The sequence below is a fragment of the Mesorhizobium sp. M8A.F.Ca.ET.218.01.1.1 genome, assembly GCF_004791165.1.
Taxonomy (GTDB): Bacteria; Pseudomonadota; Alphaproteobacteria; order Rhizobiales; family Rhizobiaceae; genus Mesorhizobium.
This window is the reverse complement of the sequence record NZ_SRUZ01000001.1, coordinates 215117-271940: the sequence shown is the minus strand read 5'-3', so window position 1 is coordinate 271940 and position 56824 is coordinate 215117. Positions and strand designations below refer to the sequence as shown.

General features: G+C 63.5%; 54 protein-coding genes and 1 tRNA gene (2 of these 55 cut by a window edge). 21 read left to right on the top strand and 34 right to left on the bottom strand.

Features of this window, described 5'->3' with window-relative positions:
- The 3 genes from EN861_RS01345 to EN861_RS01335 all read right to left on the bottom strand — a co-directional run.
- A protein-coding gene (locus EN861_RS01345) for an ATP-binding cassette domain-containing protein (RefSeq protein WP_210212409.1) crosses the window boundary here: on the bottom strand, positions 1 to 224 show its beginning. Its footprint begins 565 nt before the window's first position; the window shows 224 of its 789 coding nt (coding positions 1-224); it begins with the start codon at positions 222 to 224; its stop codon lies beyond the left edge, outside the window.
- Positions 224 to 1177 (bottom strand): sugar ABC transporter substrate-binding protein, encoded by a 954-nt coding sequence (locus EN861_RS01340; protein ID WP_135861942.1) that lies wholly within the window; start codon positions 1175 to 1177, stop codon positions 224 to 226. Before EN861_RS01340 ends, EN861_RS01345 begins: the two co-directional genes overlap by 1 nt.
- Before the next feature lie 111 nt (positions 1178 to 1288).
- Complete coding sequence (locus tag EN861_RS01335; RefSeq protein ID WP_189343531.1) at positions 1289 to 2416, bottom strand: SGNH/GDSL hydrolase family protein; 1128 nt, start codon at positions 2414 to 2416, stop codon at positions 1289 to 1291.
- A 211-nt stretch (positions 2417 to 2627) separates the two neighbouring features.
- On the opposite strand from EN861_RS01335, the gene EN861_RS01330 reads away from it, so the two are divergent.
- Positions 2628 to 3833, top strand: coding sequence for an ROK family transcriptional regulator (locus EN861_RS01330; protein WP_127276806.1), 1206 nt, complete (start codon positions 2628 to 2630; stop codon positions 3831 to 3833).
- Between the two features lie 32 nt (positions 3834 to 3865).
- Here EN861_RS01330 and yacG read toward each other — a convergent pair whose 3' ends face one another.
- From yacG to EN861_RS01285, 9 genes are all read right to left on the bottom strand, one after another.
- Positions 3866 to 4063 carry a DNA gyrase inhibitor YacG gene (gene yacG, locus EN861_RS01325; protein WP_127276804.1) on the bottom strand — a complete coding sequence of 66 codons (198 nt, stop codon included), beginning with the start codon at positions 4061 to 4063 and terminating at the stop codon, positions 3866 to 3868.
- Positions 4060 to 4686 carry a Maf-like protein gene (locus EN861_RS01320; RefSeq protein WP_127276802.1) on the bottom strand — a complete coding sequence of 209 codons (627 nt, stop codon included), beginning with the start codon at positions 4684 to 4686 and terminating at the stop codon, positions 4060 to 4062. The genes yacG and EN861_RS01320 overlap by 4 nt, the downstream gene beginning before the upstream one ends.
- Positions 4687 to 4704: 18 nt before the next feature.
- The gene (gene infA, locus EN861_RS01315; protein ID WP_006329283.1) at positions 4705 to 4923 is read right to left on the bottom strand and encodes a translation initiation factor IF-1; all 219 of its coding nucleotides are present in this window, start codon (positions 4921 to 4923) and stop codon (positions 4705 to 4707) included.
- Between the two features lie 144 nt (positions 4924 to 5067).
- Entirely contained in the window at positions 5068 to 5538 is a 471-nt protein-coding gene (locus EN861_RS01310; RefSeq protein ID WP_127870835.1) for a low molecular weight phosphatase family protein, read from the bottom strand.
- The gene (locus EN861_RS01305; protein ID WP_127279573.1) at positions 5526 to 6011 is read right to left on the bottom strand and encodes a UPF0262 family protein; all 486 of its coding nucleotides are present in this window, start codon (positions 6009 to 6011) and stop codon (positions 5526 to 5528) included. Before EN861_RS01305 ends, EN861_RS01310 begins: the two co-directional genes overlap by 13 nt.
- Positions 6012 to 6017: 6 nt before the next feature.
- Positions 6018 to 7310: a histidinol dehydrogenase gene (hisD, locus tag EN861_RS01300; RefSeq protein ID WP_127279572.1), complete on the bottom strand. Its 1293-nt coding sequence runs from the start codon at positions 7308 to 7310 to the stop codon at positions 6018 to 6020.
- A 7-nt stretch (positions 7311 to 7317) separates the two neighbouring features.
- On the bottom strand, positions 7318 to 7749 hold the full coding sequence (locus EN861_RS01295; protein ID WP_127279571.1) for a DUF2948 family protein: 432 nt from the start codon (positions 7747 to 7749) through the stop codon (positions 7318 to 7320).
- 201 nt (positions 7750 to 7950) lie between these two features.
- On the bottom strand, positions 7951 to 9243 hold the full coding sequence (gene murA, locus EN861_RS01290) for a UDP-N-acetylglucosamine 1-carboxyvinyltransferase (protein WP_127279570.1): 1293 nt from the start codon (positions 9241 to 9243) through the stop codon (positions 7951 to 7953).
- Between the two features lie 129 nt (positions 9244 to 9372).
- Positions 9373 to 9573, bottom strand: a complete 201-nt coding sequence (locus EN861_RS01285) for a hypothetical protein (protein WP_127279569.1) — start codon at positions 9571 to 9573, stop codon at positions 9373 to 9375.
- Positions 9574 to 9734: 161 nt separating this feature from the next.
- On the opposite strand from EN861_RS01285, the gene EN861_RS01280 reads away from it, so the two are divergent.
- A tRNA-Thr gene (locus tag EN861_RS01280) sits at positions 9735 to 9809 on the top strand.
- A 128-nt stretch (positions 9810 to 9937) separates the two neighbouring features.
- Here the strand turns inward: EN861_RS01280 and EN861_RS01275 are convergent.
- A complete protein-coding gene (locus EN861_RS01275) occupies positions 9938 to 10309 on the bottom strand; it encodes a VOC family protein (RefSeq protein WP_127279568.1) in 372 nt (123 codons plus the stop codon).
- A gap of 329 nt (positions 10310 to 10638) precedes the next feature.
- On the opposite strand from EN861_RS01275, the gene EN861_RS01270 reads away from it, so the two are divergent.
- The 3 genes from EN861_RS01270 (at position 10639) to EN861_RS01260 (ending at position 14649) form a co-directional block, all read left to right on the top strand.
- Entirely contained in the window at positions 10639 to 12291 is a 1653-nt protein-coding gene (locus tag EN861_RS01270; RefSeq protein ID WP_135861937.1) for a DUF882 domain-containing protein, read from the top strand.
- A 94-nt stretch (positions 12292 to 12385) separates the two neighbouring features.
- A complete protein-coding gene (locus EN861_RS01265; RefSeq protein WP_127870837.1) occupies positions 12386 to 13291 on the top strand; it encodes a MurR/RpiR family transcriptional regulator in 906 nt (301 codons plus the stop codon).
- Between the two features lie 41 nt (positions 13292 to 13332).
- Positions 13333 to 14649 (top strand): ArgE/DapE family deacylase, encoded by a 1317-nt coding sequence (locus EN861_RS01260; protein WP_135861935.1) that lies wholly within the window; start codon positions 13333 to 13335, stop codon positions 14647 to 14649.
- 22 nt (positions 14650 to 14671) lie between these two features.
- Here EN861_RS01260 and EN861_RS01255 read toward each other — a convergent pair whose 3' ends face one another.
- From EN861_RS01255 to EN861_RS01235, 5 genes are read right to left on the bottom strand one after another with little or no spacing between them, the layout of a single operon-like run.
- On the bottom strand, positions 14672 to 15706 hold the full coding sequence (locus EN861_RS01255; protein WP_135861933.1) for a branched-chain amino acid ABC transporter permease: 1035 nt from the start codon (positions 15704 to 15706) through the stop codon (positions 14672 to 14674).
- Positions 15703 to 16578: a branched-chain amino acid ABC transporter permease gene (locus EN861_RS01250; protein ID WP_135861931.1), complete on the bottom strand. Its 876-nt coding sequence runs from the start codon at positions 16576 to 16578 to the stop codon at positions 15703 to 15705. The genes EN861_RS01255 and EN861_RS01250 overlap by 4 nt, the downstream gene beginning before the upstream one ends.
- Positions 16579 to 16587: 9 nt before the next feature.
- Entirely contained in the window at positions 16588 to 17301 is a 714-nt protein-coding gene (locus EN861_RS01245; RefSeq protein WP_135861930.1) for an ABC transporter ATP-binding protein, read from the bottom strand.
- Complete coding sequence (locus tag EN861_RS01240; protein ID WP_135861928.1) at positions 17298 to 18035, bottom strand: ABC transporter ATP-binding protein; 738 nt, start codon at positions 18033 to 18035, stop codon at positions 17298 to 17300. Before EN861_RS01240 ends, EN861_RS01245 begins: the two co-directional genes overlap by 4 nt.
- A gap of 3 nt (positions 18036 to 18038) precedes the next feature.
- Positions 18039 to 19292: an ABC transporter substrate-binding protein gene (locus tag EN861_RS01235; protein ID WP_135861925.1), complete on the bottom strand. Its 1254-nt coding sequence runs from the start codon at positions 19290 to 19292 to the stop codon at positions 18039 to 18041.
- Positions 19293 to 19482: 190 nt separating this feature from the next.
- Between EN861_RS01235 and EN861_RS01230 the strand changes: the two genes are divergently transcribed.
- Positions 19483 to 20301 (top strand): alpha/beta hydrolase, encoded by an 819-nt coding sequence (locus EN861_RS01230; RefSeq protein ID WP_135861923.1) that lies wholly within the window; start codon positions 19483 to 19485, stop codon positions 20299 to 20301.
- Between the two features lie 182 nt (positions 20302 to 20483).
- Positions 20484 to 21878 (top strand): multicopper oxidase family protein, encoded by a 1395-nt coding sequence (locus EN861_RS01225; RefSeq protein WP_135861921.1) that lies wholly within the window; start codon positions 20484 to 20486, stop codon positions 21876 to 21878.
- 33 nt (positions 21879 to 21911) lie between these two features.
- Here EN861_RS01225 and EN861_RS01220 read toward each other — a convergent pair whose 3' ends face one another.
- The 3 genes from EN861_RS01220 to EN861_RS01210 form a co-directional block, all read right to left on the bottom strand.
- Entirely contained in the window at positions 21912 to 22199 is a 288-nt protein-coding gene (locus EN861_RS01220) for a PTS sugar transporter subunit IIB (RefSeq protein WP_127278918.1), read from the bottom strand.
- Between the two features lie 20 nt (positions 22200 to 22219).
- Positions 22220 to 22681 (bottom strand): PTS sugar transporter subunit IIA, encoded by a 462-nt coding sequence (locus EN861_RS01215; RefSeq protein WP_135861919.1) that lies wholly within the window; start codon positions 22679 to 22681, stop codon positions 22220 to 22222.
- 70 nt (positions 22682 to 22751) lie between these two features.
- Positions 22752 to 24158 (bottom strand): PTS transporter subunit IIC, encoded by a 1407-nt coding sequence (locus EN861_RS01210; protein WP_127278916.1) that lies wholly within the window; start codon positions 24156 to 24158, stop codon positions 22752 to 22754.
- Positions 24159 to 24499: 341 nt separating this feature from the next.
- On the opposite strand from EN861_RS01210, the gene EN861_RS01205 reads away from it, so the two are divergent.
- The gene (locus tag EN861_RS01205; protein ID WP_135861917.1) at positions 24500 to 25813 is read left to right on the top strand and encodes an NAD(P)H-dependent oxidoreductase; all 1314 of its coding nucleotides are present in this window, start codon (positions 24500 to 24502) and stop codon (positions 25811 to 25813) included.
- 276 nt (positions 25814 to 26089) lie between these two features.
- Positions 26090 to 26326, top strand: a complete 237-nt coding sequence (locus EN861_RS01200) for a type II toxin-antitoxin system VapB family antitoxin (RefSeq protein WP_135861915.1) — start codon at positions 26090 to 26092, stop codon at positions 26324 to 26326.
- A gap of 19 nt (positions 26327 to 26345) precedes the next feature.
- On the opposite strand, the gene proC is transcribed toward EN861_RS01200, so the two are convergent.
- Genes proC through EN861_RS01185 form a run of 3 tightly spaced genes read right to left on the bottom strand, consistent with a single transcriptional unit; the run spans position 26346 to position 29517 of the window.
- Positions 26346 to 27161 carry a pyrroline-5-carboxylate reductase gene (gene proC, locus EN861_RS01195; RefSeq protein WP_135861913.1) on the bottom strand — a complete coding sequence of 272 codons (816 nt, stop codon included), beginning with the start codon at positions 27159 to 27161 and terminating at the stop codon, positions 26346 to 26348.
- A gap of 60 nt (positions 27162 to 27221) precedes the next feature.
- Positions 27222 to 28550 (bottom strand): O-antigen ligase, encoded by a 1329-nt coding sequence (locus EN861_RS01190; RefSeq protein ID WP_135861911.1) that lies wholly within the window; start codon positions 28548 to 28550, stop codon positions 27222 to 27224.
- Positions 28519 to 29517 (bottom strand): glycosyltransferase, encoded by a 999-nt coding sequence (locus EN861_RS01185; RefSeq protein WP_135861909.1) that lies wholly within the window; start codon positions 29515 to 29517, stop codon positions 28519 to 28521. Before EN861_RS01185 ends, EN861_RS01190 begins: the two co-directional genes overlap by 32 nt.
- A 170-nt stretch (positions 29518 to 29687) precedes the next feature.
- On the opposite strand from EN861_RS01185, the gene EN861_RS01180 reads away from it, so the two are divergent.
- Genes EN861_RS01180 through EN861_RS01170 form a run of 3 tightly spaced genes read left to right on the top strand, consistent with a single transcriptional unit; the run spans position 29688 to position 32586 of the window.
- A complete protein-coding gene (locus EN861_RS01180) occupies positions 29688 to 30860 on the top strand; it encodes a glycosyltransferase family 4 protein (protein ID WP_135861907.1) in 1173 nt (390 codons plus the stop codon).
- A complete protein-coding gene (locus tag EN861_RS01175) occupies positions 30857 to 31663 on the top strand; it encodes a WecB/TagA/CpsF family glycosyltransferase (RefSeq protein ID WP_127275898.1) in 807 nt (268 codons plus the stop codon). Before EN861_RS01180 ends, EN861_RS01175 begins: the two co-directional genes overlap by 4 nt.
- Entirely contained in the window at positions 31660 to 32586 is a 927-nt protein-coding gene (locus EN861_RS01170) for a DUF6492 family protein (RefSeq protein ID WP_127275897.1), read from the top strand. The genes EN861_RS01175 and EN861_RS01170 overlap by 4 nt, the downstream gene beginning before the upstream one ends.
- A gap of 6 nt (positions 32587 to 32592) precedes the next feature.
- Here the strand turns inward: EN861_RS01170 and EN861_RS01165 are convergent, their stop codons facing one another.
- Complete coding sequence (locus tag EN861_RS01165) at positions 32593 to 33888, bottom strand: lipopolysaccharide biosynthesis protein (protein ID WP_127275896.1); 1296 nt, start codon at positions 33886 to 33888, stop codon at positions 32593 to 32595.
- Between the two features lie 200 nt (positions 33889 to 34088).
- Between EN861_RS01165 and EN861_RS01160 the strand changes: the two genes are divergently transcribed.
- The 4 genes from EN861_RS01160 to EN861_RS01145 all read left to right on the top strand — a co-directional run bounded on the left by EN861_RS01160 (position 34089) and on the right by EN861_RS01145 (position 40563).
- Positions 34089 to 36680: a GumC family protein gene (locus tag EN861_RS01160; RefSeq protein WP_135861905.1), complete on the top strand. Its 2592-nt coding sequence runs from the start codon at positions 34089 to 34091 to the stop codon at positions 36678 to 36680.
- 183 nt (positions 36681 to 36863) lie between these two features.
- Positions 36864 to 37763 carry a bifunctional methylenetetrahydrofolate dehydrogenase/methenyltetrahydrofolate cyclohydrolase FolD gene (gene folD, locus EN861_RS01155; protein ID WP_127275894.1) on the top strand — a complete coding sequence of 300 codons (900 nt, stop codon included), beginning with the start codon at positions 36864 to 36866 and terminating at the stop codon, positions 37761 to 37763.
- Positions 37764 to 37791: 28 nt separating this feature from the next.
- The gene (locus EN861_RS01150) at positions 37792 to 38790 is read left to right on the top strand and encodes a GlxA family transcriptional regulator (protein WP_032922464.1); all 999 of its coding nucleotides are present in this window, start codon (positions 37792 to 37794) and stop codon (positions 38788 to 38790) included.
- Positions 38791 to 38898: 108 nt separating this feature from the next.
- The gene (locus tag EN861_RS01145) at positions 38899 to 40563 is read left to right on the top strand and encodes a VWA domain-containing protein (RefSeq protein ID WP_127870849.1); all 1665 of its coding nucleotides are present in this window, start codon (positions 38899 to 38901) and stop codon (positions 40561 to 40563) included.
- 66 nt (positions 40564 to 40629) lie between these two features.
- Here EN861_RS01145 and edd read toward each other — a convergent pair whose 3' ends face one another.
- The 3 genes from edd to zwf all read right to left on the bottom strand — a co-directional run bounded on the left by edd (position 40630) and on the right by zwf (position 44697).
- The gene (gene edd / locus EN861_RS01140; protein ID WP_127275892.1) at positions 40630 to 42453 is read right to left on the bottom strand and encodes a phosphogluconate dehydratase; all 1824 of its coding nucleotides are present in this window, start codon (positions 42451 to 42453) and stop codon (positions 40630 to 40632) included.
- Between the two features lie 73 nt (positions 42454 to 42526).
- Positions 42527 to 43243, bottom strand: coding sequence for a 6-phosphogluconolactonase (gene pgl / locus EN861_RS01135; RefSeq protein ID WP_127275891.1), 717 nt, complete (start codon positions 43241 to 43243; stop codon positions 42527 to 42529).
- Complete coding sequence (gene zwf, locus EN861_RS01130; RefSeq protein WP_127870852.1) at positions 43225 to 44697, bottom strand: glucose-6-phosphate dehydrogenase; 1473 nt, start codon at positions 44695 to 44697, stop codon at positions 43225 to 43227. Before zwf ends, pgl begins: the two co-directional genes overlap by 19 nt.
- A gap of 310 nt (positions 44698 to 45007) precedes the next feature.
- Here zwf and EN861_RS01125 point away from each other — a divergent pair, with 310 nt between their 5' ends.
- Positions 45008 to 45754, top strand: a complete 747-nt coding sequence (locus EN861_RS01125) for an SDR family oxidoreductase (RefSeq protein ID WP_127870853.1) — start codon at positions 45008 to 45010, stop codon at positions 45752 to 45754.
- 19 nt (positions 45755 to 45773) lie between these two features.
- Here the strand turns inward: EN861_RS01125 and EN861_RS01120 are convergent, their stop codons facing one another.
- The 3 genes from EN861_RS01120 to EN861_RS01110 form a co-directional block, all read right to left on the bottom strand.
- Entirely contained in the window at positions 45774 to 46655 is an 882-nt protein-coding gene (locus tag EN861_RS01120) for an SH3 domain-containing protein (RefSeq protein WP_135861903.1), read from the bottom strand.
- A 385-nt stretch (positions 46656 to 47040) separates the two neighbouring features.
- Entirely contained in the window at positions 47041 to 48327 is a 1287-nt protein-coding gene (locus EN861_RS01115; protein WP_135861900.1) for an FAD-binding oxidoreductase, read from the bottom strand.
- Positions 48328 to 48333: 6 nt separating this feature from the next.
- On the bottom strand, positions 48334 to 49770 hold the full coding sequence (locus EN861_RS01110) for a glutamine synthetase family protein (RefSeq protein ID WP_167531254.1): 1437 nt from the start codon (positions 49768 to 49770) through the stop codon (positions 48334 to 48336).
- A gap of 148 nt (positions 49771 to 49918) precedes the next feature.
- On the opposite strand from EN861_RS01110, the gene EN861_RS01105 reads away from it, so the two are divergent.
- Complete coding sequence (locus tag EN861_RS01105) at positions 49919 to 50635, top strand: HAD family hydrolase (protein WP_127870856.1); 717 nt, start codon at positions 49919 to 49921, stop codon at positions 50633 to 50635.
- A 73-nt stretch (positions 50636 to 50708) separates the two neighbouring features.
- Here the strand turns inward: EN861_RS01105 and EN861_RS01100 are convergent, their stop codons facing one another.
- The 3 genes from EN861_RS01100 to aceA all read right to left on the bottom strand — a co-directional run bounded on the left by EN861_RS01100 (position 50709) and on the right by aceA (position 52985).
- On the bottom strand, positions 50709 to 51113 hold the full coding sequence (locus tag EN861_RS01100) for a response regulator (protein WP_245511976.1): 405 nt from the start codon (positions 51111 to 51113) through the stop codon (positions 50709 to 50711).
- A 278-nt stretch (positions 51114 to 51391) separates the two neighbouring features.
- Complete coding sequence (locus EN861_RS01095; protein WP_023766759.1) at positions 51392 to 51634, bottom strand: hypothetical protein; 243 nt, start codon at positions 51632 to 51634, stop codon at positions 51392 to 51394.
- Between the two features lie 61 nt (positions 51635 to 51695).
- Complete coding sequence (aceA, locus tag EN861_RS01090; RefSeq protein ID WP_127870858.1) at positions 51696 to 52985, bottom strand: isocitrate lyase; 1290 nt, start codon at positions 52983 to 52985, stop codon at positions 51696 to 51698.
- A gap of 237 nt (positions 52986 to 53222) precedes the next feature.
- Here aceA and EN861_RS01085 point away from each other — a divergent pair, with 237 nt between their 5' ends.
- The 3 genes from EN861_RS01085 to EN861_RS01075 all read left to right on the top strand — a co-directional run.
- A complete protein-coding gene (locus EN861_RS01085) occupies positions 53223 to 54668 on the top strand; it encodes an XRE family transcriptional regulator (protein ID WP_127277026.1) in 1446 nt (481 codons plus the stop codon).
- 135 nt (positions 54669 to 54803) lie between these two features.
- Positions 54804 to 55757: a DMT family transporter gene (locus EN861_RS01080; protein ID WP_135861898.1), complete on the top strand. Its 954-nt coding sequence runs from the start codon at positions 54804 to 54806 to the stop codon at positions 55755 to 55757.
- 328 nt (positions 55758 to 56085) lie between these two features.
- Positions 56086 to 56824: the 5' portion of a polyamine ABC transporter substrate-binding protein gene (locus tag EN861_RS01075; protein WP_135861895.1), read on the top strand. Its footprint extends 359 nt past the window's final position; 739 of the gene's 1098 nt are visible here — the first part of the coding sequence; the start codon lies at positions 56086 to 56088; its stop codon lies beyond the right edge, outside the window.

Sequence of the window (56824 nt, the reverse complement as noted above, 5' to 3'; positions counted from 1 at the left end):
GACTTTCCGCCCAGTCGCAGTTGCCCCTGATCCGGACGGAAAATCCCGCACATGATCTTGAGCGTGGTCGACTTGCCCGCGCCATTGTCGCCGACAATGGCATGGATTTCGGCCACCCCGGCGGTGATATCGACATTCGACAACGCCTTGACGTTGCCGAACGACTTGCCCACCCCGCGCATCTCCAGCGCGGGTGCCGGAATGTCCGGCTGGGCGATTGCCATCACTGCCATCCCTTGGCGAGATACGCCTTGTAGTCGCTCGCGTCGAACATGCGCACGCCAACATCGATCTGCGGCTGAACCGCCTCGCCGCGAGCGATGGCCGCGACGGAATCGACCATTTTGGAACCCGCCGTGCAGAGATCCTGCAGCATCAACTTGTAGACGGTGCCGTCGGCAAGTCCTTGCTCGCCCCCACCTGCCGTCCCGTTGGCGACGAATACGACCTTGCCGGTCAGGCCCTTTGACTTGATGGCAGCGGTCCCGCCCTGCGTGGCGGTTCCCATATGCGAGGCGATGACGTTGACCTCGGGATGCGCCGTCAAAAGGGCATTGGCCTGGTCAAGCGCCTTACTGGCATCGTCATTGGTGTAGACCACAGCGGACACGGTGACGTTCTGGGTCTTCACGGCCGCCGCGGTGAACCCGTCGACGAAGGCTTTGGCCGCGCCGCTTGGTCCCTGCGCCATCAGCCCGACATGCTGCGGCCCCTCGCGCTTTGCTATCGCTTCGACAAAGATTTCGCCGACCCGTGTGAAGTTCGCACCGATGTTCACGTTCGAACCGGATTCCGTTCCGGAAGCACCATAGAACGTGCCGACCATGATGCCGGCCTTCCCCGCCTGCTGGAGCACGGGAACAAATCCCGCCGTCGCCGGAAAAGTCAGTATCGCTCCCGCCTTGTTGGCGATGCCCTGCTGAATTTGCTGAATCATGACGGTGGCATCGAGATTGCCGGTGGTCGGACCGGATTCGGTCGTGGGAATGTTCAGCTCCTTCGCCCGATTGGCGACGCAGTCGCCGATCAGCCGCCACGCCGGATATTTGGGCAGCGGGTTGACGAAAAGGATCGAGGAAAGGTCCGCCGCTCCAGCAGCCGCTGGTCCGAAGGCGGTGAAGGCACTCAATGTGCATGCCAGCGCTATGCGCGACAACCGCAGACTATTGGTTCGCATGAAATCCTCCCATTGACGCTTGCAGTCACGGCTCGCCAGCGTTCGAGGACGTTATGCAACAAACAATGGCGGGTGTCAATAATAAGTCATAATGACTTACTAATTGTTCGCCTATTCGAACAGGGCCATGTCGATGGCTTGCGCCATGGCCCTGTAGCCTGCGTCGCTCGGGTGGATGTGATCGCCGCAATCATAGGCTGGGAGAAGCCTGGTTGGCCGGCCGGGATCGCGAACGGCGGCATCAAAGTCGACAAAGCCGTAAACGCCCTCGGCCTTTCGGATCCATGCATTGACGGCGCCGCGAACCTTCTCTTTCTCGGGCGTGTAGAAATCGCCGACCGGCGATTCCGATGTTGTTCCTTCGAATGGGGTCAGGGTCCCCAGTATGACGCGAATGCCGGCAGTCTCGGCGCGCACGGCAAGCTGCCGGATCGCCGATATGATTTGTTTTGCCGTTACGGCCTCATCGGCGCCCGCAAGCGCGGTGTTGGGCCAGCCTATGTCGTTGACGCCCTCCAGAATGATGAGATGCGACACCCTGGGCAGGCTGAGCACATCGCGGTCGAACCGCTCCAAAGCCTTCGTGCCGCGGCGATTGCTCAGAAGCCGGTTGCCGCCGATACCAAGATTGAGCACGGCCAGGTCCTGCGTCGCGGTGCCGGCGCTGAGCCGCTCGCTCAGAATGTCCGGCCACCGCCTGTCGCCGTCTATCTGCGAGCCGTAGCCGTCGGTGATGGAGTCGCCGAAGCAGGCAATCGCGCGCGATCCTTCCTTTGCGTCGACATAGATGGCTGAAGCGAAGTAGCGGCTGGTGGTGGTTTGCTGAAGCGGCAGGAGTTCGGAGGCGGCGAAATTCCCCGGTATGGATATGAATGCCGTCTGCTGCGCCTCGTAATGATGGGTTTCCACCGGAAGATGGCCGCTCACATAGAAACTCAAGGCAAGCCGGGACAGCGCGGGCGTTGCCAGTTCCACGGGATCGCTGAACAGTGGAGCGCCCGGCGCAATCGAGGCGGTCGCCTCGCCGCCAAAGGTGAGGGGGCGGCTTGTCAGGGGCTGGATGGCTCCGTCCTCGCCCGCAAGTGCGACGTGCGCCGCGTTGATGACGATCGGTGCGCTGCCGAACTCGTTCGACACCCGTATCCTTAACCGCCGGCCTCCGACGCTGATGCGGGCAATCTCGCGAACCGTCTGGTTGTAGAACCCTGGGATCACCATGTCGGCGGCCCAGATATTCATAGGGCTGGCAGTCCATGTTGCGATCCAGTCGCCGCGTATCATCTTCGCTTCCCTCGTCTTTGGTCCATGCCAGCTACTTTCAGGTCGCAGACCAAGTCAATAGGTAATTTCGATTGACTTATTTGCCCTCCTCCTGCAAATCCTTGCCAAGGGTCGTATCTGCGTCCGCCAACACCAAGGTCGGCGGGCGCGTCCTTATTGGGGTATCACTGTGACCGGACGTATAGGTGGCGCAAGCTCTGCCCGAACGAGCCCGAACGGTATTTATTCAGGTTACAGGGGCGCGAACCAGGTCGGCCTCCGCGCGTCGAATGAACGTCTTGCCCTGTCGCTGATCAGGATACACGGTCAACTGTCCAAAGCTCAGATCGCCGAGATCACCGGGCTCACCAAGCAGACCGCGTCCGTCATCGTCCGCTCCCTCGAGGCGGAAGGACTGCTGGTGGCGGGAAGGCCCGTCAAAGGCAAGGTCGGACAGCCGTCGGTCCCGATGTCGATCAATCCCGAGGGAGCGCTGTTTCTTGGCCTGCGGCTGGGGCTGCGCCATGCGGACATCGCACTGGTCGATTTTGTCGGCGGGGTCCTGGAGCAGCGAAGGCTGTCGTACGGCGCGGGCGAAATGGGTGAAATAGCACGCATCGCATATACGGCGATTGCCGAGATGCGCTCGCGCCTGACCTCAGCCCAGCACGCGAGGCTGGAGGACATCGGCATAGCGGTAGCTTCGGATATTCTTGCGGCGGTTGCCAACGGCAAGGGCACGGACGGTCCGGAGAGCGCGTGGGCCGAGTTTGAGGACCTGGCCCTGCAGTTGGGCAAGGAAACACATCTATCGATCTATCTCGACCGGGATGCGGTGGCGGCATGCAGCGCGGAACTGGCCTATGGGCTGGCCGGAGGCGCGCCCGACTTCCTCTATATCTTCATCGGGCATTCGCTTGACGGAGGCATTGTCCAACATGGTCGGCTCGGCTTCTCGCGCCGCGATGCAAGGCCTGGGATCGGACGTATCCTGGTGCCATCTGCGACCGGCGGCGTGGCACCGCTCGGCACATCGGTTTCGGTTGACGATGTCGGCCTGGCGCCAGGGTCTCGCGCCCCTGACCCGCAACTCAGGAAATGGATTGAGGCAACCTCGTCCAGCATATCGCTGGCGGTCCATTCGGCGTCGGCGCTTGCCACATTCAGGGGCATCGTTCTGGACGGCCTCATGCCGCAATGGGTGAGAGCCGAGCTGGTGAGGGAGATCAGGGAAAAGCTCACGGCCATCGGCGCCAGCGATCTTGCGTCTCTCTTCGTCAGGGAGGGCACGTCGGACCGGCAGGCAGCCGGCCTTGGGGCGGCCTGCATTCCCCTCCTCGACAGATTCTTTTTGCAGTCGGACTCCAATGGCCCTGCGGGCTCGCCAGAAGCCTGATCGAAAGTCTGGCCCGCGCTGATGGCCTGGCCTTATTTTGGATCGTCGGCGTCGGGTTCTTCCTCGTCGTCGCGGGCCGAGATGACATAGGCGCCCTTCAGCCAGCGGTTGAGGTCGATGTCCTTGCAGCGCGTCGAGCAGAACGGATAGGTCTCGCGCGCCGACGGTTTGCCGCATTCGGGGCACGGGCGCTTGGGCCGCAGCGGCGTGACTTTGTCGTCCAGGCTCATGGTCGCGCGGACGACCAGTTTTGATGGGTCTTGAAACCTTCGCCCGACAGCAGCGTCGCCGTCTCATAGAGCGGCAGGCCGACGATGTTGGTGTAGGAGCCGACGAGCTTGACGACGAAGGAGCCGGCGAGGCCTTGCACGGCATAGCCGCCGGCCTTGCCGCGCCATTCGCCCGAGGCGACATACGCGTCGATCTCCTCGCGCGGCAGCCGCTTGAAACGCACCCGCGTCTCGACCAGCCGCTGGCGCAATTTGCCGCCCGGCGTGATCAGGCAGATGCCTGAATAGACCCGGTGAGAACGGCCGGACAAGAGCCCGAGGCAGTTGGCGGCATCGTCCAGCGTTTCGGCCTTGGGCAGGATGCGCCGCCCGACGGCAACCACCGTGTCGGCGGCCAGCACGAAACTCGGCGCATAGTCGGTCTCGGTCTTCAGCGACGCGTACGCCTTCTCGGCCTTTTCCTTCGACAAGCGCTTGGCCAGCGAGCGCGGGTGCTCGGCACGCAGCGGCGTTTCGTCGACATCGGCTGGCAGGATACGGTCAGGCTCGATGCCGGCCTGCTGCAAGAGTTCGATGCGGCGCGGCGAACCCGAGGCAAGCACCAGCTTTTGCAAAATGCTCATCGCGCTCGGGTCTTGATCTTACTTGAAACGGTAGGTGATGCGGCCCTTGGTCAGGTCGTATGGTGTCATTTCGACCAGAACCTTGTCGCCGGTCAGCACGCGGATGCGGTTCTTGCGCATGCGGCCGGCCGTATGGGCGATGATCTCGTGTTCGTTTTCGAGCTTCACCCTGAACATCGCGTTGGGCAACAATTCCGTGACGATACCCGGAAATTCGAGGACTTCTTCCTTCGGCATTCGATACCTTTGCTTGGATGGCAGTTTCGGCGCCTAGAGCATGATGCCGAGAAGTGTGAAGCGGTTTTCGGATCATGCTCTACTTCCGACTCTGGCCGGAATTTCGGCGGAACCTATATGATAATCGTTCGCTTGTGAACACGCTTAATCCGTCGCGTTTTTTGCTCCTGGAAGCAAAAAACGTCGGCCTATGCGCAACTTCAGCCGCTCGCGGACGTCGCGATAGCTGGCCATGATGTGTTCGCGCGTGCCGCCGGCATCGGTCGGGTCCGGCGTCGGCCAGTATTCCACCTCGACGGCAAGCGAGCGGGTGAGTTCGAGCGCGGCATGGTGCGCCTCCGGCGCCAGTGTGACGATCAGGTCGAAATAGTCGTCCTCGAGATCGTCCAGCGTCCGTGGATGACGTTCGCCAAGCGTCAGGCCGTCCTCGGCAAGCACGGCATCGACGAACGGGTCGCGTTCGCCGGCGCGCACACCGGCCGAGGCGACGAAAATGGTGGGGGGCAGCATCCGGCGCGCCAGCTGCTCGGCCATCGGCGAGCGCACGGCATTCATGCCGCACAGGAACAGGACCGAGCGGGGCAGGGCGCCGGGGGCCAGGGTCAGCCCCGCCAGTGCAGCACGCAGACCAGCGTGAACAGCCGTCGCGCCGTGTCGAAGTCGATGTCGATCTTGCCGGAGAGCCGATCCATCAGCGTCTGCGAGCCCTCATTGTGCAGGCCACGGCGGCCCATGTCGATCGCCTCGATATGGCTCGGCGTCGAGGAGCGGATGGCGTCGTAATAGCTCTCGCAGATCATATAGTAGTCCTTGACGATGCGCCTGAGCGGCGTCAGCGACAGGATGTGGGTGACGACGGCGGCGCCGTCCTCGCGTGCCACGGCAAAGACCAGACGGGACTCGGCCAGCGACAGCTTCAGCCGGTAGGGACCCGTGCCGCTGTCGTTGACGGGCTGAAAATGGTTCTCCTCGATCAGGTCGAAGATCGCCACCGCCCGCTCATGCTCGACATCGGGCGTCGAACGGCCGATCGATTCATCGAGTTCGACATCGATCAGTTTTGCGCGGGTTTGATCGGAGCCCGTCATGCCGGCCTACATGTTCAGCCGGATAGTGACGGAGCGGCCATGCGCGTCGAGCCCTTCCGCCCGCGCGAGTGCGATCGCCGCCGGTGCCAGCATGCGCAACTGTTCCGGCCCAAGCTTCAGGACCGAGGTGCGCTTGACGAAGTCGAGGACCGACAGGCCCGACGAGAAGCGCGCCGAGCGCGCCGTCGGCAGCACATGGTTGGAGCCGCCGACATAGTCGCCGATGGCTTCCGGCGTGTGGCGGCCGAGGAAGACGGCACCGGCATTGCGCATCTTCGCGAGGAAGCCTTCGGCATCGTCGATGGCCAGTTCGACATGCTCGGCCGCGATGCGGTCGACCAGCGGCAACGACGCTTCGATCGTCGGAACCAGGATGACGGCGCCGAAATCGCGCCAGCTCTGCGCCGCCGTATCGCCGCGCGAGAGGCTTTGCAACTGACGCTCGACCGCCCGTTCGACCTCCTCGCCGAATGCCGGATCGTCGGTGATCAGGATCGACTGCGCCGACACGTCATGCTCGGCCTGGGCAAGCAGGTCCGCCGCGATCCACTCTGGATCATTGCCGCCGTCGGCCACCACAAGCACTTCCGACGGCCCGGCGATCATGTCGATGCCGACCGTGCCGAACACGCGCCGCTTGGCCGCGGCCACATAGGCATTGCCGGGACCGACGATCTTGGCCACCGGCTTGATCGTCTGCGTGCCATAGGCAAGTGCGGCGATCGCCTGCGCGCCGCCGACGCGGTAGATTTCGGAGACGCCTGATATATCCGCCGCCACCAGCACCAGCGGGTTGACGACACCGTGCGGTGCCGGCACGACCATGACGATGCGCTCGACGCCTGCTACCTTGGCCGGCACGGCGTTCATCAGCACCGAACTCGGATAGCTTGCCGTGCCGCCCGGCACATAGAGTCCGACCGCCTCGATCGCGGTCCAGCGCGAGCCGAGCTCGACGCCGGCGGCATCCGTGTAGCGTTCGTCCTGCGGCTTTTGCCGCTGGTGATGGGACCGGATGCGGTCACGTGCGAATTTCAGCGCCTCGACCGTGGCCGGATCGGCCTCGGCATAGGCGCCGGCGATGTCTTCCGCCGAGACGGCAATGCCTAGCGCGGCGAGGTCGCCTCCGCCGAATTTCTGCGTGTAGTCGATCAGTGCCGTGTCGCCCTCGGCGCGCACGCGCGCGATGATGTCGCGCACCACGGCGTCGACATCGGCCGATACCTCGCGCTTGGTCATGAGGAAGGCGGCGAAACGCTGCTCGAAATCGGCGTCGGACTGGCGAAGCGTGATGGCCATTGTATGCTCAAGCCCTGTGGATGGGGCGCGACGTGGCTTCCCACGCACCGCCGATATCGGCAAGGCGGGCCTCGATGCATTCGACGTCGAGCATGATGGTACCGCCACCCGAGAAGATCAGTTCGACGATGCCGGCCGGCTTGCTGATCTCGATGAAGCTGATCGCCAGCAGGGAGAGGATTTCGGCCGGCTTGTCGCGGGCAATGCCGTTGGTCTTGGCGCCCAGCACCCGGTCGAAATGCAGCACCGCCTGCCGCCGCTCATTGTGCTGGCGAAACAGGCCGGATTTGGCCTCCCACACGAAACGGTTCATGGTCAGCACGAACCGTTTGGCCTTGGGCAGGAATTCGAGGTCCGAGACCTTCATCACGGCGTCCTGGAGATGGGCCGAGACGATGCTCAGATCCTGATCGTCGAGCGCAATGAGTTTTAAGGCCATGCGGATTTCACACCCAGAGGTTGGCAATCAGCCTTTCTGTTAGGCGGTCTTTCCGATCGGTGCAACCGCGACAGGAATACCGCCAGAGGCATTTGCCGCAGGTTTTGCGCACCCCTCATTGTCCCTGCCGGGCACTTCTCCCCGTATGGTGACGGGAGAAGGAACGCTTTGCAGATGATTTCGCCAAGCGACCGCGGATCGTCAGGCAGAAATCCGCTCGATCACCGCGCCGCAATTGGAAAGCTTTTCCTCCAGCCGCTCGAAGCCGCGATCGAGATGGTAGACGCGGTTGACCGTGGTCTCGCCTTCGGCGGCCAGACCGGCGATGACCAGCGAGACCGAAGCGCGAAGATCGGTCGCCATGACCGGCGCGCCCTTCAGCTTCGCCACGCCGTCGACGATCGCAGTCTGGCCCGAAAGCGTGATGTGGGCGCCGAGCCGCGCCAGTTCCTGGACGTGCATGAAGCGGTTTTCGAAGATCGTCTCGGTGATGCGCGACTTGCCCTTGGCCATGGTCATCAGGCCCATGAACTGTGCCTGCAGATCGGTCGGGAAGGCCGGGAAGGGCGCCGTCGTCACGTCGACCGGCGAAATCCCGGCGCCATTTCGCTTCACGCGGATGCCGGAATTGGTCTGCGTGATCTCCGCGCCCGTCTGCGAAATCACGTCGAGCGCGGTCTGCAGCAGCTCCGGCCGTGCGCCTTCCAACACGACGTCGCCGCCGGTCATCGCCACGGCCATGGCATAGGTGCCAGTCTCGATGCGGTCGGGGATGACGCGCACGCGCGCCCCCGACAGCGCTTCGACGCCGTCGATGGTGATGGTCGGCGTGCCGGCGCCGGAAATCCTGGCGCCCATGGCGTTGAGGCATTCGGCGAGATTGACGATCTCGGGCTCGCAGGCGGCGTTTTCCAGCACCGTCTCGCCCTTGGCGAGCGATGCCGCCATCATCAGCACATGGGTTGCGCCGACCGAGACCTTGGGGAAGATGTAACGGTTGCCGACGAGGCGGCCATTGCGGGTCTTGGCGATGACATAGCCGGTGTCGACATCGATATCGGCGCCCAGCGCCTGCAGGCCTTCGAGGAACAGGTCGACCGGGCGCGTGCCGATGGCGCAGCCGCCGGGCAGCGACACCTTGGCCTCGCCCATCCGGGCCAGCAGCGGCCCGATCACCCAGAACGAGGCGCGCATCTTGGACACCAGCTCGTAAGGAGCTGTCGTGTCGACGATGTTGCGGGCGGAAAAGTTGATGGTGCGCGAATAGCCCTCATTCTGCTTCTCGCGGCGGCCATTGACCGAATAGTCGACGCCATGATTGCCGAGGATGCGGATCAGTTGCTCGACATCGGCCAGATGCGGCACGTTTTCGAGTGTCAGCGTGTCGTCGGTCAGAAGCGAGGCGATCATCAGCGGCAGGGCGGCGTTTTTCGCGCCCGAGATCGGAATGCTTCCGGCAAGCTTGTTGCCGCCGACGATTCTGATGCGATCCATTGGAGAATGTCCCTCTCGGCCAGAAAAGGCCGGTTCAATCGTTTGAGTGTCGGCCCGTCTAGACCATTGGCCGGTATGGTTCAAGAAATAGGATTTCCGAGCATCCCGTCCAAGAGTGGCCGATTTGAGTTAATCTTTCTGCATTTCCTTTGCCGCGCCGAGCCCGTCGGGCCGCTGGTCGGCCTCACCGGCGCGCCGCTTGTCGGCGTCGCCACTACGGCGCGAGCGCGACTGCGCCTTGCGCTTCTGGAGATTGGCTCGCAACTGCTCGGCGAGCCGGTTCTTGCGGGTCGTTCCGCTGTTTTTCGGTGGATTTGTCTTGTCGTTCATCGTCCTGCCCCGGCTGGCAGCCAGCCAACCCGCCATTCAGGGATAGCCAACATTGTGGCACCGCCATGTCATAGAAAGCTATCCGGCAAAGGCTTTCACAGAAGCGTTGTTCTTGGCCTTGCGCTTGCCGGTTCGATATGGCAGAAGCCCCGCCATCGGCGGCTGCGGTAGCTCAGTGGTAGAGCACTCCCTTGGTAAGGGAGAGGTCGAGAGTTCAATCCTCTCTCGCAGCACCAGTCTATCCCATTGATTGGGAACCCCTACCTTGGTCTTTTTGCCGCCTGGTACGCCGGGTGGTACACATAAGCTTGACATTGTCAGCACGGCGAAGGCGATCAAAACCAGCGTCGCCACCAGCTCTAAATCAGGCTCGATCCTTCTTGAACTCGAATAGCTCGATAACGTTGCCGGAGGGATCTTCGAGCAAGATGGCGCGGCCGGCACCGCCGTCGCTGATCTTGCCGCGGAATCTTGCGTCAGTGCGGCGCAACCGCTCGATGAGGACATCGATCTCGGTCGTAATGATCATAAATCGGTTCCACCCGCCCGGCTTTGGATCGCCGCCCGCCTGACCACCGCTCCCCGCACCTGGGGCGCTGAGATACAGCGTCAAGTCGTCGCGCAACAGCGCGGCGAACTTGCCCGGATTGTGCTTGTCGGTCTTGAAATCGAGATTGTCTCGATAGAACGCGACCGCCTTGTCGACGTTCGAAACGATGTACCGGACGGATGCCATTCAACTTCTCCTCTCTTCCAGCTACAACGGCCAACTTGCATGAAAGGTTTCCTGTCGGTCGGCCTGCCTGTGTTGGCGCGTTCAGCCGGAAGACAACGTGGCTTTCCCCAAAGGCGGGGGGCGGCAACCTCCAGTCGAAAAGCCGCCTGACACGATTCGTTAACCAAGATGCTGTTCTTCGACATGACGTGTTGTGGAATGGCTGGCCTGTCCGCCTGGTCAAGTCTGGCCTGTCCGCCTGGTCAGCAGCGCCGGGAAGGGTGCTGAAAAGAAGGCTCCGCCTCCGGCGAGGACGTCAAATCGCCCGAAACAGGAACGATGTGCAAGGCATGAACGTGATTGAAAGCCAACAGAACGCGCCCGGCGGTTTCCGCTTCTGGACCCGGTTGCAGGCTTTCATGGCCGCTTTCTTTTGCATGTGCATCACCGATGCGTTCGCCGAAACGCGCGCCCTGCGAATTCAGCATCTCCATACGGGCGAGAAGGCCGAGATCGTCTTCAAGCGCGACGGGCGTTACGATCAGGCGGGCCTGAAGAAGATCAACTTCATGCTGCGCGACTGGCGCCGCAACGAGCCGACCAGGATGGATCCGCGTCTGCTCGACCTGGTCTGGCAGGCTTATCGCGCCAGCGGCTCGACCAGCTATATCCATGTGGTCAGCGCCTATCGCTCGCCGGCGACCAACGCCATGCTGCGCGGCCGTTCGAAAGGGGTGGCCCGCGAAAGCCAGCACATGGTTGGCCGCGCCATGGATTTCTTCCTGCCGGATGTGCCGCTGAAGAAGCTGCGCGACATCGGCCTGAAGATGCAGGGCGGCGGCGTCGGCTATTACCCTACTTCCGGTTCGCCCTTCATCCACATGGACGTCGGCAATGTGCGGCATTGGCCGGGCATCAGCCGCCAGGAACTGGCCAGGGTCTTCCCCAACGGCAATACGCTCCATGTGCCGAGCGACGGCAAGCCGCTGCCCGGCTACGATCAAGCGTTTGCCGCCTACAAATCGCGCAAGGCCGCCGGCACGCCCAACATCGAACTGGCAAGCGCCGACGGCGGCCAACGCAGGCCGGCGCGCGGCCTGCTGGCGTCGCTGTTGGGTGGGCGCGGCACGGACGAAGCCGACGATGCCGCGGAAGTGGCGCCTGCGCCACGCAAGCCGGCGAAGCCGGTTGACTCCAAGACGGCCGGTGACCCCAAGACGGTCGTTGAACCGAAGCTGGCCGGACAGGGCATCGCTATCGTGGCGCCGGAGGCAGCCCAGCGGGCGGACATTCAGATGGTTTCCCCCGAAGAAACGCCCGCGAAGACGCCCGAAGCGATCGTCATGGCGATGGCGCCCGGCACGGTGCCGGTACCCGCTTTCGCACCGCGCACCGGGCTCGCTGCAGGCATTCCAACCCCGCAAACCGTGCCGCTCGGCGTAGCCAGCGCATCTCCGGCGCGGGCTGAACCGGCGGCCGGCGCCGAAACTGCCTCGGGCAAGGCTGGCGCCGCTCTCGCGATTGCCGGTCCGAACATGGTGGCGCTCAACATCCCTGTCCCGACATGGCGGCCCGAAGGCCGGACGGGGCCTGCGCGACAGCCGGAGGCGGCCAAACCCGCCGATGCAATCGGCGCCTTGCTCGCCACGCATCACGCCGATGACAATCTCGATCCGCTGGCTGGCCAGCCGATTGCGGTCCCGGCGTCGAAACCCGAAGATCGTGCCAGGACAAGCCCCAAGGCCGACCGTGTCCAGCCACGTCTCGACCCCAAGGGCACCGCCGTCATTGTACCCGCGGCATTGACCGGCCGTCCGCGTGAAAGCGGTCGCGGCAGCGCAGGAGCCGGCTCGATGGCGGCGCCCGTCATTGCCGCCAATTTCATCCGCACGGCGCCGGAGCAGGTTTATCTCGATGGATTCCAGCCACGAGGAAAGACGTCCGATCACCGCCGCTTCACCGGCTCCGCGGTGAAATTCCTGCCCATCGCCAGCTTCAGATAGGTCGACTCTGCAAGCCTGTAAGATATTATCCAAATTTGACAATCAGGCATGAAATTGTAAGATAATCGTCTTTCCCCGGCGAGAGGCGATGACCATGTCGATCCGCGAAGAACTGGCCAACGCCACCTTGGCGTTCACGTCGGCGGAAGAAAAGATCGTTCAGGTCCTGCTTGCCGATTATCCGATGTCGGGGTTGGGAACAGCGACCCGGCTGGCGCGTCGCGCCGGCGTCAGCGACCCGAGCGTGACGCGGCTGATGACCAAGCTCGGCTATGTCGGCTTTGCCGATTTCCAGGCCCGGTTGCTCACGGAAGTGGAATCCCGGCTGCATTCGCCGCTGCTGATGATGGAGGCCAAGCGTCCGGGCGGCTCCAGCGAAGGCACGGCACTGGCCTATTTCCATTCGGTTTCCGACAGTCTGGAGCGTACGCGCACGGCGGTGCCCCTGCAGGCCTATACGCGCGCCGTCAACCTGCTGCTCGAGACCAAGGGCCAGGTCGTGCTGCTGGGCGGCCGTTTCAGCCGCCATATCGCCTCCATGCTTGCCGGTTACCTTCTGCAGTTCCGCTCCGGCGTGCGCGACATCGGTTCGTTGAGCCCCGCCGATTTCGACCTGTTGATCGACCTTGGCAAGCGCGACCTTCTCGTCGTGTTCGACTACCGGCGCTACCAGTCGGACGTGGTGAGTTTTGCACAGCAGGCGAAAGAACGCGGCGTCTCCGTCCTGCTGTTCACCGATGTGTGGCTGTCGCCGATCGCTGACGTAGCCGACCTGACCATGGTCGCGGCGATCGACGCCAACTCGCCCTTCGACACGCTGGCGACCGCCGTCGCGCAGATGGAAACCGTTTTTGCCCATGCGTTGGAAGGCCATGGCGCCGGGGTACGCAAGCGCATCGAGGACATCGAGAAGATCCGCAGCGCCAATGCCGTTACCCTCGATGCCGGCCTGTCGCCCTTCGACACCGAAACCACCAAACCAAGAACCCCGAGGAAATAGCGTCGAAGCGCCCGGCGCGGCGATGCGAGGAAGGAACAATCATGGCCGATATCCAGACCATCATCGATGCCGCGCAGGCTGAAATCGAGGCCGACCGCGACTGGCTGATCGGCCTGGTCCGCGACATGGTCCGCATCCCTTCGGTCAATCCCAAATTCGAAGCCAATCGGGCGATCAATCGCGAGGCGGACGTCCAGGCGCTCTTGGAGCCGATCTTGAAGCACGATGGCTTCAAGACCGAACAATGGGACGCCTTGCCCGGCCGGCCAAATCTGGTCGGCGAATGGGCTGGAAGCGAAGACCGCAGCCTGATCCTGTGCGGGCACATCGATGTCGTGCCGGTCGGCGAGATGAAGGACTGGTCGGTCGATCCGTTCGGCGGTGAGATCACTGACGGCCGGCTCTATGGCCGGGGCGCGGTCGACATGAAGGGCGGCGTCGCGGCTTGCGTCGCCGCCGCGCACGCGATCCGCAAGGCAGGCATCACGCTGCAGGGGCGGCTGGCGATCCACTCCGTCGTCGACGAGGAGGCCGGCGGCTTCGGCGCCATGGATGCGGTGAAGAAGGGCAAGCTCGCCAAGGCGGTGCTGGTCGCCGAGCCGACCTGGGGCGATGTCCTGCCGGTCGAGGGCGGGCTTGAGTGGGCGCGGGTGACGATCCGTGGCCGCAACGCGCATTCGGCGCTGCGCTACAACGAAATCTATCCGCAGAGGCACGACAAGGGCCGGCTGAAGCCGGGCGTCAACGCGATCGAGATCGCGGCGCGGTTCATCGCCGCCGTCCGCCAATATGAGTTGGACCGGACACGGGCGAAATCTCATCCGCTGCTGCCGGTCGGCATGAACACGATCAACATCGGTGTCATGCATGGCGGAACGGGCCTTGGCGAACATGGCCTGCCGACGGTGATGACCAATCCGGCCATCATTCCCGATGTCGCGGTGCTCGACCTCGACATGAAATTCCTGCCGGACGAAAACTCGTCGGAATACCGCCGCGACTTCGAGGAGTTCGTCCATCATTTCGCCGAGGCCGACGCCTGGCTGCGCGACAACCCGCCGACCATCCAATGGGAGCTCGGCGGGCTGCATTTCCCGCCCATGAACACCCCGGTCGACCATCCGCTGGTGACGTCGCTGATGAAACGCAAGGCCGCTATCGGCAAGACGCCGAAGGCAAGCGGCTTTGTCGCCGTGTGCGATGCCGCGCATTATGCCGGCGCCGGCGTCGACGGCGTCATCTTCGGCCCGTCGGGCGACGGCTTCCATGGCGCCAACGAATATGTCGAGGTGGAATCGGTTGTCGAGACCGCCAAGGTTATCGCCGCTTCGGTGATCGACTGGTGCGGCGTGCGCTGAGCGGAGCTAACTTTTCCGGCGGTCAGGCCGGGCGCTTGACCCGCCCGGCGACCGCACCCCATGCCGACCTGATCATGCCGGCCAGTCCGCTGGGATAGGCCAGCATGACGCCGATGATCAGCACCGCCGTGATGATCGGGCGCCATGCCCCGAAATCGGCCATCCACTCGGCGAAGATCGTCAGCACGAAGGAGGCGACGACGGCACCATAGATGGTGCTGGTGCCGCCCAGCAGCACCATCGACAGGATGATGGTCGCCAGGCTCATGCCGAACACGTCGATCGAGGCATTGCGTTGGTAGGCGGCGTAGAAGGCGCCGGCAATGCCGGTGAAGAAGGCGCTTGCCGCCAGCGTCAGCATGCGCTGGCGAACGATCGAGACGCCTCGGCTGATGGCATATTCCTCATTGTCGCGCAACGCCACGATGCTGGCGCCGGCGCGCGAGCGCACGAACACGCGCAGAAACAGCGTGCTCGCCACCAGCAGCGCCAGCGCGATGTAGAAATAGGCGAATTTGGCGTCGCGGACCATGTTGTGGTCGAACCAGTAGAGGCCGGGGATACGCACGATCCCTTGCGTGCCACCGGTGATGTCGGACTGGCTGAGGATCACCTGCATGACCAATTGCGCGAAGCCGAAGGTGACCAGGATGATATAGATGCCCTTCAGGCGCAGGATCGGGATGGTCACCACGATCGCGGCAAGCGTGGCGATGATGCCGCTGGCAAGAAGCGCGATCCACGGGTCGAACCCGGCCAGCTTGGTGAGCAGGCTGTAGGCGTAGACGCCAATGCCGAACAGCGCCAGATGGCCGAAATTGAAGACGCCGCCATAGCCGAGGCTGAGGTCCCAGTTCGACGCCACGATGGCGTAGATGAAGGCCATGATCAGGATGTGGCGGGCATAGGTGTCGCCGAAGACCAGCGGCAACAGTGCCAGCAGTGCGAAGCCTAGTACGAAGCCGACGGCTTCGTGCTTCCACGGCGTGCGGCCGGGTGCGATCGGGGTTGCCGCAGCTGTACGGATCTGGGTGATCGGCGAAGTCGTGTCGGTCATGCGAGGCCTCGCGAGCGGCTGGCGAAAATGCCTTCGGGGCGCACCATCAGGGTCAGGATCAGCACGCCGAACAGCATCGCCGGCGTCCAGTAGAGGCCGAAATAATAGCTGCAGGCGGCCTCGAAGAAGCCGATCAGATAGGCGGCGAAGATCGGTCCCGATATGCTCGATATGCCGCCGAACACGACGACGATCAGCGCCTTGAGCAGCGGGTCCGAGCCCATCACCGGCGACATGAAACGATAACCGCCCATGAAGATGCCGGCGAGCCCCGCCAGCGATGCGGCGATGGCGAAGGCGAGCCCATAGAGCGCGGTGACGTTCAGCCCGACCAGATGGCTGGCATCCTCGTTCTGCGCCACCGCACGCAACGCCAATCCGAGCCGCGTGCGGTTGAGGAACATCCACAGTGCCGCCAGGATCAGCGGCGTGATGACGATGATGGCGATCTGGTGGAGCGAAACGCCGACGCCGCCGATGGTGGCGTTGCCGTCGATCAGCGCCGGGATCTGCTTGGAGCGCGGCCCCCAGATGGTGAGCGCTCCGTTCTCGATCAGCGATCCGGCGGCAAGCGTGGTGATGACGACGACCAGCACGATGTTGGGCCGGCCGATCAGCGGCCGCACGACGCTCGCCTGCAGGATCCAGCCGACACCGGCCATGACGACGACAGCGATTGGAAAGGCCACTGCCGCCGGCAGCCCGAACTCGACCAGCTGCCAGGCGATATAGGCGCCCAGCATCATGAACACGCCATGGCTGAAGTTGAACACGCCGATCGTCGTCCAGACCAAAGCCAGCCCGACCGCCATCATGGCGTAGAGCGAGCCCTGGAACAGGCCGCCGAACAGGATTTCCGCCAATGCGCTCATTCGACGTTCCTAGTGTCCGAAATACATCGACATGATCTCGCCGTGGTCGAGGCTTTCGCCCGGCTTGATCTCGGTCGCCACCGCGCCATGGTTGACGAGGTAGAGTTGCTGCGTCAGCTCCAGCAGGAATTCGATGTCCTGCTCGACGACGATGAGCGGCACGCCGCCGCGCGAAATGTCCATGACGGAGGCGCAGAGCTCGTCCTTGATCTTGGGCGCCAGCCCAAGCGTCGGCTCGTCGAGGATCAGCAGGCGTGGATCGCTCATCAGCGCCGTGCCGATCGACACCATCTGGCGCTCGCCGCCAGACAGCGTGCGCACGCGCTGGCGCCAGCGTTCCGCCAGTTTGGGGAACAGCCTGATCACCTTCTCGCGGTTCTCCGCCTCATGTGGGCGGGCACGCGGCGAATAGGCGCCCAGCGCCATGCAGTCGGCGATGGAGAGGTCGGGAAACAGCCGGTTGCCTTGCGGCACATGGATCAGGCCGGTGCCGACGATGGCGCGGGCGCTGAGGCCTGTTATGTCTTGCCCGTCGAACAGGATGCGGCCGCTCTTCGGCCGCAGAAGACCGGAGATGGCGCGCAGCAGCGTGGTCTTGCCATGGCCGTTCGGGCCGAACAGGCCGACATTGCCGAAGCGGCCGGCGTCCATCGAAATGTCGTGCAGCACGGTGACGCGGCCATAGCCGGCGGTGATGCCTTCGACGGTGAGGATGGGATTCACGCCACCGCCCTCCGGGTTCCGAGATAGGCTTCGATGACGCGCTGGTCCGCAATCACGCTCTCGGGTTCGCCGGCGGCGAGCACGCGACCATTGTTGAGCACCAGAAGGTGCCGCGACAAGCTCATCAGAAAGGTCAGCACGTGCTCGATCAGGAGGATGGTGATGCCGCGCTCGGCGGTGCGGCGGATCAGCCCGATCGACGTCTCGATCTCGGGCTTGGTCAGGCTCGACGCCGGCTCGTCGAGCAGAAGCATGCGGGGCTTCATGGCGATGGCGGTGGCAAGCATCAGGCATTTGCGTTCGAAGACGGAAAGCTCGCCGGCCAGCCGCCCGAAGGACGCAGGCCCCAGCCCAACGAATTCCAATGCCTCGGCCGCCGCGTCTCGGGCGGCGGCCGCCGCTTTCTCCTGCCGGCCGTAGCTGGCGCCGATCAACGCGTTCTCGAATACGGTCAGCCCGTCGAAGCTGGTCTCGCGCTGAAAGGTGCGGGCAAGGCCAAGGCGCGCGATGGCATGTCCAGGCTTGCCGTTGATCGCGGTCCCGTCAAAACGGATGTGGCCCCTGTCCGGCCCGAACGGGATGCCGGTGATGATGTTGAACAGCGTGCTCTTGCCGCTGCCGTTCGGACCGGCGATGCCAAAAATTTCGCCGGCCTCGACCTTGAACGACACGCCATCGACGGCCTTCAGCGAACCGAAGGCCTTCGACACGTCGTCCAGTTCAAGCAGAGCCATGCCTCACTGCATCCAGGGCTGCGGCTTGAAGGCGCCGGTGGCGTATTTTTCCGGCGAGATCAGCGTGCGTTGGCCGTCCCAGATCTGAAAGAAGGTGATCGGGATATAGTCGTCGCCCTGCGTCGCGAGATGCGTGGCGGGATCAAATTTCAGCCGGCCTTCAGCGACTTGCTTGTCGGTCTCCGACAGCGCCTTCATGATCGCCGCATGGTCGGATGCGCCGCCGACCTTCTTGACCGCGTCGAAATAGACATTGGTCATTTCATAGAGGCCGACACCATAGGTGCCGCTTTCGACGCCGTATTTGGCCTTGAATTTGGCCGCTACCTCGTCGGCGCGCGGGTTCTTCGGCGTCGTCAGGGCACCGCCCAGAAGATTGTAGATGACAGCGTTCGACTTCTTGCCCGTGAGTTCGACGAACTCCGGAACGCTCGGCGCATATTGCAGGAAGACCAGGCTCTTGGTCGGCTGCTCGAGGAACTGGTTCAGGAAGGACGCCGAATTGCCCGGCAGATAGTCGGTGTTGATGACGACGTCGGGAACGTTCTCGCGCACCTTGGCCAGGATCGGGCGCCAGTCGGTCACTTCGCCGAACGGCACGATCTCGTCGACCGTGATGGTCCAGCCCTTCTCCTTGAAGGTCTTCTTCATGCCTTCGGAGATGGTCTTCGAATAGGCATTGTCGGAGGAGATGATGGCGACCTTCTTGGTCGGCAAGGTGATCTTGCCGTCGGCCGCGAGCTTCTCGACGAACAGGGTGACGTCGGTATTGTAGGCGTCGAAGGATGGCGTCAGGGACCAGCAGCACATGTATTTGTCGGGGCTCGGCGCGATGATGTCCCTGGTCTGCTGAGAGGTGGCCGCCAGCATGTAGGGCATCTCGGCCTCCGCCATGTTGTCGATCTCGAAATTCGTCAGGCTGGCGTAGCCGGTGAGCATGAATTGCACGCCGGGATCGCCAAGCAGGCGTTCGACCGCGCTGGTGACGTTGCCGGCGGACTGATCCTTGACGTCGCCGACCACCAGTTCGAACGTGTTGCCGGCAACGCCGCCGGCGGCGTTCGCCTCATCGATCGCCATCTGCACGCCGCGTTGGAATTCCTGGCCGTCCGCCGCGGCAGGGCCGGTGATCGGCGCCAGCAGGCCGATCTTGACGACATCGGCGAAGGCCGGTGCGTTCGCCGTGGCAAACGCTGCGATCAGCGCTGTGCTCATCAGCATATGGCGGATTCTGTTGCCTGCGGATTTGGATTTCATCGTGCCGTTCCCTGTTTTCCTCCCGTTCATCGGGAGTTGGATAATTGACAATCTACGCATAATTGTTCTTATTTGAAAAGGATTTTTCAACGGCATGAGACCGGGAAAATGTTATGGCAGGGCTAAGGGAGGTGGCGGCGCTTTGTTGTGCAACTGCCTCGAAACAGGGCAATTTCAGACGGAGCCAAAGATGACGATCTCGCAGAACACCCTTGAAACCAGCCAGGGCAGGATCGCCGTTCGCGAGACCGACGGCAAAGGCACCGCCGTGCTGCTGATCCACGGCAATTCGTCTTCCGGCGCGGTCTTCCGCAACCAGCTCGAGAGCCCGCTCGGCGAGCGCTACCACCTCATCGCTCCCGATCTGCCGGGGCACGGCGCGTCCGGCGATGCCATCGATCCGGACCGCTCCTACAGCATGGAGGGCTACGCCGACGCGATGGCCGAAGTGCTCGGCCTGCTCGGTGTCGGCAAGGCCGTCGTCTTCGGCTGGTCGCTCGGCGGCCATATCGGGCTGGAGATGATCGACCGGTATCCTGGCCTGCTCGGCCTGATGATAACGGGCACCCCGCCGGTGTCGCCCGAGGAAGTCGGCAACGGCTTCAAGCCGAGCCCGCATATGCACCTTGCCGGACAGGAGGTCTTCACCGCCGCCGACGTCGAGGCTTATGCGCGCAGCACCTGCGGCGAACCGTTCGAGCCGTTCCTCATCGACACGGTCGCGCGCACCGACGGGCGGGCGCGACGCCTGATGTTCGAGAAATTCGCCGCCGGCACCGGCCGCAACCAGCGCGAGATCGTCGCCGGCAAGACACCGCCGATCGCCGTTCTGAACGGCATCGACGAGCCTTTCGTCAACACCGATTTCGTCGCGGCGGTCAAGTTTTCCAACCTGTGGGAAGGCAAGGCGCATTTGCTCGACAAATCGGGCCATGCGCCGTTCTGGGATTCGCCCGACCGCTTCAACCCTGTCTTCGCCCGTTTCCTGGCGAGCGTCGATCAGGCATAAGTCGTCGGGATCCTGGGGAGGCAATGACTCGGCCCTGGTGTCAGAGGGCACGAAACCGACTTCGGTTTCGAAGTGATGGCGCAAGCAATCGCCAATGTGCAATGTGTCGGCGTTGCGCCGGGGGCTCGCCTGTGATCCAAGGCGGCACCGGATGCGGGTTACCCCCGTAGTTGGAGCGCTGAATGAACCTAATCACACGCCGCAGGCTTTTGAAAACCGCCGCCATCGCTGGCGCGAGCGGTGTCGGGCTTGCCGCGGTCGGCAGGATTGGCGGCTCGGCCGCGGCCACGCCCGAGCCGGTGGTGCTGCGGACGGCAAAAATCCAGGCCAAGCTGATGGATGTCGGCCCGACCAGGGATGTACTGACCTATGGCAACGCTGGAATGCCGCCGGTGCTGAGGATGAAGAAGGGCGAGCCCTTCGCCGCCCGCCTGATCAACGCCATCGACGATCCGACGACCATCCACTGGCACGGCATTCGCCTGCCGAACAAGATGGATGGCGTGCCCTTCCTGGTGCAGCCCTATGTCTACACCGGCGATCATTTCGACTACGCCTTTACCCCGCCCGATGCCGGCACCTTCTGGTATCACCCGCATTGCAATACGCTGGAGCAGATGGGGCGCGGCCTGACTGGCGTGATCGTGGTCGAAAACCCGAACGATCCGAAATTCGACGCCGAATTTGTCCTCAATCTGCGCGATTGGCGCCTTGGCGACGACGGCCAGTTCATCGACCAGTTCCGGCCGCGCGATGCGGCGAGAACCGGCACCTACGGCACGGTGCGCACCGCCAACTGGCTCGACCAGCCGCAATATGACGCGCCGGCCGGCGGGTTGGTGCGGCTGCGCGTTGCAATCACCGATGTCACCCGAATCTACGCCTTTCGCGTCGACGGCGCCGAAGCTGACGTCATCGCGCTGGACGGCAACCCGGTGCCGCGGCGTTTTGCACCCGATGCCCTGCTGATCGGACCCGGTCAGCGTCTGGAACTCGCAGTCCGCATGCCCGACGACGAGGGCGCGCTCGTGACCTTGCGGGACGTCAGGGGCACCAAGCCGAAATCCCTGGCGACGCTGCGCGCGGTTGGAACCTCCCTCAAACGCGACAGCCGCGATCTCGCACCGCTGGAGGTCAATCCGGTGGCCGAGGTCGATCTCACCGCTGCCCGGCATATTTCGCTGACGCTCAGCGCCACGGCGGAGAACGTCCCGAGCGACGGCATATGCGGCTCGCTCGGCTACAGTTTCTGGGCGATCAACAAAGTGCCGTGGCCGGGCGATACATCCGATCCAACCGCGCCTTTGGCCGAATTGAAGCTCGGCAAGAGTTACATCATCGACATGGAGAACCTGACGCCGCAATCGCATCCGATGCATCTGCACGGCATGAGCTTCAAGGTGCTGTCGTCGTCGACGCGCCCGGTTCAGCCGCTGATTTCCGACACCTACCTCATCCAGCCCAATGAGAAGGTGAGCCTTGGTTTCGTCGCCGACAATCCCGGCGACTGGCTGCTGCACTGCCACATCATCGAGCACCAGAAATCAGGCATGACGAGCTACGTCAGGGTGGTTTGAAGCCAGGCCATCGAAGGCCGCGTTGTCCGCGCCCTATTTGCGCAGTTGCGCCTCGATCTCGTCGAGCACCTTGTCCTTGCCGATGCCGGTGAGGAAGGCGAGGCCCTTGATCACCGGCTTGGTCACCGAAGCCGAGATCGGCGTGGTGGCGACGATGAAGTCGACGCTGTCGGCCAGCCCCGGGACTTCGGTCGCCTTGGCCTGCTGCGCGTTGAAGGTAAGCCCGCGCTTCTTCATCGCCTCGGTCACGGCGACGTTGACCGCCGTCGAGGTGGCGATGCCGGTGCCGCAGGCAAAGAGAATGGTTTTCTGTTTGGACATTTGCTGCTCCTCCTTGGTTATCAGCCGAGCACGGCACGCACGTCGTCGAGGTTGCTGGCCGACCTCAAGCCGTCCAATGCCTGCGGGTTCTGGATGGTCTCCATGACGGATTGCAGCGCTTCAATCTGCTTATCCCTGTCATTGATGGCAAGCAGGAAGACGAAGCCGACCGGCAACTTCTCGTCGGGATCTTCCATGTTGGCGAAGGTCACCGGCTGCTTGAGCGTGCCCATTGCGATGCCGGGCTTCAGCACATGCTCGGGATCGGTGTGCGGCACCGCGACATTGTCGGCGCGCTCCAGCGGCAGCCCTGTCGGGATGGTCATTTCGCGGCGCACGACCGCGTCGGCATAGGAGCTTTTGACATAGCCAAGCGCCTCGAGCCGCCCGGCGAGGATGCGGATGATCTCCTCATTGGTCGAGGCATCGGATCCGAGCACGATCGCCTCGGGATCCAGAAGCTGCATGAGGCCGTCGGACATGTCTTGCTCCGTCGATGAATCGTGCGCCCGGGGAGGGCGCACGATCGTTTCAGATTGAAGCCGCCAAGGCTCAGGCGGTGTGTTCGGCCGGCTCGTCCTCGGCGCCTGCCGCCCGCTCCCAGCCGAGCGTATTGCGCCGGTAGAGCACGAACAGCGCTGCGATGACCACCGCGATGATGATGATGCCGATAAGGCCAAGCCCCTGGATCGCCTCGATGATCACGTAGGGCACCCACAGGAAGCCGTCGACCACCGAGGTGATCTGCAGCGCATCCGCCGGCAGCTTGAAGCCCGATGCGACGGCCGCACTGGTGAACAGCGGCGCCAGCGCGTTGGCGACATAGAAGCCGATCGCCAGGGTCACCGTGCCGATCACCACCATGCGGAACACATTGCCTTTGACCAGCGGCGCGGTCATGGCGACGATGAACGGGATGACCGCCAGGTCGGCGAACAGGATGACGCGGTTGCCGGGCAGGATCACCGACAGGATGATCGCGATCGGCACCAGGATCAGCGACGACGAGATCGCCGCGGGATGGCCGATCAGGATCGCCGAATCGAGGCCGACCAGAAGCTCGCGGTCGCCGGTGCGCTTGCGCACGAATTCCTGCGCCGCGTCGGAAACCGGAAGCAGGCCTTCCATCAGGATCTTCACCATGCGCGGCAGAAGCAGCATCACCGCGGCCAGCGTCATGCCGGTGCCCAGCACCTTGGCCAGGACCACACTGAGATCGCCCGCATTGTAGAATGCGATGGCGCCGAGCACGAGGCCGATGATGAGGCCGAGCACGACCGGTTCACCGAACACGCCGAAGCGTCGCTCGATGGTTTCGGTGTTGATGTTGATGCGGTTGATGCCGGGAATACGGTCCATGATCCAGTTCAGGATGATGGCGATCGGCAGGATCTGCGCCGAGGCGAGATGCGGCACCGAAATGCCGGGAACGCCGTAGAACTGCTGCACCGCGCGCGCCGACCAGTCGGCGAAAAGCAGCGAAAGCGCCGCGACGAGCGCCGCGATCGCAATGCCGTAGGCCAGATTGTCGGTGGCGGCCACGACAAGCGAGCCGACGAAGGCAAAGTGCCAGAAATTCCAGACGTCGACATTGAGCGTGCGCGTCATGCGCGTCAGCAACAGCACGATGTTGACCAGGATGCCGACCGGGATGACCCAAAGCCCGACCGATGAGCCGAAGGCGATCGCGGCCGCCGAGGGCCAGCCGACATCGATAATGTCGCGATGGATGCCGGTGTTGGTGACGATGGCCTTGGCCACGTCGCCGATCGACGTGAACATCAGGCCAAGCACGAGGTTGATACCGATGAAGGCGACGCCGATGGTGACGGCGGCGCGAAAGGCCTTGCTGACCTTGGCGCCCAAAACCACGGCGATGATGAAAATGACGATCGGCAGCAGGATTGTCGCGCCGAGCGTGTCGATGGCCCCCTTGAGGCCAGCGAGTAGAGTATCCATTCTTCCTCCCCTGGAGCCACGGGCTCTGCCCGAGGATGCTCCGTTGTCTCGTCCACGCCTTTGCCGCCTTGGCGCAAAGGCCTCCCCAAATCTAACGAGAGGCGAAATGCTCGTCCGAGCGGTGTTTCGGAGTGAACATTTGCCTTTGTTAGCAAACGAATGTTTTATTGTGGCTGTTCACGACAATGTCAATTGGCAACCCTTTGGGCCAATAATTCGCGGCGAATGCGCCGTTTCCCGGCGATTCCATTGGAAATCGCCGGCCGCGAGCGGTTTCATTGGCACAGCGGACCCGTCCCTGCTAATCCGGCCTCGAATCAAGAAGCTGTGGACATCCCTGCATGACCAATGTCGCCTTGACGGGACTTGCCAGCGATCTCGCCAGACGCGCCGCCGAGGGCCGCCCCGTGCGCATCGGCGTCATCGGCTCCGGCGAAATGGGCACGGACCTGGTCACGCAAGGCATGCTGATGCCGGGCATTGCGGTCTGCGCCGTCTCGACCCGGCGCCCGCACACCGCGCGCGATGCCATCCGCATCGCCTATGGCGACGAGGCGATGGCGGTTGAAGCCGACACCGCATCGAAAGTCACTGCGGCGATCGAGTCGGGAAAAATAGCCATCACCTCGAACGAGATGCTGGTCACCAATCCACTGATCGACGTCGTTATCGACGCCACGGGAAAGCCCGGCGTTGCCGCCGATTTCGACCTGATGGCGATGGAGCATGGCAAGCATCTGGTGATGATGAATGTCGAAGCCGACGTCACCATCGGCTGCTATCTCAAACAGCAGGCCGACCGGCTTGGCGTCGTCTATTCGGTCGGCGCCGGCGACGAGCCGTCGAGCTGCATGGAGTTGATCGAATTTGCGTCGGCCCTCGGCCTGACCATCGTCTCGGCCGGCAAGGGCAAGAACAACCCGCTCAACCATGATGCGGTGCCCGACGACTATCGCGACGAAGCGATCCGCCGCAACATGAACCCGCGCATGCTGGTCGAGTTCGTCGACGGCTCCAAGACCATGGTCGAGATGTGCGCCATCGCCAACGCCACCGGGCTGGTGCCCGACGTGCCCGGCATGCATGGTCCCAAGGCCGACCGCGACGACCTCGTCAAGGTGCTGATCCCGCGCGAGGACGGTGGCCTCCTGCTGAAGAAGGGCGTCGTCGACTACACCATCGGCAAGGGTGTGGCGCCCGGCGTCTTCGTCATCGTCGAGGCGACGCATCCGCGCATCATCGAACGCATGGACGACCTGCATATCGGCCACGGCCCTTATTACAGCCTGTTCCGGCCTTACCATTTGACGTCGCTCGAAGTGCCGCTCACCGCCGCCCGCATCGTGCTGTTCGGCAAACCGGACATGGTGCCGCTGCCGCGGCCGGTTGCCGAGGTCTGCGCCGTTGCCAAGCGCGATCTCGCCGTCGGCGAGACCTTCGATGCGATCGGCGAAACTTGCTATCGCTCCTGGACGATGACCGTTCGCGAAGCCCGCGCTCAGCGCGCCGTCCCGGTCGGCGTGCTCGAGGGCGGCAAGGTGCTGAAACCAGTCAGGAAAGGTGATCTGCTGACGGCCGACAATGCCGCGCCCGACCAGACGACCAGGCTGTTTGCGCTGCGCCGTCTGCAGGATGAAATGCTGTACGGAAGCTAGCCTCGCATTGCCGGGAAAGCGGTAACCGCAACTTCGTCATCCTGGGGCGAAGCAAGGAGCGTAGCGACGCGGCGCAGACCCCAGGATCCATGCCGTGATTTAGAGGCGTTGCAGCGGTGGCAGAATTTTGCTCCGCTGCGCCCTTCCATTGAGCTCCCGGCATGGATCCTAGGGTCTCCGCGACGGAGCTTCGCTCCTGCTTCGCCCTAGGATGACGACGTTAGGAACTACCGCTCAGGCTTCTATTCTGTCAAAATCATAGCGTCGAGGACCCAGATGAAACTCTACGTCAGAAATCCGCGCGCACGCGAATTGGCGAAACGGCTTGCAGACTTGCGCAATACGTCGATGGCCAAGGCGGTCTTCAAAGCGCTTGAATCCGAACTGCAGCGAAAGCAACTCTCGCTCGCCAAAAGGCTTGCCATCATAGCTCACGATCTTAGAGCCAAGGCAGGAGCGGGTGGCCGAACTATGGATAAGGACGAGATCAGCGACATGTGGGGATATTCCTGACACACCGAGCTGTCCCCGCTTATTTCCCCAGTTCGATCGACCTTAGCCGCGCCGCTTCCACCGCGTCGGTGAGCAACTTGGTCAGCCGGTCCTCGCCCATCAGCACGCCAAGCGCGGCCGCCGTCGTGCCGTTGGGGCTGGTCACCTGCTGGCGCAGCACACCCGGGTCCTCACTGCTTTCCGCTGCAAGCGACGCGGCGCCGTAGACGGTCTGCATGGCAAGCAGCCTGGCGGTCGCCGCCGGCAAGCCGGCCTTCTCGGCGGCCACGGTCAGCGCTTCTATGAAATGGAAGATGTAGGCCGGACCCGATCCGGACACGGCGGTCACCGCATCCATCAGGCTCTCGTCATCGATGGTGGCCACTTTGCCGCTGGCCGAAAGCAGGTCGGCGACGAAACGCCTGGCGTCGTCGGAAACCAGGGGATTGGAAAACACCACCATCATGCCCTTGCCGATGGCAGCCGGCGTGTTGGGCATGCAGCGCACGATCGGCGCGCGGTTGCCGAGGATTTGCTCGAAGGTGGCCGAAGGCGTTCCGGCGGCAATGCTGACGAAAGTGGTGCGGCCGTCGCCGAAGCGCTTGTAGGCGGCGGTGACGTCACGGATCACCTGCGGCTTCACCGCGATGACGACGAGTTCAGGCACGGCATCCGTCGGAATGGCTTCGGCTTCCGCCGCGGTGCCGCAGCCGAGTGCGGCGGCGCGATTGCGCAGGTCCGCGTTGGGCTCGACCACGAAAACCGCCGAGGGTACGAGCTTGCCGGACTTCAGCCAGCCCGAGAGCATGGCGTAACCCATATTGCCGCAGCCGGCGAGAACAAGCCTGATCGTCATCGAGAGCCCTCCGAGGAAAGGCCATGACATAGACGCTCGCGGATCGGTGGGGAAGCCCTCTCAGGACCGCTGGACGGGCGTGCGCACCGCGATCGGCCGCAGCGACACTTGCCTGAGACCCAGCACGCCGAGCACGAAGAACAGCCAGACCGGATCGCCGCGATGAAAGAAGAAGCTCTCGAGGAAGGCGTTGAGCGCGGTGAACAGTACCACCATCATGAAGAAGTCGCCGAGAAAGATGTTTTCCTTGCGCTGCGGAATGCGCATGTAGTCGCGCAGCGGTGCGATGAGGAAAGTGTAGACCGCCACGCAAAGGGCAGGGATGCCCATCAGCACGGCAATGTCGAGATAGCCGTCATGGCCGTGCACGATGGTCCTGATGTCCCAGGGGCGATCGAAGGGCTGGTCCTGGTTGAACAGCAGCGGCGTGCCCCAGAAGCTCTCATAGCCGTAGCCGGTCCACGGCTTCTTCGCCAGCATCGAGCCGGCGAACTCCCACAATGTGGTGCGGCCGGTGTAGGTCATGTCGGGAAAATAGATCGCCGCCAGATGTTTGATCGGCGGCAGGAAGACGATGCCCAGCGTGCCGACCGCCGTGGCGATTATCGCCAGCGCAAACAGGATCGGCGTGCCGAGCCTTATGCCTATCAGGCTCGGAAACATCACGATCAGGATCGAGAACGGCACCAGCCCGGCGGTGGTCTTGGAGCCGGTGTGCAGCATGAAGATCATCGCCGCGCAGAAGATGCCAGCGCCCCACCAGCGCTGACCGCGCCGATAGAGATAAAGGCCGGCGAAACTGAAGCAGGCCATGATCGGTCCGGCGATGTTCTTGTGGGTGAAGACGCCGCGCCACAGGCCGGCATGTTCGGGCTCTTGCGAGTCGGCCGTGTGCATCGCCTCGTGTGGAAAGACGATGAGGCCGAGATAGGATAGGCCCATCACCGCGACGGCGGTGAAGATGATGACTCTCGAGAAGGACTCGGCGTCACGCGGCAGCGCCAGGATCGTCGCCATCGTCAGGATGCCGATCATGGTGAAGGACGCCGCGCGCATGGCCGAGGGCGGATCGGTTGCCAGCACCACCGACAGGAAGAAGAAACCCAGCATCAGAATCCAGGATGGGCTGAGCAGCGAGCGCACGACGCGCGGGTCGGCGAAGGCCATCAAGGCAAAGACCGAAACCGCGCCGAGTGAGCCGAAGCCGAGCTGATTGACGATGTCGCCGCCTTCGCCGGTGAGTTCGGCGCCGGCCGGCTGGAACGGGCGGAAGGACACCATGATGACGGTGAACAGCAGCGCCGCGATCGCGGTCGCCACGCCCTCGCGCGTGAACGCGGCGCCGAGCGGCGCGCGCTCAGTTTTTCTCAGGCTGGCGGTATTGCTCATTGGCATATCCGAATTCGGCCAGCACGCGGCCGAGCGCCACATGGACGGGGTAGATGGCGATCGCCGGCGATCCGGTGCGCGCCAGCCGCATCATGCCGCGAAGCGGCGAGACGGCAAGGAGCGCCAGGCTCTTGGCGAACACTTTGGCACCTGCGAAGGGCGTGCCGGCGCGCTTCTTCTTTTCCACCAGCGTCGAGATGACACCGTTGCGCAGGCTGCGGGCACGGATCCAGTCGGTCTGGACGCGCCGGGCCGGAACGGTCTCCCGCACCTTGGCCTCGGCGCACCAGCCCAGCACGAAGCCCCTTTGCGCCGACCGGCTGAGAAAGTCGGAGTCGCCGCCGCCCATGAAATTGAATCTGAGATCGAGGAAAGGCGGCCCCATCGCTGTCAGCACGTTACGCCCGACCAGAAGATTGCCGGACGAATAGAGTGCGGGCACCCGTCCCGTCTCCCGGTAGGGAGGCGCGAAGACAGGATGCTCGGCCCATGTCGCGTGGGCAGGATCGGCAAAGACGGGCACCTGCGGCCCGCCAACGATATCGGCCCCGAGCGTTTCGGCCGCGCGGCACATCCGCTCCAGCCATTGCGGATCGGCAATCTCGTCATCGTCGATGACCAGCAGATGCCTGAAGTTCGGGAAATGCAGGATCGCCGTCTGCCAGCCGGCATTATAGGCGCTGCAATTGCCGCGTTCATGCGCGATGATGACCATGCCCGGTATCTCGCCGCGCTCGAACAGCGGCAGCGCGGCCTTGGCACCGTCACGCGCCTCGGCCTCGTTCTCCATAACGATGACCGCAAAGCGCCTGCCGGTTTGCTGCTGGCGCAGCGACGCCAGCGTCTCCAGCAGCTGTTCGGGCCGCTTGAAAGTCGGCAAGGTGACGATCGCTTCGACGGCCTCCGCGTCGAGCCGGGGAGACCGTCCCGCGATCGATACCGAACCGTCCGATGGCAAAGGGATCATCCGTATCCAGCCGCGTCTTGAGTCGCGTTCTGGTAGCACCACGATGATAAGGTTTCGTTAATCACCTTGCACGGAGAGGCCCGCCAGGCATGGGCTTTGGGGCGTTGACCGTGCTCGTTTAATCAAGGGTTCACCGCGCTTTGCTACCGGCTACACCACAGGATAGTGAGATGCATCTGCTGTTCGCCACATCGATCGTGCCCGACGGTGCTCTCGCCTCGGGCTACGAGATCGCCAACGCCGCGATCATCGCCGCCTTGCGGCGCGCCGGCGCGCGCGTGACGGTCATCGGCTTCACCTGGCCCGGGAAAGCCGCGATAGATCCCGAAAACACGGTGGTGCTTGGTGCGATCGACGTGCGCACCGAAAGTGCTTCGCCGCTGCAAAAACTCTCCTGGGTCGGCAAGGCAATATTTTCGGGCCTCACCTTCGCGTCGGTCAAGTTGCGTGCGGTGTCCGACCACGACGTTCAGGCCGCGATCGAACGCGCCGGTCCATTCGATGGTTATGTGCTGAATTCCGTGCAGTTCGCCGGTGCTTTCGAAAAGCTCTTCGAAGGCCGGCCTTCGATCTTCGTCGCCCACAATGTCGAGCATCTCTCGGCCCGCGAGAATGCCGCTGCCGCCGGCGGCATTTTCCAGCGTCTGCTGTTCCGGCGCGAGGCAAGGCTGCTCAAGCTCGTCGAAGAGCGTCTCTGCCGCCGCGCGCGCTTCGTCTTCACGCTGGCCGAGGAGGATCGCGTGGCGCTCGGTGTCGCCTCGGATGAGCGTTCGGCGGTGCTGCCGCTGGTAACCGGCGACACGGCGCCGGTCCGGAAAGGGCGGCGCCCGATCGACTGCGACGCGGCGCTGATCGGCACCTGGACCTGGCAGCCAAACCGCATCGGCCTCGACTGGTTCCTGGGCAAGGTGGTGCCGCACCTGCGGCCTGGTTTCCGCATCCGCATCGCGGGCCACATGCCTGCCGGCGTCACCTCGACGCATCCGGGCGTCCAATTCGTCGGCCGCGTTCCGGATGCCCGGGCTTTCGTCTGTGGCGCGGCCGTCATCCCGCTGATCAGCACGGCGGGCAGCGGCGTACAGTTGAAGACCATTGAGACCTTCGAGCTTGGCCTGCCCTCGGTCGCCACCAGCCGTTCGCTGCGCGGCATCGACCACCGCCCCGCCAATTGCGTGGTCACCGACGATCCGGCCGGCTTCGCCCAGGCCCTGGAGGCTGCCGCGGCCGATATCGACGATGTCGATGGCACCACCTTCCATCGCCGGCAGGTCAAGGCGCTCGACGCCGCGGTTCGTGTCGGTCTCGAAAAAATCGGCGCCGTCCGGCGGGAGGTGCTTGCATGAACATGCACGCCACCCGCGCCGCGTTCGGGCTCGACAGTCTGAAAATGATCCTCGGCATCCCGGTGCTCGCCATCCGCTGGAACGATGCGATCGCCCTGCTCAATCGCCTGCTTGCCGAGAAGCGCTTCACCAAGGTCAGCTTCCTCAACGCTCACAATGCCAACATCGCCTATACCGACCCGGTCTTCGCCGAGGCGCTCGACGATTTCCTCATCCTGCCGGATGGCATCGGCGTCGATCTCGCCGCGAAGCTTCTCTACGGGGCGGCATTTCCCGACAATCTCAACGGCACCGATTTCGTGCCCGCATTCCTGCAGGCTTCCAAGCGGCCGCTGACCGTGGGGCTGCTCGGTGCGACGCGTGTCAACGCCGAGGCGGCGTCGCTGAAGCTGGCGGCGCTTGCCGTGCAGCACAGCTTCGTGGTCGTTCACGATGGCTATTTCTCCGCCGCGCAGGAGCCGGAGATCATCGGTCGGATCGCAAAATTGCGGCCTGACATGCTGCTCGTCGCGATGGGCGTGCCGCGCCAGGAACTGTGGATTGAACGCCACATCGACGAACGCCACTGCACGCTGCCGGTCGCGGTTGGCGCGCTGCTCGATTTCCTGAGCGGCTCGGTGCCGCGCGCGCCGCCATGGATGCGCCGCCTGAGGCTGGAATGGCTGTTCCGGCTGGCGGTCGAGCCCGGCCGGCTCTGGCGCCGCTATGTGGTCGGCAATCCGCTGTTCCTGTGGCGGGTCGTCAAGCAGAAATGGTCGCGGGGCGCCGAGACCGTCGGAGATGCTCCTGGAGAGTTTCGTTGAACAAGCGGTTCGTCCCAGACCCGTCGCCCGGTCCAGGCCTGTTGCCGAAGACGCCAACGGCGGCGGTGGTGACGGCAAGCTACGCCCCGGATTTCGAGCGCTGCCGCCTGCTGTGCGAAACGCTTGACCGCCATGTCTCGGGTGCTGCGCACCACTACATTCTGGTCGAACATCGCGACCTCGCGCTTTTCCGTCAGTTGGCGACCAGCCGCCGCTCGATCGTCGATGAGCGGGATCTCCTGCCGCGCTGGCTGCGCGCCTTCGACGATCCGTTCAGCCTGTTTCGCCGGCGCGTCTGGCTCAGCATGAAGACCCAGCCGCTGCGCGGCTGGCACGTGCAGCAACTGCGCCGTATCGCCATATCGGCGCACGCCAGGGAAGACGTGCTGATCTTCTGCGATTCCGACGTCGCTTTCCTGAAGGCGTTCGATTGCGGTGTCTTCTGGCGCGATGGCAGCGCGCGCCTGTTCCGCCGCGATGGCGTGCTCGCCGATGACGGCCATGACGAGCATCGCGTGTGGTCGCGCAATGCCGGCGCCGCACTCGGCATCGACCGGTCCCAGGCGTCGGTCCATGATTATATCTCGACGTTGATCGCCTGGCGCCGTGACACGGTGCTGGCCATGTGCGGCCGGATCGAAAAGGTCCATGGTCGCGACTGGGTCGAGGTCATCGGCTCGGCGCGCAAATTCTCCGAATGTATGATCTACGGCCGCTATGTCGATGATCTGCTGGACGGCGCCGGCCATTTCCACGGTTCGGAGGAATTCTGCCGTGTCCACTGGACGGGCGAGGCGTTGTCGGACGATGAGTTCCGCCGCTTCGTCGCCAGCATGGCGCCGGAGCAGGTGGCGATCGGCATGCAGTCCTTTATCGGCACGGATATCGGCCGCATCCGCCGCCTGATCGGGCTTGATCGCTGACTTGTCCTAGATTGCCTTCGCCGGTCGGCGCAGCGCCGAATAGGTCAGCAGCATCGACGCGAGATAGAGCAGCAGGAAGACGATGTTGAGCGACAGCACCAGATCAGATGTCTCGGTAATGGTGGTCAGCACATAGGTCAGCAGCAGCGCCTTGAGGGCGGCGAGCAGGCCCAGATTGAGCGCCCGCACCAGCGTCTGGCCGCGCGCGAACAGAAGCTCGGCCTGGTATTCGACCAGATTGCGCAGTCCCGGCACGCAGATCGCCAGCGCCACCAGGGGCGCGGCCTCGGAGACATTCCTGCCGAGCGCGTTGGGGAAGAAATGCAGCACGATGCCGAGCGCCGCCAGCGCCAGCGTCGAGACCGCGAACACACCGCCCTCGATGCCGCTCTTGACCGCCAGCCGTGAGAGGAGTTCGGGCGCGCGCATCATGCGCTGCACGAGCATCATCGAGAAGGTGCGGATGGGAATGGCCGTCAGGTCGACCAGGCGCATGATGATGGCATAGATGCCGGCCAGATGTGGTCCGCCGATCGCCAGCACCAGCAGCTTGTCGAACTCCATCTGCAGGTAGAACAGCACCTCCGCGCCGGCCACATAGATGGAATCGGCGAGCCGCCGCAGATAGAGCTCGACGCGCAGCCGCAGCCTCTGGCGCGGATAAAACCACCCAAACGCGAGCAGCAGCGAGGCGGCGTTGGCGCCGATGTAGAACCACGACCACACCCAGATGCCGTGCTGTGCCGAGACCATGAATAACACCGCACCAAGCGCCCGCAGTGCCGTGGCCAGGATCGCCAGTATGGCGGCGCGGCCGAATTTGCCCAGCCCGTTGTTGACGATCAGCGCCACTTCCACCGGTCGCCACAGCAGCGCCTCGGCGAAGACGATCGCCGTGAACACCGACAGCGGCACGGTGCCGGCGAAGAAGGTCAGGTAGACGCCGAACGAGGCGGCGGCCAAAAGCGGCAGCGAGGCGGCGCCGAGCACCAGGAAGCCGGCGGTGAAGGTGCCGATCAGATTGGGCCGGATGGTAGCGGTGCGATAGAGCGCCGAAATGAACCCGAAGGCGAGGATTCGCGACAGCATGACGCCGGCCGCCGAGGCAGTGGCGAACATGCCGAATTCGGCGATCGAGAGCGTATTGGCGAGTGCGATGAAATAAGCGAGTGAAAACACCAGTCGCCCGCCGGCACCGCTGATCGCCGAGAAATAGTCGCGCACCAGCCCGCGTCGTTCGGCCATGAAGGTGCCGATCCGCGCGAAGGTCCGCCTTTGCGGTATGTCGCTCGCCTCAGTCATAGGTCAAGGAAATGCATAGGCCGGAAAGTTTAACGCGCCGTTCTGAAGCTTTAGGTTGTGTTAGAAGTTCTTGCAATCAGGACGTGAATTCCTGCCACCGTCTTCCGGAAATTAACCTTTTGTTTCCTATGCCTGTTTAGCGTGGCTTAACGAATGGCCGACCGCCGCTCCCAAGCGGCCAAGAGTAAAGCTCCACGATAATGGTCGACAGGGAAAACCGTGAGGACTGGAAGCGCGAGCGCTCCTTGCTGGCGCTTGGCGACGCCGTGCGTGGCGAGGACGACGCTTCGCTGGTGTCGATAGGAGATCGCGCGAATCCTTCATGGCGCGAGGATGCCGCCACGCGCCATCGCCTGGCCCGTTCCCGGCGCGAGACCAAGGCGAGCCCGTCGCCGCTTGCCGTCGGTGACGCCGCGCCGTTCCCTCTTGACGGGGAGCAGCCGTTTGAAGCCGACGACGCCTGGCGCTCCCGGGCGGAGACCGGCGCCGGCGATCTTCCTCCCGACATGCCGCGCGCAAGGCCGGCGCCGGAAGAACCTTCAGGGACGGGTCGCGCTCGTGATGCAATCGGATCCCGCGCCACGGACGGAGCCGATACCTCCTCCGATGGCGGTGCGGACGGTCAGCAATGGAAGCCATTGATCGATCCGATACTGGTTGTTCGCGGCGTCGCCAGGTCGAAGCTGCTGATCGTCGCGACCACGATACTGGGCGCCGGGCTCGGCATTGCCATCGCCTTGTCGATGCCGAAGAAATACGAAGCCACGACCGAACTGATCATCGAGCCGGGCGACCTGAAGCTCTCCGATCGCGATCTCACGCAACCGGTGGGCCAGCCCGACGCCGCGTTGGCCGTCGTCGAAACCCGGATCAAGATGCTCACCTCGGGCACCGTTCTCGATCAGGTCGTCAAGAATCTCAATCTAGTCAACGATCCGGAGTTCAACGGCCAGGGTTCCGGCGGCCTTGGCGTCATGTCGCTTATCCGCTCGATTGTGTCACGCCACGATGGGCCGGGCGGTGTCGATGAGGTTCGCCGCCAGGCGCTGGCCGTTGGCAATCTGGCCAAGAGCCTGTCGGTCGAACGCACCGGCAAGACTTTTGTCATCTCCGTCAGCGCTGTAACCCAGAACGGCGAGAAGTCGGCGCTCATCGCCAATACGACGAGGACCGTCTTTCAGCAGGAGGCCGCCAAATACCAGTCCGACATGGCCGGACGCGCGACGAACGAATTGACGTCCAAGCTAGATGATCTGCGCAAGGGGGTCGAGGCGGCCGAGCGCAAGGTCGAGGATTTCAGGGCCACGCATGGTCTCGTCGACGCGCAAGGCCATCTGATCAGCGACGATCAGATGCTGAAGCTCAACGAGCAGCTCTCCGTCGCCCGCGCCCGCACGCTGGAACTCAATGCCCGGGCGGCGTCGGCGCGTTCGCTGGACGTCAATTCCGTTCTGACCGGCACGTTGCCGGAAGAAATCAACTCCAACACCATGAGCGATCTGCGCTCGCAATATGCGACGCTGAAGCAGGAGGCCGATCGTGCCGCGGTTCGGCTGGGGCCGCGCCATCCCGAACTCCAGGCTCTCGATGCCCAGATTGCCGGCGCGCGCGAGCGCATTGCCAATGAACTGCGCCGCATCGCCTCTTCGCTACAGGTCGACCTGAAGCGCGCGGTCCAGCTCGAACAGGACCTCGCGTCTCGGCTGGCTCAGGCCAAGGTCCAAAGCGGCGACGTCAACAGCGACCTGGTTGCCCTGCGCGAACTGGAGCGTGAGGCCACCGCCAAGCGTTCCGTCTACGAGCAATATCTTCTGCGCGCCAAGGAGACCGGTGAACAGACGGGCATCAACACGACCAACATCAACGTGATCACCTCCGCTCAAGCCCCACTTGAGCCAAATGGACCCTCGCGGGCCTTGGCGGCACTGGCCGGGCTGCTGCTTGGCTTTGGCGCGGGTGTTGGTCTCGGCGCCTTGCGCGGGACCTATGACAGCCTGCGCGAGACGGCAAGCTCGCGCTCACGCCGCGAGCGCAAGCTGGACGAACGCAAGTTGGATGAACAGAGGGCGCCTCTAGAGGCGCAGGCATTCCGGACGGAGCCTCCACCCGCTCCGCCAATGCCGACAGCGCCTGTAGCGCCGCCTCCCGCGCCACCGCCGCCGGCCACGAGGACCGAGGCCGCTTCCGCCGAAGGCTCCGGGAGGATCGGCGCACTCATGTCGAGACTGCGCAAGGCCATGTCCCGCAAACCCTCGGCCGAAGCCGACGGCGACATCTCCAGCGAGTTCGCCTTACCCGCCTTTGCCGACAACGGACGGCCGGCCAACGCTCCGATATTCCCTGGCTATCCGGAGCCCGGTTTCGGCCCTCGTGCGACGGCCGGCCGGGATTATTCGCAGTCACCTTTCCAGCCAGGCGCCGAGGCAGGATATGGGCGGCAAATGGCGTCGCCCTCGCGCTCGCCGCTGATGCCGCAACAGGCAATGTATCCGGCTCCGCCCTTGCCGTCCTCTCCCTATGCGCAGCCGATGGGCTATCCCCCGGCGCAGCCCCGGTCACAGGCGGGTCATCCCTATACGCAAGCGCTGGCGGAACCCTATGCGGCGCCGATGCCGTACCCGCCGCCGCCCGTCCCGACGCAGCCACCGGCCGATCCAGCCGCTCCCCATGCCAGGTCGGTCGAGGAGGGGGGCGAACAGTCATCGGTCGAAGAGATTCGCGCCAGCCTGCGTGAATTCCGCGAAGCGGTCCGCGAACTCACGGAAAACCGCACCCGTCGCCGCTACTTCTGAGCCACCAGATAGGGTGTGGAGGCCGAACAAAACCGTGCCGGTTTCACGTAAACGGCATGGAACGGCGCTTTGACGGGATTGCGAACTTGAATTTTCATGACAATGCCGCGCTGCAGATTGCCTGCGCCGCTGCATTGTGTTTTCCGAAGGCAGCGTTGAGCGGAACGATATTGAGGGTGGTCCATGGCCGAAATGATTGACGGAAAGAGCGTTGCCGAAGACGTGGTGCGATCGGTCAAGGCGCTGACCGCCGAGTTGGTCGCCAAGGGCAAGGCCAAGCCGGGTCTCGCCGTGGTCATCGTCGGCGAGGATCCGGCCAGCCAGGTCTATGTCGCTTCCAAATCCCGCACCGCCAAGGAATGCGGTTTTCATTCGCTCCAGCACACGCTGCCGGCCGAGACGTCCGAGGCGGCACTGCTCGAGCTCATCGCCGAACTCAACGCCGACCCGGCCATCAACGGCATCCTGGTCCAGCTGCCGCTGCCCGCCCATGTCGATGCCGGCAAGATCATCCAGGCCATCGCGCCGCAGAAGGATGTCGACGGCTTCCATTTCATCAATGTCGGCAAGCTCGGCACTGGTGAACTCGACACGGCCTTCGTGCCCTGCACGCCCGCCGGCTCGATGCTCCTGATCGAGCGCGTGCGCGGCAAGGACCTGTCCGGCCTCACCGCCGTCGTCGTCGGCCGCTCCAACATCGTCGGCAAGCCGATGGCCAATCTGCTGCTTGCCGCCAACTGCACCGTCACCATCGCTCACAGCCGCACCAAGGACCTGCCGGCGCTTGCCCGCACGGCCGACATCCTTGTCGCTGCGGTCGGCCGGCCGGAAATGATCAAGGGTGATTGGGTCAAGCCTGGCGCCACCGTCATCGATGTCGGCATCAACCGCATTCCCGCGCCCGAGAAGGGCGAGGGCAAGTCGCGTCTCGTCGGAGATGTCGCCTATGCCGAGGCGGCCAAGGCGGCGGGCGCGATCACCCCGGTGCCCGGCGGTGTCGGTCCGATGACCATTGCCATGCTGATGGCCAATACGTTAGCTTCGGCCTACCTTGCGGCCGGATTGAAGCGGCCTTCCTTCTGAGCCCGGGTTGACCCTGAAAGCCGCAGCTTTGCCGAATCCCACTATTTCCCCGGAACGGCCGGTCACGAATGATCCCGTTCAAGGTGGCCGGCAGTTCGCCTTCCTGCTGGTCGACAAGTTTTCCATGTTCTCGCTGGCGGCCGCGATCGACACGTTCCGGTCGGCGAACCGCCTGCTTGGACGCGATTTCTACGGCTGGACGACGGTCTCCGCCGATGGCGACCCGGTGATGGCCTCCAACGGCCTGCCGCTCAAGATCGACTACGCCGTCGCCGACCTGCCGCCGGTCGACATTCTTTTCGTTTCGGTCGGCCTGACGACGGAATTTCCGGGCAAGAGCAAGGTTCTGGCGGCCTTGCGCAGCTGGGGCCGGCGCGGCAACGCGCTTGGCGCCTTGTCGGTCGGGTCCTACCTGCTGGCCGAGGCCGGCCAGCTCGAAGGCTATCGCTGCACCATCCATTGGGAAAACCGCGCCGGCTTTGTCGAGCGCTTTCCCGATATCAACTGCACGGGCAATGTCTTTGAGATCGACCGCAAGCGCTACACCTGCGCCGGCGGCACCACCTCTATCGATCTGATGCTGGAGATCGTGCGTGGCGATTTCGGCTCCAACCTCGCCAATGGCGTCGCCAACCAGTTCCAGCACGAGCGCATCCGCTCAGCCGGAGACCGCCAGCGCGTCGGCCCGGAGCGTGACCTGACGGGCAAGTCGGAGAAGCTCAGGCGCATCGTCGAACTGATGGCCGACCATCTCGACGAGCCGCTGTCGGCGGTACAGCTTGCCAAGTCGGCGGGCCTTTCGGTGCGCCAGGTGGAGCGGCTGTTCCTGCGCCATCTCAACGTCACGCCCGGGCGCTACTATATGCGGCTGCGGCTGGAGCGGGCGCGTGAATTGCTGCGTCAGACCAACATGCCGATCCTCGACGTGGCGATCGCGACCGGCTTCACCTCGCATTCCTATTTTGCCCAGAGCTATCGGCTGCAATTTGGCCGCCCGCCCTCGGAAGAGCGCCGCACGACATACTGAGTGATTTGCCTGGTCGGGCATGCCGGCGCCATGCCTGCGGGCTTGTGTCCCGACGCCCCGTCAAATAGCTTTCACGTGCCGACGAGGGGGCTAACTCAGGAGATTTCGATGGCGGGACTTGCACGGAGCGTCGCTGCGGCGATCCTCCTTTTGTCGATGACGACATTCGGCTTTGCCGCCAACAAGGTCATCATCATCCTCGACGCGTCGGGATCGATGTGGGCGCAGATCGATGGCAAGCCCAAGCTGGAAATCGCCCGTGAATCACTGAGGACCGTGCTTCAATCGGTTCCCGCAGACGACGAGATCGGCTTTATGGCCTATGGCCATCGCGAGAAGGGCAGCTGCGACGACATCCAGCTCATCGTGCCGCCTCAGGCTGGCTCGGCAAGCGCCATCTCGGCAGCCGCCGACAGTATGAAATTCCTCGGCAAGACGCCGCTGACGGCAGCCGTCAAGCAGGCGGCCGAAGCGCTGAAATACACCGAGGACAAGGCGACGGTCGTCCTCATCACCGATGGGCTCGAAACCTGCGGCGGCGACCCCTGTGCGCTTGGCAAGGAACTCGAAGCCTCCGGCGTCGATTTCACCGCCGACGTCGTCGGCTTCGGCCTGACCGCCGACGAAGGCAAGCAGATTGCCTGCCTCGCCGACAGCACCGGCGGCAAATACATCCAGGCTTCCGACGAGAAGGCGCTGCAGGAAGCGCTGGTCGAGACCGTCGCAGCGCCGGCACCGGCGCCCGAGCCGGCACCGGCCCCCGCTCCGGCACCAGCGCCGGAGCCGGCCAAGCCCGAGTTCAATTTCATGCCGACCGTGGTGCTGGCCGAGGGCGGCGATCCCGTCACTGACGGCAATGCCTGGGAAGTTTACAAGGCCAAATCGGACGGCACGCGCGGCGACAACATCACCACCGAATACGGCAAGTACAAAGCCAATCTGGAACCCGGCGACTACGTCATCGTCGCGCGCGACGGCGAGGCCAAGGTGGAGCAGAAGATCAAGATCGAGGCAGGCCAGGTCTACAAGCCGCAGTTCACCTTGAATGCCGGCACGCTCATCCTGCATCCGCGTCCCAGCCAAGGTGCCGATGTGGCCAGCGGGGCGGCTGTCGTGATCGCCTATCCGGGGGCCGACAACCCCCCGACCTATTATGGAGACACGAAAGCCGTGTTGCCGGCCGGCGACCAGAAAGTGACCGTCACGATCGGACAGGGCGCGGTCACCGAAACGATCCCGCTCGCTGCCGGCCGGGTGATAGACAAGGACATCATCGTTGGCGTCGGCCATGTCGTTGCCAACGCCTATTATGCGGCCGGCGGCGACAAGGCCGATGGTTCAGGCGTCGGCTTCAAGGTGCTCAAGGCCAAGAAGAAGATCGATGGCACCCGCGACGAGGTCACGTATGCCTATGGCCCCGACAGCAAGTTCGATTTGCCGCCCGACGACTATGTGTTGATCGCGACGGTTGACCTCGCAGTCATGGAACAGCCTTTCAGCGTCAAGGTCGGCGAGTTCCAGGACCTCAAGGTCGCCATGAATGCCGGCGTGCTGGCAATCACGGCGCCCGGCACCTCCAAGATCGAGATTTTCGAGACCAGGAAGGACATCAATGGCAATCGCAAGTCGATCGGCTACGCCTATGACGAGAAGTATCAGGCCGCGATAGCGGCGGGCGATTACGCGGTGGTCTCGGAGAAGCCGGACAACAGCAAGAAGGAAGGCACCGTGACCGTGAAGGCTGGAGAGCGGGTTGAACTGACGGTGCAATAAGGATTGCGATTTCGACCCGAAAAAAGGGCGGCCATGAGCCGCCCTTTTCATGCCGCACATAACGCGTCAGGCGGTGCCGAAGGCGCTGGCGCCGTGGTCGGCGCGGCCCACCAATTGGCGGAAACCAGCGAACAGCTCGCGGCCGAAACCGAATTCATTGCCGATCAGGTCGGCCTCGGCCGTGCGGCGCAGCGCGAATTCGGTCCCTGGCACCAGCACCTCCAGCGTGCCGGCATCGGCGTCGAGGCGGATGATGTCGCCGTCATGGATCCGCGCGATCGGCCCGTCCTCGACCGCTTCCGGCGTCACATGGATCGCCGCCGGCACCTTGCCGGAAGCGCCCGACATGCGCCCGTCGGTGACCAGCGCGACACGCTGGCCGCGATCCTGCAGGATGCCGAGCACGGTGGTCAGCTTGTGCAGTTCCGGCATGCCGTTGGCCTTCGGCCCCTGGAAGCGGATGACGGCGATGAAATCACCGGTGAGCGTGCCGGCCTTGAAGGCGTCGTTCAGTCCCTGCTGGCTGTCGAACACCTTGGCCGGCGCCTCGATGAGACGTCGCTCCGGCTTGACGGCCGAAGTCTTGATGACCGCGTGGCCGAGATTGCCCGACAGCACTTTCAAGCCGCCGGTCGGCTGGAACGCCTTGTTGAACGGCGCCAGCACCTTTTCGTCGCCGCTGGCACGCGGTGACGCCTCGCGCACCACGCTGCCGTCGGCGCCGAGCTTTGCCTCGACCGCATATGGCCGCAGGCCTTCGCCCCACACCGTCTGCACATCCTCGTGCAGAACGCCTTCGTCGAGCAGCTCGCGGATCAGGAAGCCGAGCCCGCCCGCGGCATGGAAATGGTTCACGTCGGCCAGCCCGTTCGGATAGACCCGTGCCAGCAGCGGCACTGCCTCCGAAAGATCGGAAATATCCTGCCAGGTCAGCGCGATGCCGGCGGCCGCCGCCATGGCGATCAGGTGGATGGTGTGGTTGGTGGACCCGCCGGTGGCGTGCAGGCCGACGACGCCGTTGACGAACGAGCGTTCGTCGATCATCCGCCCGACAGGCGTATAGGCATTGCCAAGCGCGGTGATCGCCAGCGCCCGCTTCGTCGCCTCGCGGGTCAAGGCATCGCGCAACGGCGTGCCTGGATTGACGAAGGACGCACCCGGCGTGTGCAGGCCCATGATCTCCATCAGCATCTGGTTGGAATTGGCCGTGCCGTAGAAGGTGCAGGTGCCCGGCCCATGGTACGATTTGGACTCGGCTTCCAGCAGTTCGGCCCGTCCTGCCTTGCCCTCGGCATAGAGCTGGCGGACCTTGGCCTTCTCATCGTTGGGCAGGCCTGTCGTCATCGGGCCGGCCGGAATGAAAACCGCCGGCAGATGGCCGAAGGTGAGCGCGGCGATCACCAGTCCCGGCACGATCTTGTCACACACGCCGAGATAGACGGCGGCGTCGAACATGTTGTGCGACAGGCCGATCGCGGCCGCCATGGCGATCACGTCGCGCGAGAACAGCGACAGCTCCATGCCCGGCTGGCCTTGTGTCACGCCATCGCACATCGCCGGCACGCCGCCGGCGACCTGGGCGATGCCACCGGCCTCGCGCGCGGCCTCCTTGATCAAGGCCGGGAAGGCCTCGAAGGGCTGATGCGCCGACAGCATGTCGTTGTAGGAGGTGATGATGCCGAGATTGGGCACCTTGTCGGCGCCCAGCGCCAGCTTTTCCGAGGGGCTGCACACCGCAAAGCCGTGGGCAAGGTTGCCGCAGGACAGCACCGAACGGTTGGCGGTCTGGTTCGACGCTTCGGCGATACGACTGAGGTAGCGCTCGCGGCCCGGTTTGGAGCGCTGGCGAATCCGCTCGGTGATGGCTTCGATGTCGCGTCTTGCGGTCATGGCATCAGGTCCTTTCAGGCGAGGTCCCGGAAACATCCTCCCGCCGTTGCCGGGACCACTTGTAAACTTGAAGTCAGGGCGCCCAGAAAACCTCCACGGGCCTGGGCGATGCGTCGAGCACGGCGCGGATCGGCTTGCGCGGTCCGGGTGCGACAGCGTTGTCGAAGGCGATGCGCTTCTCCTCGCCCTCTATGTGCAAGGCGAGGAAACCCGCATCGATGATGCGGGCGAGCGTCAGGGTCAGCCGCGGCTCACCAGCGCTTTTGGCATGGACCGGCAGGATCATCCTGTCGGACGCCGGGTCGAGCAGCTTCGGCAGATCGTCGGCGTCGGGAAAGAACGAGGCGGTGTGGCCGTCCGGTCCCATGCCTAGCACCACGACATCGAGCGGCCAGGGCAGGGATCGCAATGCCGCATCATCGGAAGCCGCGGCATCCTCGATGCCTGATGCCTCGTGGTAGAGCGGAACGAAACGGGCCGCCCTGGCCGCGTTCTGCAGCAGGTTTGCGGCAACCAGTCCGGCATTGGATCGCGGCGAGGAGGCCGGCACGAAGCGTTCGTCGACCAGCGTCACGATCACCTTGTCCCAGGCGATCGGCGCCGTGGAGAGCGCGGCAAAGAACTTTGCCGGCGTCGTGCCGCCGGAGACAGCGAGCACCGCCGTGCCGCGCCGGTCGATCGCCCTCGTTAGGCGATCGGCCACCTTTGCAGCCAGCGCCGAGGCCAGTTGCGGACGGTCGGGAAAGGCATTCCAGTCGTAGCCGGCGCTGTTCAATTGCTCTCGTGCCATGTCCGCCCGTCACGTTCGATCAGCGCTATCGAGGCTGACGGCCCCCATGTGCCTGCCGTATAGCCCTGTGCTTCCTGCTTGGCGCCTTCCCAGGCATTCTGGATCGGGTCGATCCACTTCCAGGCGGCTTCCACCTCGTCGCGACGCATGAACAGGGTCTGGTTGCCACGGATGACATCCATGATCAGCCGCTCATAGGCGTCCGGCGCGCGACCGTCGAAAGACTGCGCGAAGCTCATGTCGAGCGAGATCTGGCGCAGCCGCATGCCGCCCGGGCCTGGATCCTTGATCATGATGAACTGCTTGACGCCTTCGTCCGGCTGCAGCCGGATGACCAACTGGTTGGCGAAGATCGGTCCTGCGCCGCTGTCGCCGAAGATCGAATGCGGGATCGGCTTGAACTCGATGACAATTTCCGAAACCCGGGTCGCCAGCCGCTTTCCGGTCCTGAGATAGAAGGGAACGCCGGCCCAGCGCCAGGTCCCGATCTCGGCCTTGATGGCGACGAAGGTCTCGGTGTTGCTGTCCTTGCCGAGCTCCTCGACATAACCTTTCACCGGTCCGCCGGCCGACGCACCGGCACGATACTGACCACGCACGGTGTGCTTGGGCGCCTCGTTGCCGTTGATGCGCTTCAGCGCCCGCAACACCTTCAGCTTCTCGTCGCGCACGGCGTCGGCGTCCATCGACGACGGCGCCTCCATGGCGACGAGGCAAAGCAGCTGCAGCATGTGGTTCTGCACCATGTCGCGCAGCGCACCGGCCTTGTCATAATAGGTGACGCGATCTTCCAGGCCGACGGTCTCGGCGACGGTGATCTGCACGTGGTCGATATGGGCGGAATTCCACAGCGGCTCGTAGAGCGCATTGGCAAAGCGCAGCGCCATCAGGTTCTGCACCGTCTCCTTGCCGAGATAGTGGTCGATGCGGAAGATCTGGCTTTCGTGGAAGTCGTCGCCGACCAGGTCGTTGAGCGCCCGCGCCGAGGCGAGGTCGCGGCCGATCGGCTTCTCCAGCACGATGCGCGAATTCGGCGTGATCAGATTGTGCTCTTTGAGCTTGTGCGAGATATCGCCGAACAGCGCCGGCGCCACGGCCAGGTAGAAGGCGCGGATGTGATCGCTTTCGCCGATCGCCTTTTTCAGCTTGTCGAAGCCGGCGCCGCTCGTCGCATCGGCCGGGACGTAGGAAAGCCGTGCCAGGAAGGTCTTCAACTCCTTGGCATCGATATCGGCCGGCTTGACGTGGTCCGAAATGGCCTGCTTGGCGAAGGCCCGGAACTCCTCGTCGCTCATCTTCGAGCGCGACGTGCCGATGATGCGCGTCGGCTCCGAGAACTGATGGTCGCGCTGGCGGTAGTAGAGCGACGGCAGCAGCTTGCGCTCCGACAGGTCGCCGGTACCACCGAAGATAATGAAGTCGAAAGGGTCGACGGGGATGATCTGGCTGGTCATTGTCTGTCCGCTTTGACGCCGGTCGCGAGTACGCGGCTGATATATTCTAATCGATTTAAATTTTCCAGTGCCATGGTGTCACATCGAGGACCAATCGCTGGATATTGATTGGATCCACCTGTGCGCTTGACACTGGCGCCGCCGGGAGGCTTGTCGTGAACGAAGACTCCGGAAGCTTTCGCAGTTGCAGCATAGAACGTGAATGTGACGAAAGCTAAGGGAGAAATCGGGCTGTATCCCGTCGCGGCACCGGCCGGGCTGTCAGCTCTTTCGTGCAGGCTGCGCGATGAACCCAAGGAGCGGTAGACGCATGCGTCTGGAAAACAAGGTCGCCATTATCACCGGTGCGGCATCCGGCTTCGGCGAAGGCATGGCCAAGCGCTTTGCGCAAGAGGGCGCCAGGGTCGTCGTTGCCGATCTCAACGCCAAGGGGGCGGAACGTGTCGCTGGCGAGATCGGCGCGGCGGCGATCTGGACGCAGACCGATGTTTCGTTGCGCTCCGAGTTCGACGAGATGGTCTATGCGGCCAAAAGCGCCTTCGGCCGCATCGACATCATGGTCAACAATGCCGGGTTCACCCATCGCAACGGCGATATGCTCAAGGTCGACGAGGAAACCTTCGACCTGATCACCTCAGTCAACATGAAGGCGATCTATCACGCCGCCCTTGCCGTCATACCGATCATGGAGCGGCAGGGCGGCGGCGTCATCCTGACCACGGCGTCCACCGCGGGCCTGCGGCCACGGCCTGGCCTCACCTGGTACAATGCCTCGAAGGGCTGGGCGATCACCGCCACCAAATCGATGGCAGTGGAACTCGCGCCCAAAAATATCCGCGTCAACTGCCTCTGCCCGGTCGCCGGCGAGACCGGCATGCTGGAGAAATTCATGGGCGCCGATACGCCCGAAATCCGCGAGACATTCCGCGCCTCGATTCCGCTCGGCCGGCTGTCGACCCCGCTCGATATCGCCAATGCGGCTCTATGGCTGGCCTCGGACGAGGCCGCCTTCATCACCGGCGTGGCGCTGGAAGTCGATGGCGGGCGCTGCATCTGAATGCGGCGATCGTCGGATATTACGCGTCGGGCTTGACGTAGCTCTTGTACACCCAGCCGTGCTTGCCGTTGTAGACGATCTCGCACCACTGCTTGCAGCCCATCAGTTGCACTGAAGTCCGGGCAGGCACCGTGCCCATGGAGGCTGCGCCCTTCTTCGGAGCACTGCGCATGGTGACAGTCCTGAGAATACGGCCGCTGCCCGCCGCAGCCACCTTGCGCGGCTTCGCCTTGGCTGCGTTATCTTCGCCTTGTGCATTTGCAGGTTTTTGTTCCGGTACTTGCGGCTGCGTCTCCGGAATGCCGGCGGTCTGCGCGCCATCGGGATTGCTGCTTGTCGCAGGCGGGTTCGGCGCTGCGACCTTGGCAAGCTCGTCGGTGGCATCGGTATCGGTAGACGATTGGGCGAATGCCGCTGTTTTGTCAGGCAACGGCTCGGGCTGCTTGGCTATCTGGCTGGGGGCAGCCGCTTGATCGGGATCAGCTGCCGCGGCGGCAGCCTTTGGCTGTGCCCCGGTCCAGCGGGGATCATTGGCCGCAAGCGCTTGTATGTTGCCCGCCGCCGCTGCCATGATCGGTGACACCTGGCTGGACTTGCGCTCCGCCTGCGGTGTCACGGCAGCTGCGGTGACCGTAGTCCCCGAAGGGGAAACTTTCGTCGTCTTCACTGGAATGGCCGGAATGCTCTGCTCGGGGCTGGCGGCCGCTTGCCTCTCGCTGGTCGGCAATGCCAGCCAGAGTGCAACCGCGGCAACGCCAAGCAGTGCGGCGGTGCCGACCGCGGCAATGACCAGGTGCGAGTTCGAACGGACACCCTGCCAGAATGACGGGCGCATGTCATAGCCGAACTGCATGGCAAAGCGCCGACGTTCCGGAGCACCGAAACTGAAGGGCTCTCTCACTCTTGCCACCTCCATAAGCGGGCCGGTGTTCTTTCGATCAAATCTCGCAAATCATGCGTTCGATCAGCATCGGTCCCAAAACGCGGGCAGGCCCGCAACAATCCCCGAACAATCGCCCAGATGCGGACCTTTCGTCCGCGATTGTGGCATCAGTACGCCATTACCGAGGATTCTGCGCCTTCGCCGGCAATTCCGCAATGTGTCGCCCGGGCAACAAATGTTACATGGATATTACAATATTACATGAGATCGTGATCGCATCAGATGACGGCGATCCGATCCCTGCCTGAAGCACGTCGCCTCGAACCGGACTTATAACAACGCACTTTAGATCTGTTTTGATGCTCGTCGTTCGTCCTGGGCGAGGGCACTTTTGCGCGACGCATTAAATCCTGTCGCGCAGCGCGAACCAGTTGAGCGCCAGGAAAAGCAGCGGCGCTCGGAACCGGCGGCCGCCAGGAAAGGGCGGAATTTTCAGGTCCTCGATCAGCTTCAGCCGGTCGCGGTTACCTGTGACGGTTTCGGCATAGAGTTTGCCGAAGAAGTTGGACAGCATCACGCCGTGACCCGAATAGCCGCCGGCCGAGATCACATTCGGCATCACTTCGCGCACGAACGGCTTTCTCGGCACCGTGATGCCGACATAACCGCCCCAGCCATGGGTGATCTCGACATCGCTCAGCGCCGGATAGAGCTCTGCGATCTGACGGCGAATATGGATGTGGATATCCTTTGGATCGTTGACGCCATAGACCTCGCGTCCGCCGAACAGCAGCCGGCCATCCCGGGATTTGCGGAAATAGCGCACGACGAAACGGGAATCGTCGACCGATTCGCCCCCTGGCAGCACTTTCGACTCCGACCCCAGCGGCACGGTCGCGCCGATGAAGGATCCTATCGGCATGATGTGCGCGGCACTCACCGGCTCGAGCGTTCCGCCATAGGCATTGACCGCGATCAGGCATTTCTCCGCCGTCACCGTACCTCTGGGCGTGGAAACCCTGACCTTGCCGCCGGCGGAGATGATGCCGGTTGATGGCGTCGCTTCGAACAGGTGCGCGCCGGCTTGTGCCGCTACCCGCGCCGTGCCGATCACCAGTTTCATCGGATGGATATGGCCGGTGCCGGTGTCGCGCGTGCCGCCGAAATAGGCGCTCGAACCCAGCCGCTCCGCGGTCTCCTTCGCATCCATGAATGAGATGTGCGGGTAGGAGAAACGGCCGGCCATGATTTCGGCATGCGCCTTGTAGTCGTCGACATAGCGCGGCTTGTGCGCAACCGAAAGCTGACCCGGTATGTAGTCGATATCGATCTGGTTGATGGCGGCGAATTCGAGCAGGTGGGCTTTGGCCTCTTCGGCAAGATCGAACAGCGCCTTGGCGCGGGAAAGGCCATATTCGGCCTCGAGATCCTCCGCCCAGGCGCGTTGGCCGGTGCCGAGCTGGCCGCCATTGCGCCCGGAAGCGCCGTCGCCGAAGCGATGCGCCTCGATCAGCACCACGTCCGCTCCGGCCTTGGCCAAATGAATCGCTGCCGACAGGCCGGTAAAGCCGCCACCGATGATGACGACATCGCAGGTCCGGTCGCCATCGAGCACCGGATATTCAGGCCGTGGGCCGGCCGTGTCCTCATACCAGGAGCGGCCAGGAGAAATTGGGGATTGATAGTTCATGACTGGTCAGACGTTGAGCAACAAATACTCCCTCTCCCACGGACTGATCACTTCCATGAACGTTTCGAATTCCGCACGTTTGATCGCCGCATAGGTGGCGGCGAAGGACTTGCCCAGCAACGCGCAGAGTTCCTCGTCGCCTTCGAACAGGTCGACCGCTTCGAGCAGGCTGCGCGGCAGGTCGATCTCGTCGGCGTTGGCGGTCGTCAGCACCGGTGGCTCGGCCTTGATCTTCCTGGTGATGCCGATCAGCCCGCAGGCGAGCGAGGCTGCAAGTGCCAGGTAGGGATTGGCGTCGGAGGACGGAATGCGGTTCTCGACGCGCCGCGCCGCGGGGTCCGAACGCGGCACGCGGAACGCCGTGGTGCGGTTGTCGTAGCCCCATTTGTTGTTTACGGGAGCCGATGCCGCCTGCGTCAGCCGCCGGTAGGAATTGACGTAGGGCGCGAACATCACCAACGCGTTCGGCACGTGCTTCTGCATGCCGCCGATGAAATGGAAAAAATCCTCGGTTTCGGAACCATCCTCGGCCGAAAAGATGTTCCTGCCCGTCTTCTTGTCGATGATCGACTGGTGGATATGCATGGCCGAGCCCGGTTGGCCCTGGATCGGCTTGGCCATGAAGGTCGCGTAGATCTCGTGCTTGAGAGCCGCCTCACGGATGGTGCGCTTGAACATGAACACCTGGTCGGCAAGTTCGACCGGGTCGCCATGGCGCAGATTGATCTCGAGCTGGCCGGCGCCCTCTTCGTGGATGAGCGTGTCGATCTCCAGCCCCTGGCTTTCGGAGAAATGGTAGATGTCGTCGATCAGTTCGTCGAACTCGTTGACGCCGGCGATCGAATAGCCGGCGCCGCCGCCGATCGCGCGCCCGGAGCGGCCGACGGGCGGGGTCAACGGATAGTCCGGGTCTGGATTCTTGCGCACGAGGTAGAACTCGATCTCGGGCGCGACGACCGGCTTCAACCCAAGTCTGTCGTAGGCGGCAATGACGCGCTTCAGCACATTGCGCGGCGTGAACTCGACCGAACGGCCATCCTGGTGGACGAGGTCGCAGATGACGGCCGCCGTCGGGTCTTCTTCCCATGGCACCACTGTCAGCGTCGACAGGTCCGGCATCAGCTTGAGGTCGCCGTCGTCTTCCGGATAGTGGAAGCCGTTGCCGTCCTCTGGATAGCCGCCGGAAATCGTCGTCATGAAGACGGCCGAGGGCAGCGCCAGTGAGGTGTTGGAGGTGAATTTCTTCGACGGCATCATCTTGCCGCGCGCCACGCCGGCCTGATCAGGCGTGATGCATTCGATATCCTCGATGCCGCGCCATTCCAGCCAATCGCTGACTTCCTTCCAGTTCTTCACACCACGCAGGTTTTTCACAAAGGCAGGCGTGCGCGCCCGTCCTCCGCGGCTCGACGGACGGACTTCCTTTTTTGCAGGCGGCATCATTCACCAGATTGGGTTGCGGATTTCGGAGTATAGCCGTGCCGCGTGATGGAAGGGAAGGGGAGCCGCCGCCGGCAATTGCCGGTGCAGGTTGAAAACCGCCTGCCGGTCGGCTTAGGTTTGGCCCCTTCCCGCAATCGAGAAGCCGGCGATGCGAACCAGCAGCGAACTGACCACGATCGGCTTTGATGCCGACGACACGCTTTGGCAGAACGAACAATTCTTCCGCACGACAGAAAAGCGCTTTGCCGCCATGCTGGCCGATCATGGCGAGGAAAAGCAGATATCGGCGCGGCTGTTGGAGGCCGAGAGGCGCAACCTTGCGATCTATGGTTTCGGGATCAAGGGATTTACGCTCTCGATGATCGAAACGGCGATCGAGGTCACCGACGGGCGCGTACCGGCTTCGGTCATAGCGGAGATTCTGGACGCCGGCCGCGAGATGCTGCGCCATCCGATCGAGCCGTTGCCGCATGCACGCGAGACGGTCGAGAAACTCGCCGGCACCTTCCGCCTCGTCCTGATCACCAAGGGCGATCTGTTTGATCAGGAGCGCAAGCTGGTCGGCTCCGGTCTGGGCGACCTGTTCGACGCCGTCGAGATCGTCAGCGACAAGACCGCCGCGACTTATGCGCGCCTTTTCAACCGCCATGGCGATGGTCCTGCAAGGAGCATGATGGTCGGCAATTCGCTGAAGTCGGACGTGGTGCCCGCCATCGAGGCCGGAGGCTGGGGTGTCCATGTGCCACACGAACTGACCTGGGTGCTCGAACACGTCGAGGCGCCAGTTGCCGAGCCGCGTTTCCGCCAGATATCGGATCTCGGCCAATTGCCGGAACTGATAGAAAGCATCGCGAAGCCGGGCTGATCGCGACTTCGATTATTTGCTTTTTGCATAATTCCGGAGGGAAAAACCGCTGCACGACTTTCCCGCAATTGCCTCAGCGGCTGATCAGACGATCGATCACCGGTTGCAGCCGTTCGGGCGTGATCGGCTTGGCCACCACCGCATCGATGATATTCGCCAGGCCAAGGCTCTCCGGCGTGCCGTTCTTGGTTGAAAGCAGGATCACGGGAGGAAGCGATTTGCCCGAGGCCCGGCGCAATTTTTCGATGCCGGGCATCAGGTTGTCGCAATCCTTGTTGTCGGGGCCGCCGTCGAGCACAATCGCTCCCGGCACCAGCGTTCGCAAGGTTTTCGCCGCGATATCAGGCGGTTCCGAGATTGGTCTGAGCCCGGATCGCTCGACGATCTTCGATACCACGACCCGGTTGATCGGCGACTTCCCGACGACAAGCACCCGGGAGAGATCGTGGATCGTCTCGGTACTTGAATCCCGGGTCACCAGATTCACATGTTTTGCGGTCTCGCCGTCTCGTTTCACGGGGCACCCAAGTCGGCCAAGGAGTTCGCCCCTATTTCAATGCAGAGTTGAATCTGGGCGACAATTGGCGTGAGATCGGACCCTATGTCAAGTTGAAATAAAAGAACCGGATGGCACTCTCCACAACAGTGGATTCAAGCAACAGTACTGTACTGCTCTGTCCATGGCTTGGTTACGTAAAAATAAAATTCACCTGCGCATACATTGCGCAGGTGAAGGGTCGCCTGGACCATTTCCGATCAGCTGTGGCTCTGCTGCGTGACGATCACCGGGATCAGCAGATCGCCCCAATTGCCGTCGCCGCCATGGTGCCTTGCAGAGCGCACGAGCTCCACCGAGACGCCCGCCTCGACGGCCTTCATCACCGACTGGTTCAGCCTGTGCAGATCGTTAGCCAGCATGCGGATCGTCGCCTGCTGGTCGACGCTCATCGTGGTCGATTGCTCTTCCGCCCGTTCCTTGACACGGCTTATCGATGCCATTGGTCTTCTCCTATGTCCTTGCCCTCTCGGGCGTTCCTCTGTTGGTCGTCTTTTTGCGAACTCACTCCGCTGCCGGCTTGAACTGCGCGTGCTCGGTCGATTCATGCATGGCGGTGGTCGATGACCGGCCCCCGGTGATCGCCATCGAGACGGCGTCGAAATAGCCGGTGCCGACCTCCCGCTGGTGCTTGGTCGCGGTATAGCCATTGGCTTCCGCGGCGAATTCCGCTTCCTGCAACTCGGAATAGGCCGCCATCTGCCGCGCCTTGTAGCCGCGGGCGAGTTCGAACATGCCGTAGTTGAGCTGGTGGAAGCCGGCCAGCGTGATGAACTGGAACTTGTAGCCCATGGCGCCCAGTTCCCGCTGGAACTTGGCGATCGTGGCGTCGTCGAGATTCTTCTTCCAGTTGAACGACGGCGAGCAATTATAGGCGAGCAGCTTGCCCGGATGGTGCCTGCGCACACCCTCGGCGAATTTCTTGGCCTGCGCCAGGTCGGGCTTCGAGGTCTCGCACCAGATCAGGTCGGCGTGGGGCGCGTAGGCAATGGCCCGTGCGATGCAAGGCTCGATGCCGTTCCTGACCTGGTAGAAGCCTTCCACCGTGCGGCCGGCATCATAGTCGACGAAGGGCTGGTCGCGCTCATCGATATCGGAGGTGAGCAGCTTTGCCGCCTCCGCGTCGGTGCGTGCCACGACCAGTGTGGGTGTGCCCATCACGTCGGCCGCGAGCCGCGCCGCGTTGAGGTTGCGGATGTGCGCTGCGGTCGGGATCAGCACCTTGCCACCGAGATGGCCGCACTTTTTCTCCGATGCCAGTTGGTCCTCATAGTGGACGCCGGCGGCGCCCGCCTCGATGAATGCCTTCATGATCTCGAAGGCATTGAGCGGACCGCCGAAGCCGGCTTCGGCGTCGGCAACGATCGGTGCGAACCAGGTCTCGACAGAAAGCCCCTTGCCCTCGGAGGTCTCGATCTGGTCGGCGCGCTGCAGCGTGCGGTTGATGCGCTTGACCAGTTCGGGCGCCGCATTGGCCGGATAGAGCGACTGGTCGGGATACATTGCCGAGGCGGTGTTCGCGTCGGCGGCAACCTGCCAGCCCGACAGATAGATCGCCTTCAGTCCGGCGCGCACCTGCTGCATCGCCTGGTTGCCGGACATGGCGCCCAATGCGTTGACGAAGTCGTCCTCGTGGATGAGTTTCCACAGCCGGTTGGCCCCCATTTCGGCAAGGCTCTGCCTGATCTGCACCGAACCGCGCAGCCGCTTCACGTCCTCCGGCGAATAAGGGCGTTCAATGCCGTCGAAGCGACCTTCAGGCGCCGAGGGAACGAGGTTGTAAAAATCAGTCATTGGTCACTCCGGAGGGTTCTGTATGATGTCTGCGCGCCAATTTGTTGGGGGCGCTTCTATGTGACTGAATTTACATTTCGGCGCGAGATGAGCCAGAAAAATTATTAAAACCGGTCGGATATAAGAGAAAATCTGTGTTGTGTTTGACAGGAAGGCACTGTAAATTTGTCAATCCTGTAAAGGAAAGCGGCTTTGGGATTGCGGCGGATCTCGTGTAAATCTTGTCAAGGATAGTCGATGGCTGATCAGAAGATTTTCGCCGGGCCGCGTATTCGCCGCATCCGCAGCGCCAAAGGCCTGACCCAGACGGCGATGGCCGAGGGGCTCGGCATCTCGCCGTCCTACCTCAATCTGATCGAGCGCAACCAGCGGCCGCTGACGGTGCAACTGATCCTGAAGCTGGCCTCCGTCTACAAGGTCGATCCGCATGAGCTGCAGGGCGAGGCGAGGGGCTCGGTCGCTGCCCTGAAGGAGGTGTTCTCCGATCCGTTGCTTGTCGGCGAACTGCCGGGAGACCAGGAACTGATCGAGCTTGCCGAGGCGGCGCCCAATGCCTCCGCCGCGGTGATAAAACTGTTCCGCGCCTATCGCGAGCAGGCCGAGCGGCTGTCCGACCTCAACGAGCTTCTGGCGCGCGAAGGGCGGGCGACCGCGCTCTCCGGCGCCCGCCTGCCGATCGACGAGGTGCACGAGATTTTCGAGCGGCGACCGAACCATTTTTCCTCACTCGAGGAAGAGGCCGAGGCGTTCACCTCGGTGCTTGATCCCGGTGACGACCTGTCTGGCGCCTTGAAGGCATGGCTGAAGCGCGAATACGGCATCGTGGTCAAGGTTCTGCCGGTCGCCACCATGCCGAACTGGCGCCGTCGCTACGACCGCCATTCGCAGCGCCTGTTCCTTTCCGAGCGCCTGTCGCCTTTCGACCAGTTGCGTGAAGTCGCGATGGAGGCCTGCCTGATCCGCATGACGGTCGCGGTCGCCGGCGAGATTCAGGCGCTGAGACTGGCCACGGACGAGGCGCGCCGCCTTGCCCGCTTCGAACTCGGCCGCTATGCCGCCCATGCGCTGATGATGCCCTATCAGCCCTTTCACGCGGCGGCTATTCGCTCACGTTACGACATCGACGTCCTGCGCTCGCGCTTTGGCGTTTCCTTCGAGCAAGCGGCAAACCGGCTGACCATGCTGCAGCGGCCAGGGGCTTCTGGCGTGCCCTTCTTCATGCTGGAGGTCGACAATGCCGGAAACCGCTTTCGCAAGGCCGGCAGCCAGGGGTTTCCGCAAAGCCGGTTTGGCGGCGGCTGTCCCAAGCTGCCCGTGCATGTCGCCTTCACCCAGCCCGGCCAGATCTTCGTCGAGGCGGTGGAAATGCCCGACGGCGCCGAGTTCCTATGCATGGCCCGCACCCTGGAGGGGCCGCAAGGAGCGTTCTCCGAACGCCCGCGCCGCACGGCACTGCTGCTCGGCTGCGACATCGGCTTTCGCGACGACATGGTCTATGGTGCGGCCCTGCCCGGCACGGCAGTCGGTGCAAAGGTAGGGGCGGGCATCGCGGCGACGCCAGTCGGCCCGGCCTGCCGGCTTTGCGAGCGTGTCGGCTGCCTGGCGCGCGCAGAGCCGCCGGTGACCAGACCGCTCGGCCTCGACGAGATGGTGACCGGCCTGAGCGCGTTCGATTTCCAGTAACGCTGCAGCAAAGGTGCCACAATCGTCGCCGGTCTCTGGATCACCCGCGGCCCAAGTCTTTGCGTTACGCGAACAGAGCAGTTTATTGTCGCCCCTTGCGCATCGTCCCGTCCACAAAAGCTCGACAGTCGCGCCATGACAGACACAGCATCATCGCCCGGCCTTGCTACCGCGACAGTCTCGCCGCGCGAGGAACGCGTCGGCATGCTGCTGGTCTTCCTGTCGGCGCTGATGTGGAGTTTCGGCGGCACCATCGCCCGCTTCATCAGCGTTGGCGACAGCTGGACGGTTATCTTCTGGCGCTCAGTCTGGGCTGCCGCCTTCCTGCTCTGCTTCATGGCCTGGCGTGACGGCTGGCGCGGCATGGTGAAGTCGTTCCGGGACATGGGCCTGCCGGGCATTGCGGTGGGATTCTGCTTCGCCATTGCGTCGACCTCGTTCGTCGTGGCGCTTGCCTATACCACAGTCGCCAATATCCTCCTGATGCAGGCTGGCGTGCCGCTCCTGGCGGCCCTGTTTGCCTGGGCGCTGTTTCGCGAAAGAGTAACCGTCGCAACCTGGATGGCGATTGCCGCCGTCATCGCCGGCGTCGCCATCATGGTGTCTGAATCTCTTGACGGCTCCGTCTCGCCCATAGGCGACGGACTGGCGCTGCTGATCGCATTCATGTTCTCGACCGCCACCGTCATCACCCGGCGCTTCTCCAGCGTGCGCATGACGCCGGCGACCTGTCTCGGCACGATCCTGGCCGCGGGCTTCGCTGCCTCGCAGGCCTCGACCTTCACGGTATCGGCCGGCGACATGGGCTTTCTCTTCGTCTTTGGTGTGGTCAATCTCGGCCTTGGCCTTGCTTTCTTCGCCACCGGCGCGCGCCTGATCCCGGCGGCGATCGCGGCACTGCTCGGCACGTTCGAGCCGATCCTGGGGCCGATATGGGTCTGGCTCATCCATTCCGAGGTGCCGTCCGGGCGCACCATCATAGGCGGCGCGGTGGTGGTCACGGCGCTGCTTGTCCATATCGGGCTCGAATTCAAACGCCAGGCGCGGCCGCAGCGGGCTGGGGTCACCGGAGTGCCTTCGCCTAATTGATGCCGGCGCCGAAGCTTTGCCCATTGACAATGTCGCTGCCGCCCGGGCAGGCTGGGACTACGGCAACAACAAGACAGGCGTATCTTGCCAAGTCTCCCCGGCGGCTCGATCGAGACCGGACCACATTCTTGTATCTCTGTCCGCGCGGCGGCGAAAGCTTCTGACGGCACCGCAATTCCTTCCCGCCCCGAACAACCTGGTGGCCGCGGGCGGCGTGCCGGTTGGCGCTTGTCGGCCCCCGGAAAGCTCAATAGTCTGAAGCAAATGCCCGGCCGCGCGAGCATGTCGCGACGCGCCGGCAATGGAACACTCACCAAAGGAGAATAGCATGATCCGCAAAGCGCTCTGGCTTTCGGCAACCTCGGTATTTCTGGCGCTTTCGATGCCAGCCGGTCACGCCGCGGACCGCGTCGTCAACGTCTTCAACTGGTCGGACTATATCGACAGTTCGATCATCGATGATTTCACCAAGAAGACCGGCATCAAGGTCGTTTACGACACCTTCGATTCCAACGAAATCCTCGAAACCAAGCTGCTCGCCGGCGGCAGCGGCTACGACGTCGTCGTGCCGAGCGGCAGTTTCCTCGCCCGCCAAATCCAGGCCGGCGTGTTCCAGAAGCTCGACAAGTCTAAGCTGCCGAACCTCTCCAACATGTGGGATACGGTCACGGAGCGCACCGCCAAATACGACCCCGGCAACGAATACTCGGTCAATTACATGTGGGGCACGGTCGGCATCGGTTACAACACCAAGAAAGTGCAGGCAGCGCTCGGCACCGACAAGATCGACAGCTGGGATACCTTCTTCAATCCGGACAGCCTGGCCAAGTTGAAGGATTGCGGTGTCTATGTGCTGGATTCTCCGTCCGACATCATACCAGCGGCGCTGAAGTATCTCGGTCTGGACCCCAACAGCACCTCGCCTGACGATATCGCCAAGGCCGAGGAAGCTCTTCTCAAGATCCGTCCCTACATCAGGAAGTTCCACTCGTCCGAATACATCAACGCGCTTGCCAATGGCGACATTTGCCTGGCGGTCGGCTGGTCGGGTGATGTGTTCCAGGCTC

Coding starts and splice junctions, on each gene's coding strand:
- EN861_RS01250 (WP_135861931.1), bottom strand. CDS start 16,578: ATGAGCGCATTGGCGGAAATCCTGTTCGGCGGCCTGTTCCAGGGCTCG.
- EN861_RS01125 (WP_127870853.1), top strand. CDS start 45,008: ATGCGTCTGGAAAACAAGGTCGCCATTATCACCGGTGCGGCATCCGGC.
- EN861_RS01105 (WP_127870856.1), top strand. CDS start 49,919: ATGCGAACCAGCAGCGAACTGACCACGATCGGCTTTGATGCCGACGAC.
- EN861_RS01210 (WP_127278916.1), bottom strand. CDS start 24,158: ATGGATACTCTACTCGCTGGCCTCAAGGGGGCCATCGACACGCTCGGC.
- folD (WP_127275894.1), top strand. CDS start 36,864: ATGGCCGAAATGATTGACGGAAAGAGCGTTGCCGAAGACGTGGTGCGA.
- EN861_RS01200 (WP_135861915.1), top strand. CDS start 26,090: ATGAAACTCTACGTCAGAAATCCGCGCGCACGCGAATTGGCGAAACGG.
- EN861_RS01115 (WP_135861900.1), bottom strand. CDS start 48,327: ATGAACTATCAATCCCCAATTTCTCCTGGCCGCTCCTGGTATGAGGAC.
- EN861_RS01220 (WP_127278918.1), bottom strand. CDS start 22,199: ATGTCCAAACAGAAAACCATTCTCTTTGCCTGCGGCACCGGCATCGCC.
- EN861_RS01260 (WP_135861935.1), top strand. CDS start 13,333: ATGGCCGATATCCAGACCATCATCGATGCCGCGCAGGCTGAAATCGAG.
- EN861_RS01145 (WP_127870849.1), top strand. CDS start 38,899: ATGGCGGGACTTGCACGGAGCGTCGCTGCGGCGATCCTCCTTTTGTCG.
- EN861_RS01180 (WP_135861907.1), top strand. CDS start 29,688: ATGCATCTGCTGTTCGCCACATCGATCGTGCCCGACGGTGCTCTCGCC.
- EN861_RS01085 (WP_127277026.1), top strand. CDS start 53,223: ATGGCTGATCAGAAGATTTTCGCCGGGCCGCGTATTCGCCGCATCCGC.
- EN861_RS01230 (WP_135861923.1), top strand. CDS start 19,483: ATGACGATCTCGCAGAACACCCTTGAAACCAGCCAGGGCAGGATCGCC.
- infA (WP_006329283.1), bottom strand. CDS start 4,923: ATGCCGAAGGAAGAAGTCCTCGAATTTCCGGGTATCGTCACGGAATTG.
- EN861_RS01285 (WP_127279569.1), bottom strand. CDS start 9,573: ATGAACGACAAGACAAATCCACCGAAAAACAGCGGAACGACCCGCAAG.
- EN861_RS01270 (WP_135861937.1), top strand. CDS start 10,639: ATGAACGTGATTGAAAGCCAACAGAACGCGCCCGGCGGTTTCCGCTTC.
- EN861_RS01160 (WP_135861905.1), top strand. CDS start 34,089: ATGGTCGACAGGGAAAACCGTGAGGACTGGAAGCGCGAGCGCTCCTTG.
- EN861_RS01240 (WP_135861928.1), bottom strand. CDS start 18,035: ATGGCTCTGCTTGAACTGGACGACGTGTCGAAGGCCTTCGGTTCGCTG.
- EN861_RS01225 (WP_135861921.1), top strand. CDS start 20,484: ATGAACCTAATCACACGCCGCAGGCTTTTGAAAACCGCCGCCATCGCT.
- EN861_RS01175 (WP_127275898.1), top strand. CDS start 30,857: ATGAACATGCACGCCACCCGCGCCGCGTTCGGGCTCGACAGTCTGAAA.
- EN861_RS01215 (WP_135861919.1), bottom strand. CDS start 22,681: ATGTCCGACGGCCTCATGCAGCTTCTGGATCCCGAGGCGATCGTGCTC.
- EN861_RS01255 (WP_135861933.1), bottom strand. CDS start 15,706: ATGACCGACACGACTTCGCCGATCACCCAGATCCGTACAGCTGCGGCA.
- zwf (WP_127870852.1), bottom strand. CDS start 44,697: ATGACCAGCCAGATCATCCCCGTCGACCCTTTCGACTTCATTATCTTC.
- EN861_RS01275 (WP_127279568.1), bottom strand. CDS start 10,309: ATGGCATCCGTCCGGTACATCGTTTCGAACGTCGACAAGGCGGTCGCG.
- EN861_RS01205 (WP_135861917.1), top strand. CDS start 24,500: ATGACCAATGTCGCCTTGACGGGACTTGCCAGCGATCTCGCCAGACGC.
- proC (WP_135861913.1), bottom strand. CDS start 27,161: ATGACGATCAGGCTTGTTCTCGCCGGCTGCGGCAATATGGGTTACGCC.
- aceA (WP_127870858.1), bottom strand. CDS start 52,985: ATGACTGATTTTTACAACCTCGTTCCCTCGGCGCCTGAAGGTCGCTTC.
- hisD (WP_127279572.1), bottom strand. CDS start 7,310: ATGGCCATCACGCTTCGCCAGTCCGACGCCGATTTCGAGCAGCGTTTC.
- edd (WP_127275892.1), bottom strand. CDS start 42,453: ATGACCGCAAGACGCGACATCGAAGCCATCACCGAGCGGATTCGCCAG.
- yacG (WP_127276804.1), bottom strand. CDS start 4,063: ATGAGCCTGGACGACAAAGTCACGCCGCTGCGGCCCAAGCGCCCGTGC.
- EN861_RS01340 (WP_135861942.1), bottom strand. CDS start 1,177: ATGCGAACCAATAGTCTGCGGTTGTCGCGCATAGCGCTGGCATGCACA.
- EN861_RS01095 (WP_023766759.1), bottom strand. CDS start 51,634: ATGGCATCGATAAGCCGTGTCAAGGAACGGGCGGAAGAGCAATCGACC.
- EN861_RS01190 (WP_135861911.1), bottom strand. CDS start 28,550: ATGAGCAATACCGCCAGCCTGAGAAAAACTGAGCGCGCGCCGCTCGGC.
- EN861_RS01185 (WP_135861909.1), bottom strand. CDS start 29,517: ATGATCCCTTTGCCATCGGACGGTTCGGTATCGATCGCGGGACGGTCT.
- EN861_RS01235 (WP_135861925.1), bottom strand. CDS start 19,292: ATGAAATCCAAATCCGCAGGCAACAGAATCCGCCATATGCTGATGAGC.
- EN861_RS01080 (WP_135861898.1), top strand. CDS start 54,804: ATGACAGACACAGCATCATCGCCCGGCCTTGCTACCGCGACAGTCTCG.
- EN861_RS01295 (WP_127279571.1), bottom strand. CDS start 7,749: ATGGCCTTAAAACTCATTGCGCTCGACGATCAGGATCTGAGCATCGTC.
- murA (WP_127279570.1), bottom strand. CDS start 9,243: ATGGATCGCATCAGAATCGTCGGCGGCAACAAGCTTGCCGGAAGCATT.
- EN861_RS01320 (WP_127276802.1), bottom strand. CDS start 4,686: ATGAGCATTTTGCAAAAGCTGGTGCTTGCCTCGGGTTCGCCGCGCCGC.
- EN861_RS01110 (WP_167531254.1), bottom strand. CDS start 49,770: ATGATGCCGCCTGCAAAAAAGGAAGTCCGTCCGTCGAGCCGCGGAGGA.
- EN861_RS01305 (WP_127279573.1), bottom strand. CDS start 6,011: ATGACGGGCTCCGATCAAACCCGCGCAAAACTGATCGATGTCGAACTC.
- EN861_RS01265 (WP_127870837.1), top strand. CDS start 12,386: ATGTCGATCCGCGAAGAACTGGCCAACGCCACCTTGGCGTTCACGTCG.
- EN861_RS01335 (WP_189343531.1), bottom strand. CDS start 2,416: ATGAATATCTGGGCCGCCGACATGGTGATCCCAGGGTTCTACAACCAG.
- pgl (WP_127275891.1), bottom strand. CDS start 43,243: ATGGCACGAGAGCAATTGAACAGCGCCGGCTACGACTGGAATGCCTTT.
- EN861_RS01165 (WP_127275896.1), bottom strand. CDS start 33,888: ATGACTGAGGCGAGCGACATACCGCAAAGGCGGACCTTCGCGCGGATC.